We start from the raw sequence: 55215 nt of genomic DNA, 5'->3' as shown, positions 1-55215 counted from the left end.
CCGCTGCTGGACGTGTTCGGGCGCGGCGGGTCGCTCAAGTCCAGCTGGTACGGCGACTGTCTGCCGGACCGGGACTTCCCGATGCTGATCGACCTCTACCTCCAGGGCCGGCTGCCGCTCGACGCGTTCGTCTCCGAGGAGATCGGGATCGATCGCATCGAGGCGGCCTTCGAGAAGATGCACCACGGCGACGTGCTGCGGTCGGTGGTGGTGTGGTGACCGCCCGGATCGATCATGCCGTCACCTCCGGTACGTTCTCGCTGGACGGCCAGACCTTCGACGTGGACAACAACGTCTGGGTGATCGGCGACGACAGCGAATGCGTGGTGATCGACGCGCCGCACGACGTGGACGCGATCGCCGCCGTCATCGGTGATCGCCGGGTGCTGGCCGTGCTCTGCAGCCACGCGCACGATGATCATGTCCGGTACGCGCCGGAACTGGGCGAGCGGTTCGAGGCGCCGGTCCTGCTGCATCCGGACGATCTGGTGGTCTGGCGACTGACCCACGACTCCGAGCCCGACGGCGAGTTGGCCGACGGCCAGCGGATCGTGGTCGCCGGCACCACGCTGATGGTGCTGCACACGCCCGGCCATGCCCCGGGCGCGGTCTGCTTCCATGCGCCGGAACTGGGCGTGGTGTTCACCGGCGACACGTTGTTCCAGGGCGGACCGGGCGCGACCGGCCGCTCCTACAGCGACCACGACACGATCGTCGCCTCGATCCGGGACCGGCTGTTCGCGCTGCCGGACGAGACGGTGGTCAAGACCGGGCACGGCGACGACACCACGATCGGAGCCGAACGGGCCGCGCTCCCAGCCTGATCATGAACTGCCTGATCATGAACTCCTGATCATGGTCGGAGCAGTTCGGCGCCGAGGTGATCGACCGACTTCGAGGTGTTGCTGAGCACCACGGCGCCGAGCCGGGCGTCCGGCCGGAAGCCGAGGAAGCTCCGGTAGCCGGGCAGTGAGCCGTTGTGCCAGACGCCCTCGAGCCCGTCGCCGTCCGGGACCGGGCCGAGATGCCAGAGCAGCCCGATCCGGTTGTCGCCGAACGCGTCCGCCCGCGGTGCGGTGGTCAGCCTCAGCGCCGCGTCGGCCTCGGCGTCCCCGGTGCCGGTCCAGTGCGCCCGGACCAGGTGGAGCAGCGCCTCGGCGGACGCGACCAGGCCGCCCGACGCGACACCGAGCGGATGGTCCGGCGTCGCGCACGGGTCCCCGGCCACATCGTGGCCGGGCGCCAGCAGCGCGCCGTCGAGTTGATCGCCGATGGCGGCGGTGCCCGGGATGGGGCCGAGGGCGGCGCGCAGCAGTTCCCCGAACGGGATCCGGGTGCCGGCGGTGAGCGCCATCCCGATCAGCTGGGCGCCGAGGTTGGAGTACGCGTACTCGGCGCCGGGCCGGGCCGACGGCCGCAGTTCGGCCAGGCCCCGGACGTAGCCGGCCAGATCGTCGATCCCGCCGGCCAGCCCGTGCGGCAGGCCGGACCGATGGGTGGCCAGGTGTTCCAGCGTGATCGTCCCGTACGGCTCCGCCGGCAGCTCCCACTCCGGCAGTGCGTCCCGGATGGTCCGGTCGAGATCGGCCTCGCCGCGGACGACGGCCCAGGCCAGCAGCGTGGCGGTGATCGGCTTGCTCACCGAGGCGATCCGGAACGTGGTCCGCCGGTCCGGCGGCTCGTCGCGGCCACCGCCGATCCGGCCGGCACCCTCGATGATCAGGCGGTCACCGTCGACGACGCCGGCCACCACGCCGACGTGTCCGTCCCGTACCGCCTGCTCGGCCAGCTCCCGTACCTGCGATTCCCGGTCCACCCGAGCCACCGTACCGTCGCGTCACGGCGACGATCTTGGCCAGCCGTGCCAGGATCGAGGCATGAGGATGATTCTCCGGCTGCTGGCCAACGCCGCGGCCCTGGCGATCGCGACCTGGTTGCTGCCCGGCATCTCACTGACGGCGGACTCGACCTCGGACAAGGTCATCTCGATGTTGATCATCGCGCTGATCTTCGGTGTGCTGAACGCGGTGGTGAAGCCGATCTTCACGCTGTTCACGTCGCCGATCGTGCTGCTGACGCTCGGCCTGTTCCTGCTGGTGATCAACGCGGTGATGCTGCTGCTGGTCTCCTGGATCGCCGGCCTGGTCGGCCTCGGCTGGCACGTGGACAACTTCTGGTGGGCCGTGCTCGGCGCCCTGATCGTCTCGATCGTCAGCTTCCTGTTGAACGCGTTCCTCAAGGACAAGAACGAGTCGCGGCGTGGCTGAGCCCGATCCGGTCCGGGTGATCTTCGTCTGCTGGGGCAACATCTGCCGCTCCCCGATGGCCGAACGCGTCGCGGTCGCGTACGCCGAACGGGACGGGCTGACCGGCGTCGAGTTCACCAGCGCGGCGACCAGCAGCGAGGAGCTCGGCGAGCCGATGGACCCGCGGGCGGCGCGCACCCTGAGGCAACACGGCTACCACGCCGATGATCATGTGGCGCACCAGATCGACCGGACCGAGCTGGACAGCGCCGATCTGGTGATCGCGATGGAGGACCTGCACGTCCAGCGCCTGCACCGGATCGATCCCGACGCCGACCGGATCACCCTGCTGACCGACTTCGACCCGGCCGCCGAGCCGGGCTCGGGCGTCCCGGATCCCTGGTACGGAAGCGAATCCGGCTTCCTGGACACGCTGACCGCGATCGAGGCGGCGATGCCCGGGATCATCGACCGGGCCCGTTCCCTCGTCGCAGCCCGACCCGCTCGCTGAGCCCGTACCCCGGAAACGGGGTCGGACTTCACCAGGTTTCCTGCCGCTTTACCAGAGAGGTTTCTGTGGTAAAGCGGCAGTTTTTCACGCAACGTGAAAAACCGGCAGGCCCGGAATCAGGCGAGCGCGGGCGCCTCGGTCTTGCCGGCGACCACGTCGAGGTAGGCCTCCTGCAGGCGCTGCCGGACGGTCTTGCCCTCGGGGTCGGGCGTGATCACCGCGCCGAGATGTTCGGCCCGCAGTTCCTCCATGAAGCGATCCCAGAGTGGCTGGCCGCCGTCGGTGAGCAACCGCGCGCGGATCGACAGCTCGTCGCTGACCGGGAGCCACTTGGTGCCCCAGGTGCCGAGCGTGGCCATGATCGGGATCAGTTCGATCGAGCGCTCGGTCAGGCTGTAGATCGCCTTCTGCTTGTGGGTCGGATCGTCCGACCGGGTCAGCATGCCCGTCTCGACGAGCCGCTTCAGCCGGCTGGCCAGGATGTTGGAGGCGATCCCCTCCTCCGACCCGGTGAGCAGTTCGCGGAAGTGCCGGCGGCCGCCGAAGATCATGTCGCGCAGCACCAGCAGGCTCCACTTGTCGCCGAAAACCTCGAGTGAGAGGTTGATCGGGCAACCCGAACGGTGTGCCTCGGTCATATCCGCTCCTTCTAGTTGCGCAATGCAACCATCGTAGCCTACCGTTGTCCGTGCTTGCAAATTGCAATCAGTTTCGGAGGAAGGGACACGACCGATGGGCCGGCTGATCTATTCGATGATCACGTCACTCGACGGCTACACCGAGGACGCGGACGGCGCGTTCGGCTGGAACGCCGTCGAGGAGGAGATCCACGCGTTCGTCAACGAGCAGTACGCCGACCTCGGCACCTACCTCTACGGCCGCCGGATGTACGAGACGATGGTCTACTGGGAGACCGCCGACCAGGATCCGGCCCAGCGGCAGGTCGTGATCGACTACGCCAAGGTCTGGCAGGCGGCCGACAAGATCGTCTACTCGAGCACGCTGACCGAGGTGACCAGCCGGCGCACCCGGATCGAGCGGACCTTCGACCCCGAGGCGGTACGGCAGCTGAAGGAGTCCTCCGACCGCGACCTGTCCGTCGACGGCCCCACTCTCGCCGGTGCCGCGCTCAAGGCCGGGCTGGTGGACGAGATCCACCAGCTGGTCTGCCCGGTGATCGTCGGCGGCGGCAACCGGTTCTTCCCCGACGGAGCCCGGCTGGAACTCGAGCTGATCGACGAGCGCCGGTTCGGCAACGGAGTGCTCTGGCTTTGTCACCGCCCACAGAGTTGACGCAGGATCTTCCCCTCAGGGGTGGATCTGGCGCAAGATGGGCGGAGCTCGGGGAACAGCGTTGGTCGAATTAAGGGGTAGGGACCACATGCGGTTTGCCGACGCCCAGGCACTTGCCTGGCAGGATCCGTGGCCGAGCGAGATGAAGATCGCCACCACGGTCGACGATGAATTCTTGTTGCAGTACCTGTTCTTCCGGGCCTCGTACGGGCTCCGGTCCTCGACGCCGATTCCGGAGCTCGAGCCCGATCCGCCGCCCAGTGTCCGGCACCTTTCCCGGCTCCAGCGGGCCGAGTGGGACGCCGCCTGGGAGCAGGGCTGGCGTGACCTGTGGGCCTGGCGGAGCCGCCGGGACACCTGCCGCAACACGGGCACCCTGCAGGGGTTGTTCACCCGGATCGGGAAGCCGCCGTTGTGGCCGATGGAGCGCGGTGCGTACTTCGACCGGGAGGCCTTCGCCTCCTGGAAGGAGACGCTGATCGACGCCGACCGCAGCCGGGCCGCCCGCGAGCGGCCGGAGAACCGGTTCGTCGCGGAGTTGGCCTCGGCCTGGCGGCGCGGGCTGCACGAGATCGTCGTGCTGCCGTACCGCGGTGAGTTCTATCGCTCCGTCGGCGGCTTCGCGCTGGAGCTGTCGCGGACGAGCTATCTCAGCCCGACATCCTTCCCGGCGGCCCTGTCGGAGTTCGGCGCCAGTCGGCTCCGGCTCAGCAGCTAGCGGATCACCGCGTCGCCGATCAGGACCAGGGCGACCGCCACGGCAACGGCGGCGGCCAGGACCAGGTCGGCCGGCCCGAACGGGACCGGCCGCCAGACCGTCCTGGGTCCGTCGCCGAGGCCGCGGGTCTCCAGGGCCAGCGCGGTCCGTTCCGCGCAACGGATCGATGCCACCAGCAGCGCGAACGCCGCACGGCCGAACTGGCGCGGGCCGAAGCGCGGCCGGCCGTTGCGGCGAACCGGTCCACGCACCGCCTGGGCGGCCCGAATGGTCGCCCAGCGGTTCGGCATGGCCTGCAGCATGCGGTGTCCGGCCAGGATCGCGTACGCGTAACGCGGGCTGAGCCGGGCCTGCCGGACCAGGCTGACCATCAGGTCGCGCGGCGGTGTCGAGGCCAGGAAGCCGATGGTCAGCACGCCGATCACCAGGCCGCGCAGGGCGAGGGCGACACCGAACGTGACGCCCTCGGCGGTGATCCGGACCGGCAGGTCGGGCAGCAGATCCCGGCCGGGCCGGCTGAGCGCGTTGATCGCGACCAGGCCGACGCCGAAGGCCAGGAAGGGCAGTTGCGCCGTGAGCAGGGTCCGCCACCGGACCCGGGCTCCGAGCCGGATCGCGGCGAGTGCGCTGCCGTACAGGACGAGCAGCGGGTACGGGTCGGTCAGGAACAACGTCACGACCGAGACGGCGAACAGCAACGCGACCTTGACCGCCGGGTTGCGGCGGCCGAGCACGCTCGTCATCGGCTCACCGGCTCTCGCAGCGCGGCCGCGTCGAGCCCGGCGAGGATCGACCGGAGCGTGGCCTCGTCGATCGGCTCGGCGGCGAGCCGGCGCAGCAGGCGCGGGGCTCGCAGTCCTGCCTCGGCGAGCAGGGCTTGGTCGCGGAGGAGCCGCAGCGGTGTCGTGTCGGCGAGCAGGGCGCCGTGGCCGAGCACCAGCACCCGGTCGGCGTACCCGGCGACGGCACGCAGGTCGTGACTGGAGAACAGGACGCCGTGGCCGGCCGCCGCCGTCTCGGCGAGCGTGCGCAGCATGGTGATCGTCGCCGGCCGGTCCAGTCCGAAGCCGGGCTCGTCGGCGAGCAGGTACGGGCGCTGGTGCAGCAGCATCGCGGCCAGGCTGACCCGGCGCTGCTGACCGCCGGAGAGCCGGTACGGGTTGCGGTCGGCGAGCTCGGCCAGCCCGAACCGTCGGAGCAGCCGGCGGACCCGCGGCAGGCTCGTCGGCGGCAGGCCGAAGGCGAGTTCGTCGGCGACCGTGGCGGCGGCGAACTGGTGCTCCGGGTTCTGGAACACCAACCCCGGCCGCGGTCCCTCGACCGTGCCCGACAGCGGGCGTTCCAGGCCGGCCAGGCAACGCAGCAGCGTCGACTTGCCGGTCCCGTTGGCCCCGACCAGAGCGGTCACCTCGCCGGACCGTACCTCGAACTCGAGCCCGTCCAGCACCGCGCGTCCGCCCCGGCCCACCGCCAGGTTTCGAGCCCTGAGCGCCTGGCTTCGATCCCTGAGCTCGTCGAAGGGCAAGGATGATGCCATCGGGCTCGGCCCTTCGACAGGCTCAGGGACCGTTGGTGCGAGGCGCAGCAGGGCGTCGACGACGGCGGGATCGTCGAGCCCGCCGGGCCTGTCGAAGGCGGCCCGGAGCTCCAGGTCGATCGGCAGCCAGCAGCCCTGCTCGACCAGGTCGCGCAGGGCTTCCGTACCAAGATCGGCGGGCGGACCGTCGTGCCGGACCAGGCCGTCCCGGTCGATCACGATCCACCGGTCCGGCAGGTCGAAGCCCTCGCCGGTCAGCTCGTCCAGCCGGTGCTCGACCAGCACGCAGGCCGCGCCGGTGCCGCGGCGGGCGGTCGCGATCGCGGTCCGGACCGCGTCGACGCCGGCCGTGTCGAGCATCGAGGTCGGCTCGTCGAGCAGCAACAGCCGCGGCTCGGCGGCGATCGCGGCGGCCAGCGCGACCCGCTGCAGTTCACCGCCGGACAACTGGCCGGTGTCGCGGTCCGCGAGCCGGCGGGCGTCCGCCCGGTCCAGCGCGGTGCTGACGGCCGGGCCGATCGCGGCGGGGTCGACGGCCAGGTTCTCCAGCGGGAAGGCGACCTCGTCGGTCACGCCGGACAAGCAGACCCCGGACTCCGGGTCCTGCGCCACGACGCCGACCCGATCGGCCAGGTCGGCGATCTCGTGGTCGGCGACCCGCCGGCCGGCCACCCGGAGCTCGCCGGCGACCTCGGCGTCGATCGCCTGCGGTACCGCGCCGTGCAGCAGCCGGAGCAGCGTCGACTTGCCGGACCCGGACGGGCCCAGCACGAGGACGTACTCGCCCGGTCGGACGACGAGGTCGATCGGACCGAGCCGACCGCCGCCGGGGTAGCGCGCGGTCAGCCCGGCGGCGTGGACGGCCGGTTCAGCGGGCACGGCCTGCCTCGCGGACGATTGCGAACTGGTCCAGGACGCCGGTCCGGAGCAGCGCGTCGACGATGATCTTGGCCAGCAGGCCGCCGAGCACCAGACCGGAGGCGAGTTGCAGGCCGAGCCGGAGCAGCAGGATGTCCTGGCCGAACCAGGCGTACCGGAACGCCGAGAAGACGAACACCAGCCCGGCGCCGAGCAGCCCGGAGAGCGCGTACGTCAGCCAATTGAACCGCCGATAGCGGGTGATCGCGAACGGCAGCTCGCTGCCGGCACCCTGCAGCGCCGCCGCGACCACCAGCAGCGGGCCGACCGGCGAGCCGAGGAAGACCACCTCGACGATCGAGGCGATCACCTCGGCGATGATCCCGACGAACGGGCGCCGGATGATCGCCAGCGCGATCGGCGCGACCAGCAGCCAGCCGCCGAGCAGCAGATGCTGAGCAAGATCACCGGCCGGCCCCATCGCGACCGCGAGCAGGTTCCAGGCCTGCACCAACGCCCAGTAGAGGAAGCCGAAGACCACGCCGAGCATCACCATCAGGACGATGTCGCGCAGCGGCAGCCTCTTGTTGATCTTGGCCCGGTCAGCCATGGGACGGGCTGTTCAGTGAGACGGTCAGGTGGCTGGTGACGTGCTGGACGCTGCGGCCGACCATCACCCAGCCGGCGAAGACCGTGGCCAGCACCGTGCCGAGGTCGCCCTCCAGCCGGGTCACGAAGTGCTCCGACGCCCGGAACGTCCCGTTGGCCTTGGCCAGCTCGATCGCCGCATAGATGTCGCGCATGTGGTCCGGCTCGACCCCGGCCCGGACGTCGTCGGCCAGCGGATAGAGCGCCCACTCGGCCGCGGCGAAGCGCCCGGTCTCTCTGCCTTCCGGTACGTCGACCGGGCGCGGCCCCGCCCCGCCCGGCAGGTCGCAGACCACCTCGCCCGGGCAGCCGCGGGACAGGTGCACCGTCACCGAGGCGTGCTCGCCGGTCGCGGCGATGGCGGCGGCGAGGTCGGTCAGGTAGCGCAGCAGCTCGCTCTCGCTGCCACCGAGATAGGTGCTGACATCGCCGGTTCGGACCACGAGGTCGCCCGGATCCGTTGTCTGTAAGGCGGTCGTGATGACGTCGACGTACCGGTCGGTCATCACCGCCACGGTCACCCGAGCCCCGACGCCGAACCGCATCGGGTCGTCGATGATCTTGGTCATAGGGTCCCCCTTGCCTTCTCGTCGGCACGGGGACCGGGGCACGCTGCCCCACCCAAGTTCGCTTCCTGCGCTGGCATGACCCAGATCAGGTTCAACGGTCGGAGTTCGAGTACTCCCTCTCAGCCCGGCTCACCGGACTCCCGTGCTCAACCTGAAGGTACGTCACCCACCTCGTTCCGGGTCGCGCCAGTCCCACACCGTGGAACCCTGGGCCGGTCAGACCCGGCCGTGGGTTGCACCGACCCGACCCGTACGGCCGGGTCGTGACGCCGCCCTCGCACGACCATCCGGGTCGAGCGCGCGATCCGCTGTCACGATTTCACTGCGGACGGGCCGTTGCCGCGTGGCAGCGGCAAGATGTGGCTGACGTCAAGAGAAATCGCGACAGCCAAGCAGCCCACCGGTCGCCCGATCCCCTTCGCCCGGCCACCTGTCGCCCGCCCACGTGACGACGCTCGCGCCACCCGTCGACCGGGCACATGTGCGGTGACACGCCGTCGAAACGGCTGCTTTTGTGCCCGGTCAGCGGGTTGGGGGCGGTAGGAGGTCAGGCGGGGCTCGCGGCGAGCGGCTGCAGGATCCGGCGCCGTGCCACGGCCAGCAGACCCGCGCCCAGACCCACGATCAGCCAGGCCAGCAGGGACAGGATGGCCGAGCTGACGCCCGGTCCGTCGGTGACGATCGCGCGCATCCCGTCCAGGGCCGGGGTGAGCGGCAGCAGGGGCCGGATCACGTCGAAGACGGCGGGCACCGCGGCCGTGATGGCACCGGCGGTGGCCAGCACGACCATGATCACCGAGACGAACCGGCCGACCCCGCCGAACCAGGCGACCAGGGCGTGGTTCACCGCGACGAAGGTCAGGCCGCCGAGCAGGGTGAAGCCGATCAGGCCCACGGTCTGGCCGGCCGAGAGCTCGAGCAGCACCTGGAGCATGACCGCCAGCACGACCGACTGGACGGCCGCGATGATCACGCCGGGCAGCCAGCCCTCGAGCGCGATCCGGAGCGAGGACTTCATCGAGGTGAGCACCCGTGAGCTGACCGCCTGCACGATCAGGTACGTCGCCAGGGCGCCGATCCAGAGCGCGAAGACGGCGAGGAAGGTGGTCGTCGCGCTGTCCGCGAACGCCTGGTCCGGCCGCTCCGAGGTGACCGGCGTCGAGACCACGTCGGCCAGCGCCGTCCGGTCGGCCTTGGTGTAACTGGGCAGCTTCTCGGCGCCCTCGGCCAGCCCCTCGGCAAGCTTCGTGGTGCCGTCGGCCAGTTGATCACCGCCGTCGGCCAACTGCCCGACGCCCTTGTTCAGGTCCGCCGCCCCCGAGGCGGACTGCCCGGTCCCGTCAGCCAGTTGCCCGGCGCCGTCACTCAGCTGAGCCGTGCCGGTCTTCAGGTCGGCTGCGCCATCAGCGAGCTGTCCGATCCCCTTGGACAAGGCGGGCATCCCGTCCGCCAACTGCCCGGTCCCGTCCGCGAGTTGATCAAGCCCGCCGGCCAGCTGCTTCGTGCCGGTCGCCAGTTGCCCGGTCCCGTCGGCCAGTTGATCACCACCGTCGGCCAGTTGATCAAGACCGCCCGCGAGTGCCTTGGTCCCGCCGGCCACCTGCGTGGAACCCTTCGCGAGTTGATCACCGCCGACGGCGAGTTGATCAAGACCGCCGGCGAGCTTCTGATTGCCGGCGGCCAGTTGCTGCAGTCCTCCGACAAACTCGCCGACACCGTCGACCAGTTCAGCGATGCCGTCGCTCAACCCCTGCGCAGCCGTCGCCAGTTCGCCACCGCCGGCGGCCAGCGACGCGGACAGCTGCATCAGGCTCGGGTGGTCGCCATCCTCGCGCTCCAGCCCCTCGACCGCGGCTCCCGCTCCGGCCTTGAAGCCTGCCAGGAAGACCGGGCAGGACGGCTTCGGAATCTCGGGTGGGCACGTGATGCCCTTCTTGGCGAGCTCCTCCATGCCGGCCTTGTAGCCTTTGAGCCCGGTATTCAGACCAGCCACGCCCTTGGTGTACTCCGCAACTCCGCCGGCGTTCTGCGCGGCGCCGCGACGAAGTTCGTCCGCGCCCTTGCCGAGCTTCACCGCGCCCTCGCCCGACTTCTCGGCGCCCTTCGCCAGTTCGCGCGCGCCGGCGGCCGACCTGCGGGCGCCCTTGGCCAGTTCCTCGGTGCCTCCCGCCGTTGCGTCGGCACCCTTGGCCAGGTCGCCGGCGCCCTTGGCCGATTGCCGGATCCCCTTCGCCAACTGCTCCGTACCGTCGGCCGTCTTCGCCGTGCCGTCGGCCAGCTCACCGGCACCCTTGGCCGACTGCCGGGCGCCGTCGGCCAGCTGGCCGACCTGGCCGGGCAGGTCGCGGGTCTGCCGGGCCAGTTCGCCGGCGCCGTCGGCGAACTTCCCGACACCCTGGTCAAGATCACGAACGCCGCCGGCCAGGCCCTTCGCGCCGGTGTCCAGCTGAGCCAGTCCGCCGGCCAGTTGCTCGGTGCCGTCGGAGGTCTGGTGCAGGCCCTTGGCCAGCTCACCGGCGCCGTCGGCGAGCTTGCCGGCGCCGTCGGCCACCTCCTTGAACTGCTTCCCGGTGTCGTTGAAGCCGACGTAGATGTTCTTCAGGTACTCCTCGGTGAGCTGCTTGTTCACCGCGGTCTGGGCGGCCGCCGCGATGGCCTGGCCGACAACCGGGTCGGCGATCCCCGAGACCTGCGAGGTCTGCACCTCCAGCGTTGCCGAGCGGGCCTTGTCGGCGTCGTTGGCCGCATACGAGGTCGCGTCGGCCGAGAAGGACTCCGGGATCGTCACCACGGCCGCGTACCGGCCGCTGGCCAGGCCGTCCGCCGCGTCGGACTCGTCGCTCAGCACCCAATCGAAGTTGGGCGCGGACGCGTCGTCGGGGTCGCCCTCGACCAACGCTCCGGCCAACTGTCGGCCCAAGGGGACGAGCTGACCGTTCAGCTCCACAGCCTCGTCCTGGTTGACGATCGCCGCCTGGACCCGGCCGAGCCGGGTGTCGGACTGCCAGGTGGCCAGCAGCATTCCGCCGGCGATGATCAACGGGATCAGGATCAGTCCGATGATCGCGATCGGGCCGACCGGGTTCCCGGAGCGGGCGCGTTCAAGCTTCAGCATGAGGAGTCCTTGATCATCCGTGGTGCGCGTCGGCCAGGTCGTGCGCCCGGCCGAGCGTGAGATAGCTGTACGGTCCGCCGACCACATCATCGATCCGCTCCCGGTCCGGCACCGACCAGACCACGGCGCGGCCGAGTTCGCGGAGTGCGTCGAGCTGCGCGGCCAGCCGGTCCCGCCCGGCGGCCGTACCCTCGCCGTCGACGAAGATCAACGAGGCCTTGCTGCGGACCGCCTCGTCGACCGTGGCGGCGTCCCAGTCGCCCGCCACCACAGCGGTACGCGAGCGCAGCTCACCGGCCTGGCTCGGCAGCACCAGCCCGGCCACCTTGACCAGGCCCTCGGTCAGCCGCATCCGCCCGGCCAGCGTGAGCAGCAGACTCCGCCGGGAGCGCTCGTCCGGGCCGTCCATGATCAACACGTCGCCCGGCCGGACCGCCACCGAGACCGGCTCGGTGCCGCCGCCGACCCGTACCCCTTCGGCATAGACGAGATGATCATCGCCGGGAGCCGGCCAGTCGGCCAGCGCCAGCTGGTGGGCCAGTCCCTCGCCCTCGACGTCGAACGTCGGCAGCCGCCGGTCCAGCCACTTCGGCAGCCACCAGGCCGCCTTGCCGAGCAGCGCCAGCACGGCCGGCACCAGGGTCATCCGGACCAGGAACGCGTCGACGAACACGCCGACCGCGAGCCCGAACGCGATCGCCTTGATCGCTCCCTCGCCCTCCGGGACGAACGCGGCGAAGACGGCGAACATGATCACCGCGGCGGCGGTCACCACCTTCGCCGAGGCCGAGAAACCGGTCCCGATCGCGGCCCGGGCATCGCCACCGTGCACATAGTCCTCCCGGATCCGGGAGACCAGGAAGACCTCGTAGTCCATCGCCAGCCCGAACAGGATGCCCATCAGGATGATCGGCAGGAAGCTGATCACCGGACCGGTCTGGTGCACGTTCAGCGGCCCGGACAGCCAGCCCCAGTGGAACACGGCAGCCGTCGCCCCGAACGAGGCGCCGACGCTGAGCAGGTAGCCGACGGTCGCCTTGATCGGCACCGCGATCGACCGGAACACGATCGTCAGCAGCACCAGCGACAGCCCGACCACGAGCACACCGAACGGCAGCAGGGCATTCCCGAGCCGGTCCGAGACGTCGATCGCCACCGCGGTGTAGCCGGTGACCGCGATCGTCACCCCGTACTTCTCCTCGAAATGATCTTTGAGGGCCCGGATCCGGAGCACCAGGTCCTTGGTCTCGTCGCTGTCCGGCGCCGTCTCCGGGATCACCTGGACGATGCCGACCTCGGCGTTCTGGTTCGGTGTGGCGAGCGGGATCTCGGCGACACCGGGCAGGTCGCGCAGCTCGTCGGCGATCCCGTCCATCACGCCGAGCGGGTCGTCGGAGGTGACGATCGTGGTCGAGACGATCAGGGGGCCGTTGTGACCGGGGCCGAAATGATCACTGATCAGGTCGTACGTGACCCGGGCCGGAGCCCCCGGCGCGCCGGCCCCGTCACTGGGCAGCGCGAGCCGGAGATCCTTGGCCGGGAAGGACATCACGGCCAACCCGGCGATGACGATCACGACGGTGATCACCGGGACCTTGGTGACCAGCCGGACCCAGCGGGTGCCGAGCGGGGTCCGCTCCGCGCGCGGGGCCTTGTTCCTCCGCGGCTTGCGGGGCTTGGGTCGCAGTGCCTCGCCGGCGAAGCCGACCAGGGCCGGCAGCAGGGTCAGCGCCACGGCGACGGCGATCGCGACGCCGATCGCCGCGGCGACGCCCATCACGGTGAGGAACGGGATCTGGGCCACCGCCAGGCCGACCAACGCGATCATCACCGTGATGCCGGCGAAGACGACGGCCGAGCCGGCGGTCGCGACCGAGCGGGCGATCGACTCCTCGACGGCCATCCCGGCCGCGAGCTGATCACGGTGCCGGGCCAGGATGAACAACGCGTAGTCGATCCCCACAGCCAGGCCGAGCATCAGCGCCAGCATCGGCGTCGTCGACGACACGGTGCCCAGCCCGGTCGACGCGAAGATCAACGCCATCGTGATCCCGACCCCGAGCAGGGCGGTGAGCAGCGGCATCCCGGCGGCCCGCAGCGAGCCGAGCGTGAAGAAGAGCACGATCAGCGCGATCACCACGCCGATGCCCTCGGTGATGGTGAGCTTGGGGATGTTCTCGCTGAACACCTCGCCGCCGATCGAGGTGGTCGAGCCCGGCACCGCCGCCGCGATCGTGTCGGCCTCGTGCCGGAGCGCCTCCCGGATGTTCTCCGGAATGGTCGCCGCCGCACCCTCCAACTGCACCGACACGATCGCCGCGCTGTCGTCGTCGGCGATGGCACCGTCGATGTTCTTGTCGTACGGCGACGCGACGGCCTTCACCAGGTCGAGATCCTCGATCCGGTCGATGCTGTCCGCCACCGCATCCCGAACGGCCGGGTCGCGGACCGACGCGCCGTCCGGCGCGACGACGATGATCCGGGCGGCCGAGCCGCTCACCTCGGGAAAGGTCCGGGACAGCGAATCCAGGGCCGCCTGCGATTCCGTACCCGGAAGGGTGAAGGCGTCGTCGAACGAGCGACCGAGCAGGCCGGCCATCCCGCCGACGGCGGCCAGCACGGCGAGCCAGGCCAGCAGCATCGCGATGCGCCGGCGGACCGCGTACCGGCCGAGCCGATACAGCAAGGACGACATGAGTACCCCCGACCGAGCCGCCAGACAGATTCGATACAGTAATGTATCCAATACAGAAGTGTATGCAAATCTCGCAGACCCGTGATCAGCACCACAGCCGGTAGGGTCCGGTCTGACGACAAAGGGGACCGCAGCATGACCGAGGCAGGCACGCAGCCGTCAGCCCGGCGTGCCCAGACGCAGGAGAAGCTGATGGCCGCCGCCGTCCGCGTCTTCGCCGCGCGCGGCATCATCGGCGCCTCGGTGGAGGAGATCTCCGAGGAGGCAGGCTTCACCCGCGGCGCCTTCTACTCCAACTTCGGCGGCAAGGACGAGCTGGTGCTCGCGCTGCTGAAGCGCCAGGTCGAGGAGCAGTACGCGGCGCTGGAGCAGATCGCCGACCTGCCGTTGGACCGGGACCAGTCGATCGACGACCTGATCGCGGCCGCCCTCGACGTACTGCAGGGCGCCGCCCGGCCGGACCCGGAGTTGATCTTCATCAACCAGGAGCTGATGCTCTACGCGGCCCGGCACCGCAGCGTCGGCCGGCAGTACGCGACGTACAAGGACGAATGCCTGGCCCGGTTCCGGGTGTTGATCAACGACCTGCTGCACAGCGTCGGCCAGGAGTTCACGATCGACCTGGACGACGCGGTGACGCTGTGCGCGGCCGCCCACCAGCACGCGCACCTGCTCGCCGCCCTGGACGAGAGCCGCCCCGACCTACGCCCGCTGCACCTGCTGATCCGCGCGATCACCCGCCCCCTGACCCCTTGATCAACTTGGGCCGGGGGTCGTCACTCTGGCCCCAAGTTTTTCACGTTAACGTGAAAAACTGGCGCTTTACTCGAGAAGCTTCTGGGGTAAAGCGACAGGAAGTGCTGGGAAGTCGGGATGGCGGCCGACGGGCCATCACAGGTCACCCGGCGTCCTGTTGATCTTGGGTCGGCCGGGCTCCGTCATGTCGATCACCAGGTCGGCCTGCGACTGCGGGGCGTGCCGCGCGCGATAGAGGGCCTGCCCGGGCAGGTACTTCCGGCGATAGCGCCGCTCCACCTCGGCCGCGTCGCCGAAACGATCAAGGTCGCGCCGGACCGCCCGCTCCAGGGTGGTCTGCTCCGAGACGTGCAGATAGACGGCCAGGTCCCACAACGGCGCCAGCTCCGGCCGGAGCAGGAACACGCCGTCGACGATCAGGATGCTCCGCGGCGGCACCGGGAGCTCGGTTCTGCACGGTTCGTCGGTGTCCAGGTCGTGGATGCCCGCGAGGAGGTACGGCTGCCCGGCGGCGAAGCCGCGCAGGGAGGCGGCCAGCGCGGCGACGTCGAAGGTGTCCTCGAGATAGGCCTCCGGGGTCAGGCCGCGGGCCCGGCGGCGCTCGGCCGGGTGGTGGAAGTCGTCACCGGAGAGCCGCGACACCCGGTCTCCGAGCCGGTCCGCCAGAGCGTCCGCCAGAGTGGTCTTGCCGGCCGCGTCCGGCCCGTCCAGGGCGACCAGGGAACGCGGCCCGGGCAGCGCCCGGATCCGTACCGCAAGGGATTCGAGGACGTCCATCTCCGCGATCCTGCCAGCCGCTCGACACGCCGCGAGAACCCGTGCGTGGGTGAGGTGGTGGCGGTTGGGATGCTTGGGGCATGCACATCCTTGTTGTCGACGACGATCAGGCCGTCCGAGACTCGCTGAAGCGCTCGCTCAGCTACAACGGGTACGAGGTCAGCACGGCCGGGGACGGTGCCGAGGCGATGGCCCGGCTCGCCGCCGTCCGGCCGGACGCCGTGATCATGGACGTCATGATGCCGCGGGTGGACGGGCTGGAAGCGACCCAGATGCTCCGAGCCGCCGGCAACGACGTACCCATCCTCGTCCTCACCGCGCGGGACGCCGTCGGCGACCGGGTGGACGGCCTCGACGCCGGCGCCGACGACTACATGGTCAAGCCGTTCGCGCTGGACGAGCTGCTGGCCCGGCTGCGGGCCCTGGTCCGCCGAGCCGGTACGACTGCGGAGTCCAGCGATCCGTCGAAGCAGAGCCTGACCTTCTCCGATCTGATCCTCAACACCCACACCCGGGAGGTGCTGCGCGGCGCCCGCCCGATCACCCTGACCCGGACCGAGTTCGCCCTGCTGCAGGCGTTCCTGGAGCATCCGCGGCGGGTGCTCGAGCGCAGCTGGCTGCTCAACGAGGTGTGGGGCTTCGACTTCCCGACCACCGCCAACTCGCTCGAGGTCTACATCGGCTACCTGCGCCGCAAGACCGAGGCCGAGGGCGAGCCGCGACTGATCCACACCGTCCGCGGCGTCGGGTACGTGCTCCGCGAGACGCCGCCGTGATCATGGTGGGCTCATGGTCAGCCCGCTGAGGCGGAAGTGGCGGAAGCTTCCGCTGCGCAGCCGGGTCGCCTATCTGACCTCGGTCGCCGTGGCGCTGGCCGTCGCGGTGACCAGCGTCGCCGGCTACGTCACGATCAGGTTCTCGCTCTATCGGGCGATGGACGCCGAGCTGACCGCCATCGCGGACGACCTGACCGGCTCGGTCTCCCGCGACATCAGCCGGCTCGGCGGACTGACCGAGGTCGGGTTGCGCGCCGGCGGCATGTCGGTCGCGGCGATCCGGGCCGACGGCGAGATCTACTACGTGCCGGACCAGGGCACCCATCTGATCCTGGGGCCGAAGGAGCTTGCCGTCGCCCGGCTGCAGACCGAGCCGTCGGCCCGGACCGGCATGACCACCGACGGCGAGTCGTACCGGATCGTTGCGGTGCCGGTCCGCGGGCTGCCCTCGTACGCCCTGGTGCTCGGGCGCCCGCTGCAGCCGACCCAGGACGCGCTCAGCTCGCTCTGGCTGGTCCTGATCATCTTCGGCGGCGCGGGCGTGATCATCTCGGCCGCCGCCGGAGCCGCGATCGCCCGGTCCAGCCTGCGTCCGGTACGGGCGCTGACCAGGGCCGTCGAACGGGTCACCGCGACCGACGAGCTGAAGCCGATCGAGGTCACCTCCGGCGACGACGAGCTGACCCGGCTGGCCGAGTCGTTCAACCGGATGCTGCGGTCGCTGGCGTCCTCGCGGGAGCGGCAGCGGCAGTTGATCGCCGACACCGGCCATGAACTGCGGACCCCGCTGACCAGCCTGCGCACCAACATCGAACTACTGGTGTCCGACGTCGAGACCGGGATGCTGCGGCCCGAGGACCGCGAGGAGATCCTGCACGACGTCTCGGCGCAGCTGGTCGAGTTCACCTCGCTGATCGGCGACCTGGTGCAGCTGGCCCGGGAGGACCGGGTGAAGCCGGCGCCGGAGCCGATCGACTTCCGCGACGTCGTCAACGCCGCCCTGGACCGGGTCCGGCGGCGCGGCCCGGGCCTGACCTTCGACGTCGAGCTGAACCCGTTCTACGTGATCGGCGAGGCCGACAACCTGGAGCGGGCCGTGACCAACCTGCTCGACAACGCGGTCAAGTGGAGCCCGCCCGGCGGCACCATCCGGGTCCAGCTCGAGGGCGACCGGCTGCGCGTCGCCGACCAGGGTCCTGGCATCGCCGAAGAGGACCTGCCCTACGTCTTCGACCGCTTCTACCGCTCCGACACCTCCCGGAACACTCCCGGCACCGGCCTCGGCCTCTCCATCGTCGCCCAGGCCGTCCACCGGCACGGCGGCAGCGTCACCGCCGGTCGCTCCGCCCAGGGCGGCGCCGAGTTCACCCTCCGCCTCCCCGGCTCCACCACCCTGGAAGGCCTCTCCGCCACGGCCCCGCGCCTGACCGACCAACAGCGGCAGAGCTGATCGTGCTGTCGCGGAACCTCCTCAACTCGGCAACTGGAGTCCGTAGCGCGCTCCTGCGGGAGCGCTCGGTGGACCAGGCCGCCGGCTCGCCCAGAACCAGTGATCAGCTCCGGCCGCGGGTGGCGTACGGGGTGTGGGTCGGCAAGGTCATGCGCGGCCCGCGGCGCGGCGGCGTGTGGCCGGCCATCCCGAGCAGCGCCTGCACCCGGAACCGGTGACCGCGGTAGGGCTCCAGGATCTCGGTGCAGGCGTCGTCGTCGAGCTTCTCGCCGGTCAGCGCCCAGGTGATCGCCTTCCCGACGTGGTAGTCGCCGATGCTCCAGGCGTCCGGGTCGCCGTGCGCTCGCTGGCGTACCTCGGCGGAGGTCCAGGGCCCGATCCCGGGCAGGCTCCGCAGGGCTCGGTCCGCGTCGGCGAAGCTCATGGCCAGGGTCCGCTCCAGGGCCGCCGCCCGACCGGCGGCGCGGACCAGGGGCCGGCTGCGCCGCTGTTCGACGCCGGCCATCAGGAACTTCCAGCTCGGCACCCGGGCCCACACCTCGGGAGCCGGTGGCACCCGCATGCCGTCGGCGGGCGACTCCGGATCGCCGCCCGGTCCGGGAGCCGGCTCGCCGTACTCGGTGACCAGCAGCCGCCAGGCGCGGAACGCCTCCTTGCCGGTCACCACCTGCTCGATGCAGGACGGCAGGATCGCCTCGATGACCCGCTCGGTCCTTCCGACCCGGAAGTACGGGAAGCGCCGGTGTGCCTCGACCAGCGGCGGGTGTTCCGGCAGCGGCCGGAAGCCGGACGGATCGTCCTCGGCGCCGAGCAGCCGGGGCAGCTGGTCCAGGGCCCAGTCCGCGCCGTCGCCCCAGGCCCGCGCTCGCACCGTCCGGCCGGTCCCGCCGACCATGATCAACACCGGTCCGGCCGGGGTACGGGAGGCGCGCAGCCAGCCGTTGCCGATCCGGCGGTGGGTCGGATCGCCCGACCCGCGGCGCAGTCCGAGCATGATCGAATCCAGCATCACGTCGGTGTCCAGAGTGACCGTACGCGCTTCGGCCGCGATCACCATCGAAGCCGGAACCTCACCGCGCCGGGCTCGTCGGCGTCGACCCGGACGAAGCCGTTCTTGATCAGGATCCGCTGCGAGCCGACGTTGTCCGGCTCCGTCTCGGCGACCACCTCGGCAACGCCGGCGTCCCGCGCGATCCGGACGATCTCGGCGCAGGCCGCCGAGCCGATTCCCTGTCCCCACAGGGAATCCACGATGTCGTAGCCGATCTCCACCGTTCCTTGATCATCGGGTGGACCGTGGAAACCGATGTTGCCGACCACCTCACCGTCGCGCACCACGTGATACATCCACCACGGTGTCGTGTCGGGTTCCGGCTGATCGGCCTCCACGGACAGCCGGTACCCGATCAAGGTGTTCTCGGTCGGATACTCGGAATGCCAGCGCAGCCCGTCAGCCGGCCCGGGCAGCATCCCGGTCGCCTCGAATCCGAGCCGGTCCCGCTCGTCCAGGCGGCGCAAGGTGATCACAGACCTCATGTGATCACATCGAGGCTGAATCCGCGGCGACCCTGGTCGGTGAGTTCACAGCGATGGTCGGCGGCGACCAGTTCGGCGACCCCGGCCGGCGTCCGCGGGGCCGCCGGCGCCTCCAGCAGCAGCCGCGCGACCAGGCCGCGAGTGTGCTTGGCCTGATGCGAGATCGCGACCAGGCGGCCGTCCACCTCGGTGAACACCCGCACCGCGACGTAGCGGTGCGCGGAGGCCGGGTCGGGCTGCCAGGCACTCGTGTACGTCGACGAGCGGCAGTCGACGACGACCCCGGAGCCGGCCAGTTCGCCGAGCACCGGGCCCAGCCGGGACCGCCAGAACCGTGCCAGCGGGCCGATCCCGGGCAGCGTGACGCCCATCGACAGCCGGTACGGCGCGATCCGGTCACCCGGCCCGACCGGACCCCAGAGCGCGCTCTGCACCCGGACCGACCGGTTCGCCCGGCGCCGGCCGGTGGCCGACAGGGTGTCGTACGAGAGCGCGTCGTAGAGCACGCCGGTGTAGACCTTCGCGACCGGCTGCGCGGGCATGGTGTCCAGCCGCACGTTGTGCTCGACCTCGGCGGCCAGCCCCGGTGCGACGCCGAGGATGCTCAGCGCGTCGGCGTGCCCGCTGGCCTTGATCAGGGCGTCCCGGACGGCGATCCGGGCCTCGGCGAGCTCCGGATGGGACAGCCGGTCCGGCTCGACCGGTCGGCCGCGCCGGGTCGGCCCGGCCTTGCCCTCGGAGGGTGGTAACAAGATCAGCATCCGCGGCCCTCAGTCATCGCCGGCCGGCCACGGGTTGGGCCGACAGCCGTCCACGCCCTTGGTCTGCTGCATCATGATCGGCGCCGGGCGCCCCTCGCCGGGGCAGCCGACGTGGCCGAAGCCGAGCGCATGCCCGAACTCGTGGTTGACCAGGTAGCGCCGGTAGTTGGCCACGTCGTCTCCGTACGCCTCCGCCCCGAACGCCCAGCGCTTCGCGTTCAGCACGACCTTCTCGCCGTTGCGGCAGGACACCTCACCGCCGGTGAGCAGCGGCGCGCACAGCTTGTCGGTGGTCTTCGGCGTCGCCAGGTACGCGTGCAGGTCGGCCTCCTCGCCCGGCCCGACCAGCTCGAACCGCCAGTCGCCGGTCCCGCTCCAGGACCGCTCGTCGTTGAGGATCGTGTGGATCGTCTTGGCGATGTCGTCGACCTCGTACGGCAGGCCCTTCTCGACCCGTACGTCGTAGGTGATCTTCTGGCCGGAGTCGCCGGCCGGCTTCGCGGTCCGCTGCTGCCGGTCGTAGGTGCCCTTTCCGGCGGCCGGGATCTGCGGCGTCTGCTTCGGCTTCTTCGTCGGCGGCGGGTCGGAGCGGGACGGCCGCTCGGAGCGGTCCGCCTCCGGGTCGGGTTCGGGCTCCGGGTCGGGCGACGGGGTGTCCTCCGGCGTGCCGCCCGGAGCCTCGGGCAGGTTTGGCGGGACGGCCGAACCGGCGCCGGCGCTGGTGTCCGTCCTGGTCGTCCAGATGGCGATGCCGGCGGTCAGCGCGACCGCCCAGACGACGACGGTGAGCACCAGGACCATGGGCGCGGTACGGGACCGGGATTCACCGGAACGCTGCGGATTGGATCGTGAGCGGGTATCGTCGCGGCCGGCCCTCGGCCAACTCGGATCATGTTCTCGTTTCGCCGCGGGCAGACTCGACCGGGTAGCTTTCTTCTTGCCCTTCGGAATCTGGCTCACGGGAACTAAGACTATGACGGAGACTCACCACCACCACGAGGACGACCGCGCCCTGACGCAGGCCGACCGGGTCCGGCACCAGAAGGCGCTGCGGATCATGGTGGTGATTCTGATCCCGTTGTTGATCTGGACCATTGCCGGACTGGTCTTCCTGTGGCCGCGCGATGTCGAGTCCAAGATCGACCCGAGCCTGGCCAATCCGCCGGACATCACGTTCGTCACCGGCAAGGTGACCAACATCAACCAGATCAAGTGTGAGGGTCTGCCGGGCATGGTGACCGGCCGGACCGACCAGGTCTGTGCCGACCTCGCGGTCGAGTTGACCGACGGGCCCGAGCAGGGGCAGACGGTCCAGGTCGCGGTCTCCGACACGATCTTCAAGTCCGGCGTCTCGATCGGTCAGAAGCTGAAACTCATGCGGGTGCCGGCCGAGCCGGGACAGCCGCCCGCGTACCAGTTCTCCGATTTCGAACGTACGGTGCCGTTGGCGATCCTGGCCCTGATCTTCGGGGCCCTGGTGGTGCTGGTCGCGCGCTGGCGCGGCTTCGCGTCCCTGATCGGCCTGGCGTTCGCCGGGTTCATCCTGATCAAGTTCATGTTCCCGGCGTTGGTGGTCGGGTCGAGTCCGATCCTGGTCGGCCTGATCGGGTCGGCCGCAATCATGTTCGTCGTCCTGTACGCGGCGCACGGGTTCAGTGCCAGAACCACGACAGCGCTGCTCGGCACCCTGTTCGGGTTGGTGCTGAGCGCCGTCTTCGGCTGGATCGCCACCAAATGGGCGCACCTGACCGGGGTCTCCGCGGAGGACGACTACGTCCTCGCCGCGACCGCGCCGAACATGGAACTCACCTCGGTGGTGATCTGCGGCATCATCATCGCCGGGCTCGGCGTGCTGAACGACGTCACGATCACCCAGGCCTCCGCGGTCTGGGAACTCGCCGATGCCGACCCGGACCGGAAGCGGCTGTTCTCCCGGGCCATGCGGATCGGTCGTGACCACATCGCCTCGACGGTCTACACGATCGCCTTCGCCACGGCCGGTGCCGTGCTGCCGGTGCTGCTGCTGATCGTGATCTACCAGCGGCCGCTGCTGGAGGTGGTGCAGACCGAGCAGTTCGCGGGCGAGGTGATCCGGACCCTGGTCGGCTCGATCGGCCTGATCCTGGCCGTGCCGCTGACCACCGCGATCGGCGTCGCCGTCGTCCGGGTCAGCGACCGGTCCAAGGCGGGCTCGCCGGCGCTGGCGTCGGGCGGCGGGGCCGTGACCGCGACCCGCTCCCGTACCGGCTCGGCCCGGTCCGGCCGCTCCTCCGGTTCGGGTCGCTCGGCCGGCTCCAGCCACTCCGCGGAATCGCCGCGCTCGGCCGAGCCGCGGCCCCGCCCGGCCCGGAGCACGACCGGCCGCCGGTCCGAGCAGCCGGCTCAGGAACCGGACGCGACGATGACCCAGACCGCCGTCGGACGGCTCTTCCGGCGCGGCGACACCGACCACGGCGGCCGGTCCCGCCGGGCCGCCCGCGAGGACGACGACTTCGGCGACTTCTCCCACCTCCGCGAGACCGACGACGACACCGACGGCGGACGCTGACCCGGTTGTCGCAGAAGTCCCCCGCTGTGAGGCGAACCGGCCGGAAACGGGCCTTTCACCTCACAGCGCGGGTGATCCGCGACAGTCAGCCGCGGAGCCCGACCGAGTGCAGCGCGATGGCGTGCTCGGTGGTCAGGTCCGGGAATCGTTCCCGATAGGACCGGAACAGGGCCGGCGTCAGCCCGACGCTGGCCGCGCCCATGATCTCCTCCAGCGGGACGGACGGGTCGAGCGTGTGCCAGTCCCGGATCACCTCGGCCGAGATCCCCATGCTGTGCAGGCCCGCCACCTCGTCGAGCCTGATGCCCGGCCAGGCGATCCGTGCATCGGCGAAGTCCGCCGGGCTGATGCCGAGCGAGCCGAGCATGATCAGGTCGTCGACGCTGAGCGCCGGGTCGACGTCGAGGTAGGCGGCGACGCTGCGGGACGCCGGCCGCGCCGGCCCGCTCGCCTCGGCCTGCTCGCCGGTCACGTCCTCGATGCCGGCCGCGGCCCAATCGCCGGAGCCGAAGCGGTTGCCGGCCGCCATCGGCTCCCCAGATTCCCTGGGTTCGCCCGTTTCCACGGGTTCGCCCGTCCCGGCCGGGTCGTCCGGCGCGGCAGGCTCGGCCTTCCCGATCGAGTCATCGGTCTCGGCCCGCTCCGCCGTCGCGCTCCGGTCACCGGGACCGAGCGGCTCAACCCGCTCGGCAGTCGCGCCCCGGCCGATCGTCTCGGCCTTCTCGGCGACCGCCGGATCCGGCGCGCTGGGCTCGGTGGGAGTGGGCTCGTCGGGGCGCAGCGCGGCCCGGGCCGTGGTGTAGTTCTCGCCGGTACGGGCCATCCGCTCGCGTACCAACTGCTTGAAATCGGCGTCTTCGGTCATGTCGAATCCTCCGGACGTACGACAGCCCCAGCCCGCCGGACACGCCCAAGGGTCGAATGACAGCGAAGCGCAATCCGATCGCCCGAGGATGTGCTCCCCTTCGTCGTTGGTGCAGGAGCTGGGGTCCGGCACCGGACTGGGCGTCAGGCGGACGCCGCTGAGCAAATCCTCGCACGCCGGTCCGCCTCGGACAAGGATCCGCGGCAAGCTCCCCGCCGGTCCGCCCCGGAGTCGATCAGGCCGGCCGGCGGCAGCGGACGACCAGCGTCTGCGGGACCTCGGCGTCGCGTTCGGCGAATTCCTCGAACTCCAGGCCGGCCCGCAGTGCCGTGTTCAGGTACGTCGACACCATCCGGTGGTTGGCGCCGACATGCCCGCGGACTCCGTCCCGGCCGGTGTTCCAGCGCCGTTCGGTCGCGTACCCGCCGTCCGGCGGCCAGCTCGACTGGGTGTCGCCCCGGCCGGGGAAGCACGGATGGAACAGGGTGAAGACGAACCAGCCGCCCGGCCGCAGGACCCGGGCCACGGAGCTCATCGCGCCGGCCAGGTCGTCGATGTCCATCAGCGCCATGTTGCAGACGGCGCCGTCGAACGGCAGGCCATCCCACCACCGGGTCCCGGCGGCGTTCCCGGCCAGATAGCGGATACCCGCCGGATCGGCCTGCTCCAGCTCGCGGGCCCGGGCGAGCAGCTGCTCGGCGAGATCGACGCCGGTGACGGCCGCGCCGCGCTCGGCCAGGATCCGGCTCAGCTGGCCCCAGCCGCAGGCCAGGTCGAGCACCGCCTGGCCGGTCAGGTCGGGCGGCAGGAACTCGGCGGCCAACGGCCGCCATTCCTGCGTGTAGGTCACGTACCAGTCGGCATGGCTGTCGTACCAGGAAGTCGCCGTTGTCATGATCATGAACCTACCCTGATCCGGGCCATGATCAACGGCAGTGCGGAGGAAGTTCCGCGGACCCGTCGCGCGGCCGGAATCCCGTGCGCTGGAACAGTTCCTGCACCATCTCGGCGGCCGACGACTCCGGCCCGAAGACCACCTCGTCGCGCTCCGGCAGCAGGTCGTCGGCGGCGTACCAGGAGCGTACGGTCTCCTCCGGCACCTCCCCGATGTCCGGCTTCGTCCGGTGCCGCCGCATCGTCTCGTCCACCGGGATGTTCAGGTAGACGGCGACGCTCCGGCCGCGGTGGTCATCGATCAACCGGTTCAGCATCTCGGCGTAGCGAACGGCGTTCATGATCCCGTCGATGATCACGTCGTAGCCCTCGTCCAGCGCAGTCCGGGCGATCGTGTCGATCATGCGGATGTTGCTCGCGCCGGGCCGGTCGTACTCCTGGAGCAGGATCCGCCGGACGTGGTCCTGGTGGATCAGCGTCACCCCGCGGCCCACCCGTTCCCGGAGCAGCCGCGCGACGGTCGACTTCCCGGACGCCGAGTTCCCCCGGATGATCACCAGCCGCGTCTCCGGACTCCCGGTCATGCCTGCCACCCCGCCCCCAATCGCTCGCGTACGGCCTCGGTCAGGACGCCCGCGTCCCGCAGCGGGCGCCGCGGGTCGACCAGCCGCCGGGACCCGATCGGCGTTCCTGCGTACCGCGGAATCAGCTGCAGATGCAGGTGATTGTGTTCCCCGTCGCACATCGTCACCAGGTAGACCCGCTCGCAGCCCAGCGCCGCCTTGAGCGCCAGCCCGACCTCCCGCGCCGCGGTGAACAGGACCGCCGTCTCGTCCTCGTCCAGCCCGAGGAAGTCCGGCACGTGGGGCAGCCAGCCGACGATGGTGTGCCCGACCGCGCGCGGGTCAGCCGCCAGACAGACCCGTACCGGGCCACGGACGGCGATCACGGACTCCCGGCCGAGCAACGCGCCGCCGACTTGTTGATCATGACATTGGTAGCACCGGCCGGCCGCCTGCAGCCGCCGAACCTCGGCGTCCCGGGCGTCCCGCCGGGCCCGTTCTGCGTCGGTGTAGCCGTCCGGCGGCCCCGCCTCCGTACTCACCGGCATCCTCCATCGCATGTTAGGGTCGCCCCATGCCGCAGCGGACGAACGACTATAGCCGGGCTCTGGGAGGAGCTCCGGTCCTGTCGTCACGCTCCTAGCCGTCCGCGCGCCCTCGCAGAGCCCGTACCCCTGCTCAGTTTCCGGCTCTCACCGAGGGAATCCCATGTCTGCAAGACCTTCCGCCCTGTCCATCCTTGATCATTTCGCGCGCACCACGGAGCAGATCGTCGGCCGCGACTCGTTCGTCGAGCGGCTCGAGTCGGGCCGCCCGCTGCGGATCAAGTACGGCGTCGACTGCACCGCGCCGGACCTCCATCTCGGCCACGCGGTGAACCTGTGGCTGATGCGCCACCTCCAAGATCACGGCCATCGGGTGGTCTTCCTGATCGGCGACCTGACCACCCGGATCGGCGATCCGACCGACCGGTCCGAGACCCGGCCGGTGCTCTCGGCCGAGGAGATCGACCGGAACGCGACGGCGTACCTCAACCAGGTCACCACCGTGCTCCGCACCGACGACGACCTGCTCGAGATCCGCCGCAACTCGGAGTGGCTGGAGCCGCTCGGCGTCGGCGGCCTGCTCGACGTGCTGGCGCTCGTCACCCACGGCCGGCTGATCGCGCGGGACATGTTCGCGGAACGGATCGCGGCCGGCGCCGACATCGCCGGGCACGAGTTGATCTACCCGGTCCTGCAGGGCTACGACAGCTTCGCCATGGACAGCGACCTGACGATCGTCGGAACGGACCAGTTGTACAACGAGATGATGGGCCGGCACCTGCAGCAGCGCCTCGGCGCCGAGCCGCAGGTGGTGATCACGACCAAGATCACGCCCGGTCTGGACGGCGGACCGAAACAGTCCAAGTCGCTCGGCAACTACGTCGGACTGGTCGACAGCCCGCAGGACAAGTTCGGCAAGCTGATGCGCCTGCTCGACCCGCTGATCGAGACGTACGCGACGGTCTACTCGGACCTGCCCGCGGACCGGATCGCCGACCTGGCCCGCCGAGCCCAGCTCGGTGGACGCGAGGCCCGGGACGCGAAGCTGGACGTCGCCGAAGCGGTCGTGACCCGCTACCACGGAGCCGAGACGGCGGCCCGGGAGCGAGCAGCGTTCCTCAGCCTGTTCTCGGCCCGGGAACTGCCCGACGATCTCCCGATCCTCGCCCTCGATCACGATCAGCTCACGGTGATCGAGCTGCTCCGCCGGGCCCGCCCGGACGCCAGCCGCAGCGAACTGCTCCGGCTGGCCGGCCAGGGCGGCGTCTCGCTGAACGGCACCAAGCTCACCGATCCCGACGCGCCGATCATGATCAATGCCGGTGACGTGATCAAGCTCGGCAAACGGGACCGTCGCCGCATCGTGCGCTGATTCAGCTCGGCGGGGTGAGCTTGCCGTCGATCCGCTGCCAGATGCCGAGCGGGTTGTCGTCGCGTACGGCGGCGGGGAGCAGGGCTTCCGGCACGTCCTGGTAGGAGATCGGGGTGACGAACCGGCGCAGGGCGGTCGGGCCGACCGACGTATGTACGGAGGCGGTGGTGGCGGGCCAGCCGCCGCCGTGCTGCATCGCCCAGGTGACCGAGACGCCGGTCGGCCAGCCGTTCCAGATCACCCGGCCGGCGTGGTTGGCCAGCACGTTGAGCAACTCGGGGGCGATCGGGTCGTCCTCGTCGCCGTGCACGGTCGCGGTGAGCTGGCCGGGCAGCCGCCGGGCCACGGCGACGAGTTCGGCCGGGTCCTCGTACGAGACGACGACCGAGGCCGGACCGAAGGCCTCCTCGAACAGACCGTCCAGGTCACCCAGTGCCTCGTCGATGGTGGTCGCGAACAGCGACGGGGTGAGACCGTCGGCGGTCTGGGCACCCTCGCTGACCGGCTGCCACTGCTCCCGCAGTTCGGCCAGCCGGCCGGTGAAGCCCTGGGCGATCCGGTCGTTCAGCGGCTGCGCGGGCGCGACCGCTCCGACCAGACCCGCCAGCTCGTCGAGGACGGACTGGCTGTGCGGCGCGAACAGGACGCCCGGCTTGGTGCAGAACTGCCCGACGCCGAGGGTGTACGAGCTGACATAGCCGGACAGGGTCTCGGACTGACGGCGCAACGCCGACGGCAGGACGAAGACGGGGTTGACGCTGCCCAGTTCGCCGTAGAACGGGACCGGATCGGGCCGGCCGGCGGCGATGTCGAACAGCGCCCGGCCGCCGCGGATCGACCCGGTGAAGGCACCCGCCTTGATCCGCGGGTCCTTCAGGGCCGCCTGGGCGTCGGCCTCGCTGCTGATCATGGCGAACGTCCCGGCCGGTGCGCCGGCCTTGGCCAGCGCCGCGAGCACCAGCTCCCCGGTCCGGTCGGAGAGCTTCGGATGTCCGGGGTGCAGCTTCAGCAGCACCGGGCAGCCGGAGCCCAGCGCGGAGGCGGTGTCGCCGCCGGCCACGCTGAACGCGAACGGGAAGTTGCTGGCCGCGACGACGAGCACCGGGCCGAGCGGGCGGAGCACCCGGCGCAGGTCCGGCCGGGGCCCGGTCGGCCAGTTCGGATCGGCATGGTCGATCGCGACCTCGAGCCAGGAGCCCTCGACCACGGCGTCCGCGGTGAGCCGCAACTGGAACGTGGTCCGGCCGACCTCGCCCTCCAGCCGCGGCCGCGGCAGATGGGTCTCCTCCTGGGCCAGCACGACGAGTTCGTCGCGGTGCGCGTCCAGTTCGTCGGCGATCGCCCGCAGCCAGTCCGCCCGGGTCGCCGGTTCCGATCCGGCCAACGCGGTCGCCGCACGGGCGGCGGCTCGCAGGGCCTGGTCGAGTCCGGGCTGGGTGGTCGGGCTTTCGGTCATGGGTCCCCTCATCTGCAGGTTGATTTGCCGTTGGGATTCACCGGCGAGTCCGTACCGCCATCATTTCATTGCCGCGTCCTGGAGCCTCCCGGGCGTCTCGGCTGCAACAATGACCCCCATGCCGCGACCGAACGGGCCGAGCCCGGTCACGCTGCACGATGTCGCCAGGGAGGCCGGCGTCTCATTGGCGACCGCCTCCCGGGCGATCAACGGCAGCACACGCCGGGTTCGCGACGACTATCGAGCTCGGGTGCTCGCCGCCGCCAAACGGCTGAACTACAAGCCGAACTACGCGGCTCAGGCGGTCGCACGCGGTACGACGACGACGGTGGGCCTGCTGGTCGGCGATGTGTCCGACCCGTACTTCTCCCGGATCGCCGCCGGCGTCATCGAGGCTGCCGACGCCGCCGGGCTGGTGGTGACCATGGCGGCCACCGGGCGCGATTCGTCCCGCGAGCTCGACCTGGTCCGCACGATGGCCGCCCAGCGGCCGAGGATCATGATCGTCGCCGGCAGCCGACTGGCCGACAATCCGGACCAGCCGGCACTGATCGAGGAGCTGACGGCGCTGACCGAGTCCGGCGGCCGGGTGATCATGATCAGCCAGCCGGTGCTGCCGTTCCCCACGGTCGCGATGGACAACACCACCGGCGCCCGCCAGCTCGCCGAAGCCCTGGCCGGCTTGGGCTATCGCCGGTTCGCCGTACTGCGGGGCAACGACGCGCTGGAGACGTCGAACGAGCGACTGCGCGGCTTCCGCGACGGCCTCGCGGCGCACGGCATCGACCTGGCCGACCGGCACGTGATCAGCACCGAGTTCACCCGGGACGGCGGCTATGCCGGTGCCCTGGAGTTGATCAAGGAGGCCCGCGGCGAGGTCGAGTTGATCTTCGCCGTCAACGACGTGATGGCGGTCGGCGCCATGTCCGCCCTGCGGTCGGTCGGGCTGCGGCCCGGTGTCGATGTGGCGGTGGCCGGCTACGACGACATTCCGACGGTACGCGACGTGACGCCGGCCCTGACCACGGTCGGCATCCCGCTCGCCGAGATCGGCCGGGAGGCGGTCCGGCACGCCCTGGACACCCCGGAGGCCCAGCCGGGCAAGGCGAGCGTCGTCTGGACCGCGAAGTCGTCGGTGGTGATCCGGGAGAGTACGCCCGGAATCGGGACTTGAGTTCACGTCAGCTTGAGGTTTGATACTGGCTTCCTCCAGTCATCGAGGAGGCAGCCATGCCGAACGCCATCGTCACCGGCGGCTCCGCCGGACTCGGCCGAGCCCTGATCACCGACCTGGTCTCCGCCGGATGGACCGTCACCACCACCGCCCGCACCGAGGCCCCGCTGGCCGAGGCCGCCGGCCAACTCGGCGGCGACGTCCGCTGGCTCGCCGGAGACGTCGCCGACCCGGACCACCGGGAGCGCCTGGTCCGGCTCGCCGCCGACGCCGGGCCGATCGACCTGTTGATCAACAACGCCAGCGAACTGGGCGGCAGTCCACAGCCGCAGCTGCGTGACCTGGAGCCCGAGACCTTCGCCCGGATCCTCGCCGTGAACCTGATCGCACCGCTGGCGTTGATCAACGTGGCGCGGCCCTGGCTGGCGCCCGACGCGGTGATCATCAATCTCTCCTCCGACGCGGCCGCCGATCACTACCCCGGCTGGGGTGGCTACGCGGCCAGCAAGGCCGGTCTCGATCACCTGACGGCGACCTTGGCCGCCGAGGAGCCGGACCGCCGGTGGTACGCAGTCGATCCCGGCGATCTCCGTACCGCCATGCACCAGGCCGCCTTCCCCGGCGAGGACATCAGCGACCGGCCACTGCCGGAGACGGCGACGCCGGCATTCCTCCGCTTGATCACCGGCCGACCCGCCAGCGGCCGATACCGGGCCGCCGAGGTCAACTGACATGAGCGCGTTGCAGGACCGCCCGCAGACCCGGTTCTCGGCGGCCGCGATCCGGCCGGCCACCGAGCCGCCGGAGCTGCGCGGCAGCGGAACCCGGCGCCCGGCCCGGGACGGCGTGCGCCTCCTCGTCGGCCGGTCCGGCGGCCTTGATCATCTGCGGTTCCGTGATCTTGGTGACGTGCTGGTCCCGGGCGATCTGTTGGTGATCAACAACTCGGCGACCGTCGCCGGTCAACTGGACGCCCGGCGGGAGGACCGGAGTCCGGTCGTCGTCCATCTGGCCAACCGGCTCGCCGACGGACGGCGGGTGGTCGAGTTGCGCACCGCGCCCCATGCCGCGGACCCGGTCCTGGACGGCCGCGCCGGCGAGACGCTGGAGTTGCCGGCGGGGGCCACGCTCACCCTGCTGAGCCCGTACCCGGAGGCGGGCTCGTCGCCGACCGGCGTCGGAAGTCGACTCTGGCGCGCTGCCGTACACACCCCGGGTCCGCTGGCCGCCTACCTGGAGCGACAGGGCCGACCGATCAGCTACGGGCATCTGGTCCGCAGCTTTCCGCTGGATCGCTACCAGACCGTGTTCGCGCTGCGCCCCGGCTCAGCCGAGATGCCGAGCGCCGGCCGCCCGTTCAGCACCGGCCTGGTCACTCGGCTGGTCGCGGCCGGGATCCAGTTCGCGCCGATCACCCTGCACACGACCGTGTCCTCGCCCGAGGTCGGCGAGGCCCCGCTGCCGGAGTGGTACGCCGTGCCGGAGGCCACCGCCCGCATGATCAACACCGCCCGGGCCCGGCACCGGCGGGTGATCGCGGTGGGCACCACGGCGACCCGCGCGGTCGAGTCGGCGGCCGATCCCGACGGGACCGTACGGCCTCGGATGGGCTGGACCGACCTGGTGATCGGGCCGACCCGTCCGGTCCGCGCGGTGTCGGGCCTGATCAGCGGCTGGCACGAGCCGGAGGCCTCGCACCTGCTGCTCGTCGAGGCCGTCGCCGGCATCGACCTCACCCAGCGGGCCTACGACGCCGCGATCGAGCACGGCTATCTCTGGCACGAGTTCGGCGACACCACCCTGCTGCTCCCCTGACGCGCGGACCGGACCCGGCTCTCCAGCTCCGCGGCAGCGTCGGGCCAGGAGGGAAAGTCGAACCGGAAGCCGGCCTCGAGCAGCCGGGTCGGCACCACCCGTCGGCTCTTCAGCAACAACTCGGTGTCCGCCCGCAGGACGAACGCACCCAACTCGGCCATCCAACGCGTCACCGGCAGGCCGAACGGCCGCCCGCAGGCCCGGCGCAGCAGCCGCATGAACTCGGCCTGCGGCAGCGGATCCGGCGCGGCCAGATTCACCGGGCCGGACAGTGCGGGATCGTCGAGCAGGAACAGGATCGCGCGCACCAGGTCCCGGTCGTGGATCCAGGAGACGTACTGCCGCCCGCCCGCCACCGGACCGCCCAACCCGAGCCGGGCCAGACTCCGGAGCACCCGGTAGACGCCGCCGCGACCGGGACTCATCACCATTGCCGTCCGCAGCGCGACCCGGCGCGTCCGTGGGGTGTCGGCCTGGGACTGCTCGGCCTCCCAGTTGCGCGCGATGTCCACGCTGTACGCCCAGTAGTCGGGCACGTCCGGCTCCGCGCCGCCGATGATCCCGGTCCGCTCGTCGTTGGCCGCGTCGAACCGGTGGGCGTAGATCGTCGCCGTACTCATCTGGAGCCAGACCGCCGGCGGCCGCTCGGCGCCGGCGATCGCCTGCCCGATGACCCGGGCCGAGTCGACCCGGGAGTTCATCATGTCCCGCAGATTCGCCGGCGTGTAGCGACAGCCGACGCTCCGCCCGGACAGATTGATCACCGCATCAGCGCCGTCGATCTCTGCCGCCCACGCCCCCAGACTCCGGCCGTCCCACGCGACTTCGCGGACGGCGGAGGCGTCGGACGGCGCCCGCGTGAGTACGACCACTTCGTGCCCCGCGTCCACCAGGGCTGCACCGAGCACGCTGCCGAGATGCCCACTGCCACCCGGAACGACGATCTTCATTCGCCTCATGACCTCCCCACTCAGGGTAGCTCGAATTTGAGCGATCGCTCAACTCTCGGCGCGGTAGGTCGGGACGCGCGCAGAGCCGGCCCGTTGCGTCCAGTCGAGACCGCCTGTGTCGGCGCGGGATGCGAGGCGTGCCAGAGTCCGCGACCGCGATGCCTGCAACGCAGGATCGCAGCTCGCGCGGGCCGCGAGTGCGCAGGCAAGCTCTGGCAGAAGGTCGTACCGTCACGCTCGACACCAGGGCCGAGCGAGCCCGGCCCGCTCGAAGGGTCGAGTTCGATCCATGGCCTCCGACACCGCGGCTCGGGATCAGACCGCGTCTCGCGCCTCGGCGAGGGGGATCACCCGGGCGGTCGCGGTGGCGGTGGCGATCAGGGTTCCGTCGGGTTCGGTCAGCTCGGCGGCCAGGTGGGCGAGGTCGCCGGTACGGTGCACGATCCGGCCGTGGCCGAGTTTGCGGCCCGGCCGGGTCGGGCGGAGGAAGCGGGTGTTCAGGTCGAGCGTCGACTGGAACTGGTCCGGCTCCAGGGTCGCGATCAGCGCCGGGCCGACGGTGTCGTACAGCATGGCTGCGACGAAGGCACCGAGCACGTTGCCGGCCGGATTCGTGAAGGCTTCCGTCGCGGCGAAGGCGAGCCTGATGGTGCCCCGGTCCGGATCGACGTCGACGAACTCGAAGCCGAGGGTCGCGGCCGCGGGCGGGACCGGGGCCTCACCGCGTACGGCAGCCCAGAACGCGCCGGTTCTCGTCTCGCCGCTCATGGTTCGGCAGGGTCTCACCCATCGGACGCCGACCACAAGCCGCCTCCACCGGCCTACGGTTATTCCATGGCCTCACTGTGGGGATTCCCCAATCCGGTGAACGAGAAGGCCGCCCGCGTCGTCGCCGGCGGTGTGGTCGTGCTCGCCGCCCTGACCTTGATCACCGGCTGGCACTGGTTGATCGTGCTGCTGGCGATCGGCTTCGCCGCCCGGGTCGCGGCCGGTCCGCGGTTCAGCCTGCTCGGCCGGCTGGCCACCCAGGTGATCGCGCCGAGGCTCGGCCTGCCGAAGTTCGTGCCCGGCCCGCCGAAGCGGTTCGCTCAGGCGATCGGGCTGGTGCTGACCACGGTCGCCGCGGTGCTCAGCCTCGGCTTCGGCCTGACCCTTGCCGGTACGGTGCTGATCGCGGTGCTGTTGATCTTCGCGACGCTGGAATCGGTGGTCGGGTTCTGCGCCGGCTGCTGGATGTTCGGGCTGCTGATGCGGACCGGGATCATCCCGGCCGACACCTGCGAGTCCTGCAACGACATCTGGAGCAAGTACGGCACCGGCTCCGTGATCACCACCCAGCGCTGATCAACGGCGGCCCTTCGACAAGCTCAGGGCTCGCCGCGATGGTTGATCACCACCCGTGGATCATGATCGCCGGCACCCGCGATCGGCCGGCCCGCTCGTCGCGTACGGCCTCGAGCACCCGCAACTCGTGCGGCACCACCGGATCCGGCAACCGGTCCAGGGCGAACCAACGCAGGTCGGCGGCCTTCTCCGGCTCCATGATCTTCGGCTCGCCCTGCCACGCCGTGACCAGGAAGAAGTAGTCGCACCGCTCGTCCTCGACGGTGCCGCGCCGTTCGGCCGGATCGTCGTTGGTCCGGTGCAGCGTGGTCACGCCGACCAGGTCCTGCTCCCGTACGGTGACGCCGAGTTCCTCCGCAGCCTCCCGCACCCCGGCCGCCAGTACGGACTCGCCGGCCTCCACGTGCCCGGCCGCGGCGACCGCCCAGTGATCATCGCGGTAACCGGTGCCGGACCGGTACTGCAGCAGCACCTCGTCACCGCGGAGGAAGATCAGGTAGGCCGCCGGTACGACCGAGAAACGGACCGCCGAGGTCACCGCTGCGCTTCCGGCCGGAGCAGCGGAAACAGAATCGTCTCCCGAATCCCGGCTCCGGTGAACAGCATGGCCAGCCGATCGATGCCGACGCCGAGCCCACCCATCGGCGGCGCCCCGTACTCCAGCGCGGTCAGGAAGTCCTCGTCCAGCTGCATCGCCTCCGGGTCGCCGGCGGCCGCGGCGAGCGACTGCTGGACCAGCCGCTCCCGCTGGATCACCGGGTCGATCAATTCGGAGAACGCCGTGCACAGCTCGGTGCCACCGATGATCAGGTCCCAGGCCTCGATCAGCCGCGGGTCGCTCCGGTGCGGGCGGGCCAGCGGTTCCTTCGACGCCGGAAGGTCATGGATGAAGGTCGGCTGGATCAGCGTCGGCTCGACGATCTCGGAGAACAGCTCCATGATCAACTTGTCGGCGTCCCAGGCCGGGTCGACCGGGAGCGTCCGGGCCGCGGCGATCTCACGCAGCCGGTCGGCCGGCGTGTCCGGCGTGACCTCCTCGCCGAGCGCCTCGGACAGGCCGGGGTAGACGCCGAGCCAGCGCCATTCGACGCCGAGGTCGACCGGGCCGGCCGCGGTCTGCACCACCCGGCTGCCGAGCCGGTCCGCGATGTCGAGAATGATCTTGCGCAGCAGGTCTGCGACGGTCCGTTGATCACCCCACGCGACGTACGCCTCGAGCATGGTGAACTCGGGGCTGTGGGTGGAGTCGATCCCTTCGTTGCGGAAGATCCGGCCGATCTCGTAGACCCGCTCGATGCCGCCGACGACCGCCCGCTTCAGGAACAGCTCCAGCGAGATCCGCAGCGTCATGTCGATGTCGAACGCGTTCAGGTGGGTGCCGAACGGGCGGGCGTGGGCGCCGCCGTGGATCAGCTGCAGCACCGGCGTCTCGATCTCCAGGAATCCCTGCTCGTGCAGGGTTTCTCGGACGCTGCGCATGATCGTCGCGCGGGTCCGGACCATGTCCCGGGCCTGTTCCCGGACGATCAGGTCGGCGTAGCGGCGGCGCACCCGGGCCTCGTCGGAGAGCTCCTTGTGCAGCGTCGGCAGCGGTCGCAGCGCCTTGCTGGCCAGTTCCCAGGAGGTCGCCAGCACCGAGAGCTCGCCGCGCTTCGAGGCGATCACCCGGCCGGTCACCGAGACGAAGTCACCGAGATCGACGAACCGCTTCCAGGTCGCCAGCGACTCCTCGCCGACCTCGGCCAGCGACAGCATCGCCTGCAGCCGTACCCCGGAATCGTCGAGGGTGAGGCCCTCCTGCAGCGTCGCGAAGCAGAGCTTGCCGGTGTTGCGGACGAACACCACCCGGCCGGTCACCGAGACCACGTCGTCGGTCTCCTCGCCGGCGGCGAGATGGGCCCAGTCCTTGCGCACCTCCTGCAGGGTGTGCGTGCGCGGGACCGCGACGGGGTAGGCGGGAATCCCCTCGGCGATCAGGTCCGCCCGCTTCTGGGTCCGAATGCGCTGTTGCTCGGACTCCTCGATGTCGCTTTCGTGGCTCACCGGGTCAGCCTATCGATCCGCGATCGGCGGTTTCTCCGCCCATCTCCGAGTGACGCAGCGCCTCGGCGAGCCGCGCAACCACTACGGTGTCGGTCATGTCGCAACCACCGTACGGCGCTCCGACACCGCCTCCGCCGGCCATGGGCCAGTCCCAGCTGGTCGTCAACCTGCGCAAGCCGTTCGGGCTGCTGGCCGACCAGATGGTGTCCCCGGTGGTCAACATCAACGGGCATCCGGCGCCGGCGAAGTGGGGCCAGAACTTCTATCCGACCCACGCCGGGCATCACCAGGTGTCCTGCTCGTCCCGTTACATGTGGGAGTTCGGCCCGCAGACGATGGCCGTCGACATCCCGCCGGGTCAGTCGCTCGAGGTCCACTACACGGGCCCGGTGATCACGTTCGGCTCCGGCAGGATGGGCTTCACCGAGCAGCCTCGGCCGGGCATGATCGCCTGGGTCCTGATGATCACGATCCCGGTGGCTCTGATCTTGCTCCTGGTGATCGCCGGCGTCGTCGCGGGCCTGAGCGGCTAGTCCACCGAAGCCCTGCTCGACGCGGCCGTCAGACCATGGCCCCGGGGTCAGTCCGAGCACTATGTTTGGCCGCATGAGCAATTACGGCCAGCAGCCCCCTTACGGCCAGAACCCGTACGGTCAGCCGAATCCGTACCCCCAGCAGCCGGGCGGTCAGCAGCCGTACCAACAACCTCAGCAACCGCCGTACGGCCAGCAGCAACAGCGCCCCGGCCAGTACCCGCAGCAGCAGGGCTGGGGTCAGCAGCAGCAGCCTCAGCAGTACGGCCAGCAGCCGTACGGTGGCCAGCAGCAGTACGGGCAGCAACAGCAGCAGGCCTGGCCGCAGCAGCCGGAGCGTCCGCAACGGCCCGAGTTGATCAAGCGCGCGCTGCCGGTCAGCACCACCGAGACGGTGCCCGGCCGGGAGGTGTCCGAAATCCTCGGCGAGGTGGTCGGCGTGGTCGCCCGTGCCCGTGAGTTGCCCCGCGAACTCCGTACCTCCAATCCGGCGGAGAGCTACGTCGCCCTGCTCACCCGGTCCCGCCAGGACGCGGTCGGCCGGATGGTCGAGATGGCCACCGCCGCCGGCGCGGACGCGGTGATCGGGCTGCGGTTCGACTCCAGCGAGATCACCCAGGCGCTCAGCGAGGTCTCCGCGTACGGGACCGCGGTGAAGCTGCACCCGGCCGACGCCGACGACATCGAGACCGACCCGGGCGTCGCGACCGCGGACGAACCGGCTCCCCGCAAGGCCTTCGGCGGCGAGGACATCCCCGCCGACCCGGCCAGCGCCCCGAGTGCCGACGCCGGGCCGACCGGCCGGGCCACCCCGGTGTCCTCGGCCTCCGCTCCGGAGACGGAGGCGACGACGTTGAAGCGGCCCGACCAGCCCGGTCCGTGGCCGCCGTCGAGCCCGGGCTGGCCCTCCCAGTCCTGATCCCTGCCCCTAGGATTGGTGCCATGAGTGCCGACAAGAACAAGAAGTCCAAGCGGCCGGTCGACGCTGTCGAGGATGAGACCAAGCGCAAGTTCCGGGAAGCACTCGAGGCCAAGCAGGGTCGCCGCGGTGAGGATCACCTCGACGGCAACGGCCCCCAGGTGCAACCGCACGGCCGGATCGAGGCCAAGCGCACGTTCCGCCGCAAGACCGGCTAGGAGTTCAAGCCCTACGACTCGTGCAGCCGGACGGTGATCTCGTCGCCGTCCGGCCGGAACCGGACCCGTGACAGGTCCGGCACGACGGCGTCAGCCTGCAGTTCGGCACGCTCCGACGTCGTGAGTACGGCCAGCGTCGCGCACCCCGCTGCGCTCGCCGCGCGCAGCCCGTTCGGAGCGTCCTCGACGACCAGACAGTCCTCCGGCGCGACGTCGAGCCGTCGGGCCGCCTCCAGGAACGGGTCCGGGGCCGGCTTCCCGCGCCGTACGTCGTCGATCGTGATCAGCACCGTCGGCGGCACCAGGCCGGCGGCCGCCAATCGGGCCGCGGCCAGCGGGCGGCTGGCCGAGGTGGCGATGGCGTTGCGGGCCGCGGCGAGGTCGCGCAGCGCGATGTCGGCGCCCGGCAGCACCACGATGTCGGCCAGATCGGCCAGCTCCAGTTCGTTGATCCGCTCGATCGCGCGGGCCTGATCCGGTTCGGCGATCAACCGCCGGACGACGTCCGCGGACGGCAGCCCGTGCCCGCCGGCGAGCTGTTCGGCGGTGATCCCGAAGTCGATCGCCCACGCCGTCCACGCCCTGATGATCGCGCGCGTAGAGTCGACCAGCGTCCCGTCCATGTCGAAGATCACGGCGGCGAACCGCCGGTCCGCGATTCCGGCCAAGGGGTCGGCAGCAGTCACGTCGGTCACCGCCTCATTCAACCAGCGGATTCGGAAACCTCCGAAAACCAGCTTGTGAGTGAGCGCTCACTCACCTATGCTGCTCGACATGGCCCGTGCTACCCCCATGTCCGCGGAAGACCGCCGCGCGATGATCATCGCCGCGACCGAACCGCTGCTGCGCGAGCACGGCCGGACCGTCAGCACCAAGCAGATCGCCGAGGCCGCGGGGGTCGCCGAGGGCACCATCTTCCGCGTCTTCGACAGCAAGCAGGCCCTGATCGACGCCGTGCTGGAGCGGGCGTTCAGCTCCCAGGTCACGCTGCAGCAGCTGCTCGAGATCTCCACCCGGTCGAGCCTGCGGGAGCGGCTGGTGGAGATGGCCCGGGTCATGCAACAGCGGATGATCGAGAGCTTCACCCTGATCCATGCCATCGGCCCGCCGGCCGAACCGAAGGAGGACGATCGGCGCAAGCTCCGGGACCGGATGATCGCCGACGCCGAACTGCTGACCGACGCCATCTCCGAGCTGATCGGCGACGACGCCGGCCAGCTCCGGGTCGACGCGACCGCCGCCGCCTACCTGCTCCGGTCGACCGTGTTCGCCCTCTCCCACCCGATGGTCGCCTGGGTGCACGGCCTCCACATCGAGGCCACCGACCCCGAGGCGATCATCGACCTGCTGCTGTACGGCCTCGCCGCCGACGGCCCCGCGACGGACCGGGTCGACCTGGCCGCCGCCTTCGCCCAGATCTCGCAGTCCGGAGACCACAGCTGTGCCCGGCCCGCACCCTGACCCTCCGCACTGCGCCTTGCCCACTCCACCGAAACCCCGAGGACGCTCATGTTGATCAAGCTGCTCCGGACCTATCTGCGGCCCTACTGGGCCGCAGTGGTCGGGGTCGTCCTGTTCCAACTCATCGGCACCATCGCGTCGCTCTACCTGCCGAGCCTGAACGCCGCGATCATCGACAACGGCGTCGCCAAGGGCGACACCGCCTACATCACCAGCACCGGAATGATCATGCTCGTGGTCAGCCTGGTCCAGCTGGTCTGCGCCATCGGCGCCACCTACCTCGGCGCCCGCACCGCGATGGCGTTCGGCCGTGACCTGCGCGGCGCGATCTTCGACCGGGTGCTGCACTACTCCGCCCGGGAGCTGAACAGATTCGGCGCTCCGTCGCTGATCACCCGCAACACCAACGACGTCCAGCAGGTGCAGATGCTCGTGCTGATGACGTTCACCCTGCTGGTGATGGCGCCGATCACGATGGTCGGCGGGATCATCGCGGCCCTGCGCGAGGATGTCGGGCTGTCCTGGCTGGTCGCGGTCGCCGTGCCCGTGCTCGGCGTCTCGATCGGCCTCGTGGTCCGCAAGCTGGGCCCGCTGTTCCGGGTCATGCAGACCCAGATCGACACCGTGAACCGCGTGCTGCGGGAGCAGATCACCGGCATCCGGGTGGTCCGCGCCTTCGTCCGCGAGCCGGAGGAGGTCCGCCGCTTCGACACAGCCAACGGCGATCTGACCGCCACCGCCACCGCGGTCGGCAGGCTGTTCGCCTCCATGTTCCCGATCGTCATGTTGATCATGAACCTGTCCAGCGTCGCGGTGCTCTGGTTCGGCGCCCAGCGGGTGGGCAGCGGGGCCATGCAGGTCGGCTCGCTGACCGCCTACCTGACGTACCTGATCCAGATCCTGATGTCGGTCATGATGGCGACCTTCATGCTGATGATCGCGCCGCGTGCGATCGTCTGTGCGGAACGGATCTCCGACGTGCTCAACACCGAGTCCTCGGTGGTCATGCCGGACCGTCCGGTCGCCGTCGGCGGCACCGTCGGCCAGGTGCAGCTGAGCAACGCCGAGTTCACCTATCCGGGCGCCGATCATCCCGTGCTGCGTGACGTGTCGCTGACGGCGCGGGCCGGTCAGACGACCGCGATCATCGGCTCGACCGGTGCCGGCAAGACCACGTTGATCTCGCTGATCCCGCGGCTCTTCGACGCCACCGGCGGATCGGTGACGGTGGACGGGGCCGAAGTTCGTGATCTTGACGGCGAGGAGCTCTGGTCCAAGATCGGGCTGGTGCCGCAGCGGCCGTACCTGTTCACCGGGACGGTCGCCAGCAATCTGCGGTACGGGAACCCGGAGGCGACCGACGACGAGCTCTGGCACGCACTCCGGGTCGCCCAGGCCGAGGACTTCGTCCGGGCCATGCCGGACCAGCTGGAGGCGCCGATCGCCCAGGGCGGCACCAACGTCTCCGGCGGTCAGCGCCAGCGGCTCGCCATCGCCCGGGCCCTGGTCAAGAAGCCGGAGATCTACATCTTCGACGACTCGTTCTCGGCGCTCGACGTGGCCACCGACGCGCGACTCCGGGCCGCGCTGAAGGCCGAGACCGGGAACGCCGCGGTGATCATCGTCGGGCAGCGGGTGGCGACGATCGCCGACGCCGACGTGATCATCGTTCTCGAGGACGGGGCCGTGGTCGGGCGCGGCACCCACGACGAGCTGTTGCTCACCTCCCCGACCTATGCCGAGATCGTCGATTCCCAGCTGAGCGCCGAGGAGGCTGCAGCGTGACCGAGAAGACCGAAACCTCGGAGCAACCGAAGGCCAAGGCTCCGGAACGACCGAAGTACGCACCGACCGAACGCATCGCCGGCCCGCCCGGCGCCCGGCCGGTCGAGAAGTCGATGAACTTCCTGCCGTCGCTGAAGCGGCTGCTCGGCCATCTCGGTCCGGAGCGCAAGGTGATCGTCGTGGCGATCATCCTGGCCCTGGTCGGGATCCTGCTGAACGTGCTGGGCCCGATCATCCTCGGCGCGGCCACCGACACGATCTTCGCCGGCTTCCTGAGCACCAGGCCGGCCTCGGAGATCCCGCCCGACGTCGCGTCCCGGCTGAACATCGTGCCGGGCGCCGGGATCGACTTCGCCAGGCTCGGCCAGATCCTCGGCGGCGCGATCGTGATCTACGTGATCGCCTCGCTGGTGCTGTGGTTGCAGGGCTACCTGGTCAACGGCGCGATCCAGCGGTCCATCTTCCGGATGCGCAACGAGGTCGAGGCCAAGATCAACCGGCTGCCGCTCAGCTACTTCGACCGGCAGCCGCGCGGCGAACTGCTGAGCCGGGTCACCAACGACATCGACAACGTGTCCCAGTCGCTGCAGCAGACGCTGAGCCAGCTGCTCACCGCCTTGCTGACCGTGATCGGCGTGATCGTCATGATGTTCGTCGTCTCGCCGGTGCTGGCGGTGATCGCCCTGATCACCGTACCGGTGACGATCGTGATCACCACCTTGATCGGGAAGCGGTCGCAGAAGCTGTTCGTCGAGCAGTGGAAGAGCACCGGCGAACTGAATGCGCACATCGAGGAGGCCTACAGCGGCCACACCCTGGTCCGGGTCTTCGGCCGTTCCAAGGAGGTCGAGGCGGACTTCGACGAGCGCAACCAGCGGATGTTCAAGGCCAGCTTCGGCGCCCAGTTCGTCTCCGGGACGATCATGCCGTCGATGATGTTCATCGGGAACCTCAACTACGTCGTGATCGCCGTCGTCGGCGGCCTCCGGGTCGCCAGCGGAACGCTCAGCCTGGGCGACGTGCAGGCCTTCATCCAGTACTCCCGGATGTTCACCCAGCCGCTGACCCAGGTGGCGTCGATGGCCAACCTGCTGCAGTCCGGGGTCGCCTCGGCGGAACGGGTGTTCGAGGTGCTGGACTCCGAGGAGCAGTCGCCGGAGGCCACCGGGGTGCTCGACTCGACCCGGGGCCGGGTGGAGTTCGATCACGTCTCGTTCAGCTATGAGCCGGACAAGCCGTTGATCACCGACCTGTCGCTGACCGCGGAGCCGGGCCAGACGGTCGCGATCGTCGGCCCGACCGGCGCCGGCAAGACCACGCTGGTGAACCTGATCATGAGGTTCTACGAGCTGAACGGCGGCCGGATCACCATGGACGGTGTCGACATCGCCACCGTGCCCCGCAACGCGCTGCGCTCCCGGATCGGCATGGTGCTGCAGGACACCTGGCTGTTCCACGGCACGATCAAGGACAACATCGCGTACGGACGCCCGGGCGCGACCGACGCCGAGATCGTGGCGGCCGCCGAGGCCACCTACGTGGACCGGTTCGTCCATTCGCTGCCGGACGGCTACGACACCGTGATCGACGAAGAGGGCAGCAACGTCAGTGCCGGCGAGAAGCAGCTGATCACCATCGCCCGCGCCTTCCTGGCCGACCCGGCCCTGTTGATCTTGGACGAGGCGACCAGCTCGGTGGACACCCGGACCGAACTGCTGGTGCAGCAGGCCATGTCGGCGCTCCGCGCGGACCGGACCAGCTTCGTCATCGCGCACCGGTTGTCGACCATCCGGGATGCCGACGTGATCCTGGTGATGGAGAACGGGGCGATCGTCGAGCAGGGTACGCACAACGAACTGCTGGACCGGCAGGGTCACTACTTCGACCTGTACAACTCGCAGTTCTCCGGCGCGATCGAGATCGACGAGGAGGCGGCGGCGCCGAGCGGTGGGACCCCCACGCCGGCTCCGGCCATGCGTCGATGATCATGGAGTGATCGACACCGAACCGCGGGCCGGATCCCTTTCCGGCCCGCGGTTTCGGCGTTCTACGGTCGGTCCCGCGGCTCCGCGGCTAGGGCTTCCGGCCGATCACGGCTCCGTTCGCCCCGGCGGCGTCGAACCAGACCGTGCTGACGTCGCGGAAGCCGAGGTCCGCCAGCCAGCTGCCGTACTCGGCCGGCGTGTAGTTGCGGCCGTCGGACGTCTCGATGAGCATGTTGAGGCTCATCAGCGCGGCCGGGGGTGGGCCGGTGCGTTCGTCGTCGACCAGCAGTTCGGAGATGATCACCCGCCCGCCGCTCGGCAGGGCCGTCCAGCACTTCTGCAGGATCGCCCGGCCGTGGTCCTCCGACCAGTCGTGCAGGATCATCGAGAGGAGGACGGTGTCGTACCCCTCGGGCAGCGACGGGTCGGCGAAGAAGTCGCCGGGCACCGCATCGATCCGGTCCGAGAGCCCGGCCTCCTTGATCTTCCGGGCGGCGATGTCGGCGACCTTGGGCAGCTCGTACACCGTTGCGGACAGGTCGGGATAGGCCCGGCACAGTTCGATGTCGAACGCTCCGGAGCCCCCGCCGACGTCGAGCACCCGGCGCGCGTCCCTCAGGTCGACGGCCTGTCCCAGCACCCGGGCGGTGAACGTCGAGAGCGAGTGCATCGCTTCCCAGAACACCGCCAGCAGCTCGGGATCCTCGCCGTCGAACAGGGAATCCTGCCGGTCCGGGTCCCAGGTCGTCGGGCGGTTCGTCCGGATCGCGTCGGCCAGCCGGCCCCAGCCGGGATAGAGCCGCCGGTCCAGCATCTCCACCCAGCCGCCGAAGTAGTACGGCCGGCCGCGGACCAGGAACTCCTCGGCCAGCGGGCTGTTGCGATAGCGTCCGTCGGCCTTGATCAGCAACCCGAGAGACGCGCACCCGGTGAGCAGCATCTCGGCTGGCCGCCGCTCGATCGCGAGCGAGCCGGCCAGCTCTTCGCTCGTCGTACCGCCGCTGTCAGCCAGCCGGGAGAACAGGTCGAGCTCGTGCGCCGCGGCGAGCGTCTTGAACGCCCAGAAGCCGGTCGTCAGTTGCATCAGGGGGATGGGGGACAAGGCCCGATCGGCCTCGTGGGTCATGGAACCTCCAGCAAGCTCGTCGTCGGTGTCCGGTCGAGCTGAACCCGCCACCGGCCGCAACCGCCGCAGTGGTCGTACGCGAGCAGTCCCAGGCTGATCCGATGGCGGGACCTGGTTTGCCAGTCATGGCGGTGCGGCGGCTGCGCCGGGATCCCGGCGAGGTGCCGTTCCGGCCGTCGCGCGGTGCTCATCCGTCCTCCTCGTTGAATACGTCCCCTCGATCCTTCGGTCTGCGCGCACACCGCCGACAGGTCGCCGACCGGACAGCTGCCGGACATTTCAGGACCCGGCCGACCCCGGGACACCCGCCGCCGAACCCTCCTAGACTTCGGCGGGGAGGCAGGTGTGAGCGAACCTGGACGACCGTCGGATTTCGGTGAGGTGCTGCGCGGCTGGCGCGAGCGTGCGCTGCTCACCCAGGAGGAGCTCGGCCGGCGGGCCGGGCTCGATCCGCGGACCCTGCGCCGCTGGGAGTCCGGCGCAGCCACCCGACCGCACGGCAGTTCGTTGCGCCGGGTCGCCGAGATTCTCGACCTGGATCCCGAGGAGGCGGCGACGCTGGCGGCTGCCGCTCGGGGCGGCAGTACACCGGCCCCGACCGTGACGCCCGAACGGCCGCAGCAGTTGCCGCCGGCCCCGTCGCACTTCGTCGGCCGCGGCGAAGAGCTGGCCGCGGTGCGGGGCCACGCGTCCGCGGGCCGGACCGTTGTCGCCGTCGAGGGTATGGCGGGCGTGGGCAAGACCGCGTTCGCGATCCAGGCCGGGCGACTGCTCGCGCCCGACTTCCCGGACGGTCACCTCTTCATCGACCTGCACGGCTTCAGCGACCGCACCCGGCCGGTCGACCCGGCCGAGGCCTTGGTCCGGCTGATCCGTGCGCTGAACCTGTCGACGGACCAGTTGCCGGCGGACGTCGAAGAACTGGCCAGCCTGTTCCGCAGCCTGGTCGCGGATCGTCGCCTGCTCCTCGTGTACGACAACGTCGGCACGGCGAGCCAGGTCGCGCCGTTGCTGCCGGCCACACCCACCTGCCTGGTCCTCACCACCAGTCGGCACACGCTCACCGGCCTCGACCGGGACGCGACCGTCCGACTGGACGTGTTGGCGCGGTCCGAGGCCGCCGACCTGTTCGTCCGGACCTCGGAGACTCCCGGTTCGCCCGACGCGGACCTGCTGGCGGAGGTGGTGGAACTCTGCGGCCGACTGCCGCTGGCGGTCCGGATCGCCGCAGCCCGGTTCCGCTCCCGGCCGTCCTGGCGGCTGGCCGACCTCGTCCTGCGGCTGCGCGAGCAGCGCGCGGCCTTTCTCGACCAGCACGACGACCACGTCCCGGGCGTCTCCGCTGCCCTCGACCTCTCCTATGCCGCGTTGGACGAACCGACCCGGCGCGCCTACGGCCTGGTCGGTCTCGCGCCCGGCCCCGATCTCGGTGCCGACGCGGCTGCCGCACTGTTCGGCACCGCGGTCACCGCCGCCGGATCGGCGCTCGAGAGCCTGCAGGACCTGCACCTGCTCAACGAGGACCCGGCCGGGCGGTACAGCCTGCACGACCTCACCCGGAGCCACGCAGCCCGGCAGGCGCGGCTGGTCCAGACCGAACAGGACCGTACGGACGCGCTGGTCCGGCTTCTCGAGCACTACTGCGCCTGGGCGGGCGCTGCGATGGATGTGGCCCATCCGTACACCCGCAGCCGGCGACCGGAGCTGCCCCAGGTCGAGCACCCGGACTGGACGGCCGACCAGGCGAACGCCTGGCTCGACGCCCAGCTGCCCAACCTGCTGGCCGGCGCCCGGGCCGCCGCCGAATTCGGCCTGGACCGGTACGTCATCGACCTGGCGGGCCTGCTGCCCCGCACGTTGATCATGAAGCACCTGATCGGTGAGACCGGCAGCCTGCTCGAGCTGGCCCTTCGTGCCGCCGAGAAGCTGGGCGATCGTGCCGCGACAGCCCGAGCGCACCGGGACCTGGGCAAGGTACGACGACACCAGGTCGACTTCCGGGGAGCGGCCGGCCACTTCGCTCAGGCCCTGACCATGGCCGTGGCGGAACGACTGCCCCTGGTGGAGGTGGAGGCGCGCATCGAACTCGCCGCCACGGTGCATTACGGCGGCACGGACGTGGACCCCGACGAACACTTCACCCGGGCCCTGCAACTCGCGGAGGCGACGGGTGACGAGCTCGGACTGCTCGAGTCACACTTCCTGATCGGCCACGCCCGGCTGAACGAGGGCGCCTACCGGTCGGCGGCTGATCACTTCCACCAGGCCCTCACGCTCTCTCGTCGAGTGGGCTACCGAGCGGGCGTGGTCGAATCGATGATCGGTCGAGGGCGGGCCATGGCCGGGCTGGGGCAACGGGAAGCGGCCGTCGAGGACTTCGAGTTTGGCGTGCGTCTGGCCCGCCAGGAGGGCCTGCCGATGGCCGAACTCTCCGGGCTGTCGGGTCTGGCGGCCGCCGTCCGGCGGGCCGGCGACCCGGTGTCCGCGCTGGACCGCTATCGCGAGGCGCTGGCGGCAGCCCGCCGGGTGGGAGACCAGAACTGGCAGTACGAGGCCCACCTCGGGATCGGCCGGGCCCACCTCGACCTCGGTGACGGCCCTTCCGCGCTGGACCACCTTCGGCAAGCTCAGCTGGTGGCCGAGCGCCGCCGGGTGCAGGCTGATCTCGCGCGGGCCGAAGACGGCCTCGGCGATGCCTGGGCCCTTCTCGGCGATCGGGGCCGGGCCCGGGCGCACTGGCAGGCCGCCCTCGAGCTGCTCACCGAGCTCGGCGTTGATCACACGGACGGCCCGGAGACGTCTCGCGAATCGATCAGCCGGAAGTTCAGCGCGGAGTCGGCCGGTTCCTGATCATCGGCTCAGTCCGACTGCAGCCGGCCGCCGGAGCGGACCCAGCGGGCCAGGCCGCCGTCCAAGCGGCGGACCGGATGGCCGGCCCGCTCCAGCTGCTCGACGGCCCGGCCGGAGGCGAAGCAGTACGGGCCGTCGCAGTAGGCGATCACGTCGTGATCAGCGGGAATCTCGTCCATCCGCTGCCGCAGCTCGGTGAGCGGGATCGAGACCGCGCCCGGAATGTGCCCCCGGGCGTAGTCCTCGGCGGCCCGGACGTCGATGATCACCGTGTGCTCGTCGCGCAGGCGTTCCCGGAACTCCTTGACCGAGACCCGTTGCAGCCCGCCCGGCTTGCGGCTCAGCTCGTCCAGTTCGATCTTCATCCCGGACAGCGTCTCCTCCGCAAAGGCCTGGAACTCGCCGAGGAACTTCGACACCCGCCGGCCGGCCAGCCGGTAGTGGATCCGGACCCCGTCCCGCCGCGTCTCGACCAGCTGCGCGGCCCGCAACTGCTGCAGCTGGGCCGAGGTGTTCTTGACCGGCTGGTGCGCCGCGCGGGCCAGTTCCTCGACCGTGTGCTCACCCTGCTCCAGCAGGTCGAGCAGCCGGAGCCGTACCGGATTGGACAGGGCCTTACCGAGCCGGGCCAACTGGTCGTAGACGCCGGTGTCGTCGAAATCGTTCGGCTCTGGCCGATTCATGATCCTCCTAAGTACGGATCCGGAGGGCTCGGGCGGCGATAACGAGGGCCAGCACGCCGACCACAGCGTAGCCGTAGCCGAGCAGCTGGGCCGATCCGATGATCGCCGGCCCGCCGAGCCCGACCAGCAGACCGGCCAGCGCGGAACCGAACGCGTTGGAGATCAGCTGCACCGTGTTGACGCCGGCCGCGGCCTGCTGGGACTCGGCGGGGTCGGTCGAACTGGCCATCACCGCCGGCATCCACTGGACGAACGACATCCCGATCCCGGTTCCGGCGATGATCAACGCCACGAACCAGAGGCCGATCAACACCGGCCCGGGATCCGTGACCTGCAACGCGGTGTAGCCGGCCAGTCCGATCGCGACCAGCGCCGGGCCGACCAGCCGGACCACCCGGGTCGCCGCCGGCCGGGACACGCCGCTGGACAGGATCGAGGCGAGGCTCCAGCCCCAGGACAGCGAGGCGCCGAGCAGCCCGGCACCGAGCGGCGAGAGGCCGCCGATCCGCTGCCCGAACAGCGGCAGGAACGTCTCGATGGTGGAGCCGATCGCCAGCGCGGCGATGCTGAGGTAGAACCAGATCAGGACCGACCCGCGTCGGAAGGTCCGCCGCGGCAGCACCTGGACCGAGCCGGTCCGCTCGGCGATCACGAACCCGACGACCAAGATCACGGCCACGGCGATCAGGCCGATCCTGATCACCGCCTGCTCGTTGATCGACGCCACGCTCACCGCGGTGGTGGCCAGGGTGAGCAGCACCAGCGACAGAACCGGTACGGCGGCGGGGGCGTTCGCCTCCCCGTCCGCGTGCTGGTCCGGCATGGCCCGGCGGACCAGCACGGCGATCCCGAGCGTGCTGATCACCAGCAGCACGAAGGCGCCGCGCCAGGCGCCGAACTGGGCGAACAGGCCGCCGAGGACCGGTCCGACCAGGTTGCCGACGCCCCACATCGCCGACAGCAGACCGAAGGCCCGACGCCACAGCCGCTCCGGCAGGACCGTCCGGATCACCGCGAAGGCCAGCCCGGCCAGCAGGCCGCCGCCCAGTCCCTGCAGCCCGCGACCGACCAGCAGCACCGGCATCGTCGGGGCCACCGCCGCGACCAGGCTGCCGGCCCCGAACAGGCCCAGTGCGATCCAGTACGAACGCCGCGGACCCTGGCCGGACAGGGTCCGGCTGACCAGCATCGAGGTGATCACCGAGGCGATCAGGAACACCGTCATCGCCCAGGCATAGAGCTCCATGCCGCCGATCTCGACGACGGCACTGGGCAACAGGCTGGTGGTCAGATAGACGTTGATCGCGTAGAGGGCGACGCCGCCGCCGAGCACCGTCATCGGGCCGCGCGCCTCCGGCCCGAACAGGTCCCGCCAGCCGTCTCCCGCTGCAGCCCGGGGGCGCGTCGTGGTATTGCTCTCCTGACTCATATTCTAAGGATCGTTAGAACATCAGATATTGTCAAACTCTGACGGCGGGCCGCCCGGCGTTGCCCCGCCGAACCGGCGGGCGCACCATGGAAGGGTGACGACCGCCCCACCCGACCGCAGCACAGGTCCCGGCCCGCTCGACGAGCCGACCCAGGGCGCCCGGCCAGGCTCCGCTCCAGCGGCCCGGGCGGATCGGTCCGGCCCGGGCGGGTCCGACGCGGGTGATTCCAGCGCGGGCGGTTCCGGGTCTGGCGGGAACGGCTCAGGCAGGAACGGCCCGGGAGCGAACGGTTCGGGCGGCGGCATGCCGACCGGCGGTTCGCCGGGGACCGCCGGCGGCACCGGCCGTGGACTGACGGGACGGGCTGCCCTGGTCGGCGCCGCCGCCGGCCTGCTCGGCATCGGAGTCGCGGAGTTCGGCTCGGCGGTGCTGGCGCCGGCCGGTTCACCCCTGGTCGCCGTCGGCGACGCCGTGATCGCCAACCTTCCGGCTCCGCTGATCAACTTCGGCAAGGAGGTGCTCGGCACCGCCGACAAGCCGGTCCTGATCGTCATCGTGGCGCTGGTCAGCCTGGCCGTGGCGGCGGTGGCCGGCGTGGTCGAACGCCGGCTCCGCTGGGCCGGCCTGGCCCCGGTCCTGGTGCTCACCGTCCTGGCGCTGCTGGCGATCCGGGCCGGTGATCCGGGCGGCTGGCTGGCCTACGTCCCGATGATCATCGGCAGCACGCTGGCGTACCTGATCTTGTGGAACCTGATCGCGCGACTGCGGCCGTCCGGCCGGACGACCGACCCGGCCGGCCGACGCCGGGTGCTCGGACTCTCCGTGCTGGTGGCCGGGCTCGGTGCCGCCGGAACCCTGGCCGGCCGGGCCATCGGCGGTGCCCTGCAGGCCGTCAACGAGGCCCGGCAACGGATCCGGCTCCCGGCTCCGGCGCGACCGGCCGACCCGGTGCCGGCCGGCGCCGACCTGGCGGTGCCCGGGTTGACGCCGTACGTCACGCCGAACGAGCACTTCTACCGGATCGACACCGCGCTGCAGGTGCCGCAGGTCGACCCGGCGACCTGGCAGCTCCGCGTGATCGGGATGGTCGAGCGGGAGATCACCCTCAGCTTCGACGAGTTGATCAACAAGCCGCTGGTCGAGCACCAGATCACGTTGTGCTGCGTCTCCAACGAGGTCGGCGGATCCCTGATCGGCAACGCGACCTGGCTGGGCTGGCCGATCCGTGAGGTGCTGGCCGCGGCCCGGCCGCTGCCGGGCGCCGACATGGTGCTGTCCCGCAGCCAGGACGGGTTCACTGCCGGCACGCCGCTCGAGGTGCTCACGGATCCGGGCCGGCAGTCGCTGCTCGCCGTGGGCATGAACGGCGAGCCGTTGCCGTTCGAGCACGGCTTCCCGGTCCGGATGGTGGTGCCCGGCCTGTACGGCTACGTCTCGGCGACCAAGTGGGTGGTCGAGCTGAAGGTGACGACGTTCGAGGAGGACGCGGGCTACTGGACGCCGCTCGGCTGGTCCGCGCTGGGCCCGATCAAGCTCGCGTCACGGATCGACACCCCGCGCCGCAGCGTCGCGGCGGGCACGGTCATGATCGCCGGCGTCGCCTGGTCCCAGCACACCGGCATCGGCAGCGTCGAGGTCAAGATCGACGACGACGCCTGGCAGCAGGCCCGGCTGGCCGACGTCACCGGCCCGGACACCTGGCGCCAGTGGGCGTACGAGTGGGCCGCCAGTCCGGGTGATCACACGATCACGGTCCGGGCCGTCGACGCCGAGGGCCGTCCGCAGATCGAGGCGACCGCCCCGCCCGCGCCGGACGGAGCGACCGGCTATCACTCGGTGTCGATCACGGTCGACTAGTCATTCGAGCCATTCGGTCTCGAACTTGCTGCCCGCGTGGATGTGCACCGCCTCGTACCCCTGCGGGCCGGTGGCGAACTTGTGCGGCGTGTCGGCGGGTACCACGAGCACCAGTCCCGCCTTGCCGACCAGCTGCTCGGTGCCGATGGTGAAGGTGGCCGAACCGCGCCGGATGATGAAGGTCTCGGCGTACGGGTGCTTGTGCAGCCGCGGCCCGATGCCCTCCCGCGTCGTCGACTCGAGAATGATCGAAATGCTGGCGTTGCCCGGCAGTTCCTCGTAGTTCTGTTCCCAGTCCTCGCCGTCGTCGCGGCCGTCCTCACGATTGATCACGAAGCCATCCATGGACCGAGGGTAGGTCCACACCGGCGTTCAGGCCAGTGCCCGCTCCAGCCAGGCGAAGGACTGCCAGCCACTCACCTCGTGGCCGCCCGGGTGCAGGTCGGTACCGAACCGGTCCGCCACGCCGGCTGCCGCGTAAGCCTTGGCCAGCTGGTCCGCGGCGCGCTCGAAGCCGCCGCGCGGAAAGATCGGATCCCGCTCGCCCGACTCCAGGAACAGCCGCCGAGGCATGATCAACTCCAGCAGATCGGGCTGCTCGGCCAGCGCCAGCACACCCGGCAGGTAGTTGCACAGACAGTGCCGGACCGCGCGGATCGAGTCGGCGAACGTGTTCGGGTAGCCGCACAGCACGGTGGCCCGGACCCGGTCGTCGAGCGCCGCGACGATCATGGACAGCATCGAGCCACCGGAGTGCCCGACGATGCCGATCCGGTCCGGGTCGACGTCGTCCCGCGCCGCGAGTTGATCAAGGACGCCGAGCAGCTCGACCACCCGCAGGCCGGTCAGCGTGGCGCCCTGCATCAGGAACGTGCTGGCCAGGCGGTAGCAGGCGTTGCCGGCGTCGGCGTCGTAGCCGTGATCGGCCCGGCTGCGCCGCTCCCCGAAGCCGACCACGTCCGGCGCCAGCACGATCAGGCCGCGGCGGACCAGTGCGACCGCGAAGTGGTGGTGTCCGTCCTGATCATCCGGATCCGGGGCACCGTCCGGCAGCATCCCGGTGACCTGCCGGCTGCCGTACCCGTGGCCGTGCACGGCGAGCACCGCCGGGGCCCGGGCCGGCGCGCCGTCGGGGATCAGCAGGTAGGCCCGGCATCGCAGGCCGGACAGGAGTTCCAGCTCGATCCGGTCCCGCCGGTAGCCGTCGCAGTCCACCTGCTCGACGATCTTGGGCTCGGTGTCGATCCGCATCCCGAGGAACGGCGTGGTCAGGTCGCGGAGGTACGCCAGCCGCTGCTCGGCCGAGACGGCGTCCCGGTCGAGCGACCGGTCCAGTACGGACAGCGCGGGGTCGGCCCCTGGTTCGTCAACCCGCATCGAGCATCCCCTGCACCTCCGTCGTGAACCGTTCCGCGGCCTGCTCCGGGCTGAGCCTGGTGAAGAAGACGTCCGAGACGTACCGCTTCAGGACGTTCTGCACGTCGCTGGCGCCGACCGGCGGCACCGGCGGCGCGTCCTTGATCTCGTCGGCGAGCCCGTCCAGGAAGCGCAGCGACTCGAGGTCGACCGGGCGCAGTGCCTCCTCGACGGCCGGCCGGGTGGCCCGGTTGATCGGCGCGCCGCGGTCGACCAGCAGCGTCTTGGCGGCGTCCGGGTCGTTGATCAGGAAGTTCAGGAACGTGATCGCCTGGTCCCGCCGCTCGGTCCGCGCCGACAGCGACCAGAACATGCTCGGTTTGTAGTAGAGGCCGTTGTCGGCCGCCCGCCCGGTCCGGCTGGGCGGCCGGAGCTGCACCAGGTCCGAGCCGCTGGTGCCCTCCAGCGAACCGAGCTGATTCGTCCAGTACCAGGTCATCGCGGCCCGGTTGGTGCCGAACGCCGATTGCTCCAGCGAGGCATCCGCCTCCTCGACGTACCGCTCGGCCGCCGGGCCGGCGCCGGCCTCCATCAGCGCGAACAGCTCCGTGAAGAAGTCGATCAAGGTCTCCGGCCGGTAGCCGAGCCCGCCGTCCGCCGTGTAGAGCTGTTCGCCGTGCTGCCGCAGCCAGATGATCAAATAGGCCTCGTTGATGCCGTACGCGGTGCCGATGATCTTGCCGCCCGAGTCCTTGCCGATCTTGGTCGCGACCTCGCGATAGTCGTCCCAGGTCCAGGTCTGGTCGTCCGGCAGGTCCAGTCCGGCGTCGGCGAACAACTGCGGATTCGCGACCACCGTGTACGCGTTCTGGCCGGTGCTGATGCCGTACAGCTGGTCGGTGTAGCTGCCGGCGGCGAGGGCCTGCTCGTCGATCGTGCCGAGCTCGAGACCGGCCGCCTCGCGGAGATTCATCAGGGCACCGCGCTCGCCGTACTCGGCGATGTACTTCTGGTCCATGTTGATCACGTCCGGCGCGTCGTTCGCGGCGGTCATCGTGGCCAGCTTGTCCCAGTAGCTGCCCCACTCGCCCGGCTCCGGCGCCACCGGGATGTCCGGGTGCCGGCTGGTGAACAGGTCGATCACGGCCTGGGTCTGCCGGTTCAGGTAGTCGTTGCCCCACCAGGCGAACCGGACCGGTCCGCCGCCGGGGCCGGCCGTACCGGAACGCCCGCAGCCGACCAGGCCGAGCCCCGCCAGCCCGGCCATCGCTCCCAGCATCCCGCGCCGGTTCAGTACACCCATCGGAACTCCTCGACTCTGAGAACCTCGATTGAGAAACCGTTTTCCTGAGGCTATCGTACGGGAGTCGTCAAGAGTGGCCGATCAGCCGAGGGCGGTCTCCGACTCGGTCGTGAACCGAGCCGCCGCCTCCTGGCCGGAGATCTTCCCGAACAGCACGTCCGAGTGGGCCCGGGCCAGGACGTCGCCGAGGATGGTGCCGCCGCCCGGCGGCGGGGACGGCGGCGTGTCACCGAGGGCCGGCTCCAGGTCGGCGATGAACTGCGCGACCCGGCGCCCCTCCGGCGTCAGCTTGGACTCGATCGCCGCCGCCACCTCCAGGTTGGCCGGATAGCCCCGCTCGTCCAGGCAGATCGAGGCACACTCGACACTGTTCACCCACCAGTCGATCAGCGCGGCAACCTCCTCGGGATGCTTCGTCCGGCTGGAGGCCGACCACATCATCGAGGGGTGGTACCAGGCCTTGAGATCGGCCGCCTTCCCGGTCACGCTCGGCAGCCGCAGCATCGCGATCTCCGTGCCGGCCGCCTTGGTGGTCGCGGCCAACTGGTTGGACCAGCTGATCATGAACGCGGTCCGGCCTTCGACCAGCGTGGACTGCTCGAGGGACTTGCTGCCGTCCTCGATCACCACCTCGGTCGGCGGGATGGCCTTCGCCTCCATGAAGTCGATCATGAGCGCGAAGTAGGCCTCCAGATCCGCCGCGGTGAAGGCGAGCCGCCCCTCCGGCGTGAACAGGTCAGCGCCGTTCTGCCGTAGCCAGGCCTGCATCGCCTTGTCGCTGAACGGGCTGGCGGTGCCGAAGATCCCGTCCCGCGACTTCGCGGTGACCTCCGCGGCCAGTTCGCGATACTCGGCCCAGGTCCAGGTCTGGTCGTCCGGCAGCTCGACCTTCGCCTTCTCGAGGACGTCCGGCCGGGCCATGATCACCGGCGTGTTGATGCCCGCGTTGATCCCGACCAGCTTGCCGTCCACCCGCCCCGAGTCCAGCGTGCCCGGCCCGAACTTCGACACGTCGACGAGGTCGGCCAGGTCCAGCAGCGCGCCCTTGGAGCCGTAGTCGCCGACGAAGCCGTCGGCCATCTGGATCAGATCCGGCGCATCGTTGCCGGCGGTCTGGGTGGCCAGCCGTTCCCAGTACGCCGAGAACTCGGCCGGCTGCTGGTCGACCACCAGGCCCGGATGATCCTTCAGGTAGAGCTCGATGGCCTGCCCGGTCTGGGCGTTGCGCAGGTCGTTGCCCCACCACGCGAAGATCACCGTCGCCGACCCGTCACCCGTCGGCGCACCGCTGTTCCGGCCGCAGCCCGCGAGCCCGGCCACGGCAGCGCCACCCGCCAGCCCGAGCAGCCCGCGCCTGGTCAGTCCGACCATCGTTCCTCCTCGTCGAGAAAGGGGTTTCTGACCTCGAGGCTAAGTGCCCGACCGGCACTGGGTCAATATTCACTCCCGAGAAGACATGCTCACCGCGGCGCAGCGGACCGTTCAGTCGCCGTCGGGGTCGGTCGCCTCATGGTGCTCCAGCAAGGTCCGGATCAGTCCGACGTAGCGGCGCCGGTCGGCGACCGAGAGCGGCTCGAGGAAGTCGTCCTGGACCCGGTCCAGGGCTCGGTCGAGCCGGTGCAACTGGCGGCGCCCGGCCGCGGTCATGGACACGATGTTGCGGCGACCGTCGGCGGGATCGGGGGTGCGCTCGACCAGGCCGGCCGCGGCGAGCTCATTGACGGCCGCGACGATATCACTGCGGTCGACGGCGACGCTGCGCCCGAGATCGGCCTGGCTGGACGGGCCGAACTCGTCCAGCGATGCGAGCAGCCGGTAGTGGTAGCCCTTGGCCCCGACACTCTCGAACGCCTGACCGACCAGCCGGTGCACGTGCCGGGCCAGTTGCGTCGTG

The 55215-nt window shown here is 70.7% G+C and carries 55 protein-coding genes and 1 riboswitch (2 of these 56 running past the window's edge); of the genes, 23 read left to right on the top strand and 32 right to left on the bottom strand.

Features of this window, described 5'->3' with window-relative positions; all coding sequences use genetic code 11:
- A protein-coding gene (locus tag AC6CCG_RS21080) for an S-(hydroxymethyl)mycothiol dehydrogenase (protein ID WP_496656607.1) crosses the window boundary here: on the top strand, positions 1 to 219 show its 3' portion. Its footprint begins 867 nt before the window's first position; 219 of the gene's 1086 nt are visible here — the last part of the coding sequence; its start codon lies beyond the left edge, outside the window; its stop codon occupies positions 217 to 219.
- Complete coding sequence (locus AC6CCG_RS21075; protein WP_496656606.1) at positions 216 to 824, top strand: MBL fold metallo-hydrolase; 609 nt, start codon at positions 216 to 218, stop codon at positions 822 to 824. Before AC6CCG_RS21080 ends, AC6CCG_RS21075 begins: the two co-directional genes overlap by 4 nt.
- A gap of 29 nt (positions 825 to 853) precedes the next feature.
- On the opposite strand, the gene AC6CCG_RS21070 is transcribed toward AC6CCG_RS21075, so the two are convergent.
- Positions 854 to 1816 (bottom strand): serine hydrolase domain-containing protein, encoded by a 963-nt coding sequence (locus AC6CCG_RS21070; protein WP_496656605.1) that lies wholly within the window; start codon positions 1814 to 1816, stop codon positions 854 to 856.
- Positions 1817 to 1877: 61 nt separating this feature from the next.
- Here AC6CCG_RS21070 and AC6CCG_RS21065 point away from each other — a divergent pair, with 61 nt between their 5' ends.
- Together AC6CCG_RS21065 and AC6CCG_RS21060 are read left to right on the top strand one after the other, a co-directional pair.
- Positions 1878 to 2267: a phage holin family protein gene (locus tag AC6CCG_RS21065; protein WP_496656604.1), complete on the top strand. Its 390-nt coding sequence runs from the start codon at positions 1878 to 1880 to the stop codon at positions 2265 to 2267.
- On the top strand, positions 2260 to 2757 hold the full coding sequence (locus tag AC6CCG_RS21060; RefSeq protein WP_496656603.1) for a low molecular weight protein-tyrosine-phosphatase: 498 nt from the start codon (positions 2260 to 2262) through the stop codon (positions 2755 to 2757). Before AC6CCG_RS21065 ends, AC6CCG_RS21060 begins: the two co-directional genes overlap by 8 nt.
- A gap of 116 nt (positions 2758 to 2873) precedes the next feature.
- Here the strand turns inward: AC6CCG_RS21060 and AC6CCG_RS21055 are convergent, their stop codons facing one another.
- The gene (locus AC6CCG_RS21055) at positions 2874 to 3395 is read right to left on the bottom strand and encodes a winged helix-turn-helix transcriptional regulator (protein WP_496656602.1); all 522 of its coding nucleotides are present in this window, start codon (positions 3393 to 3395) and stop codon (positions 2874 to 2876) included.
- A 94-nt stretch (positions 3396 to 3489) separates the two neighbouring features.
- Between AC6CCG_RS21055 and AC6CCG_RS21050 the strand changes: the two genes are divergently transcribed.
- Together AC6CCG_RS21050 and AC6CCG_RS21045 are read left to right on the top strand one after the other, a co-directional pair.
- Entirely contained in the window at positions 3490 to 4050 is a 561-nt protein-coding gene (locus tag AC6CCG_RS21050) for a dihydrofolate reductase family protein (protein WP_496656601.1), read from the top strand.
- 88 nt (positions 4051 to 4138) lie between these two features.
- Positions 4139 to 4768, top strand: coding sequence for a hypothetical protein (locus AC6CCG_RS21045; RefSeq protein ID WP_496656600.1), 630 nt, complete (start codon positions 4139 to 4141; stop codon positions 4766 to 4768).
- Here AC6CCG_RS21045 and AC6CCG_RS21040 read toward each other — a convergent pair.
- The 6 genes from AC6CCG_RS21040 to AC6CCG_RS21015 form a co-directional block, all read right to left on the bottom strand.
- Positions 4765 to 5511: an energy-coupling factor transporter transmembrane component T family protein gene (locus tag AC6CCG_RS21040; protein ID WP_496656599.1), complete on the bottom strand. Its 747-nt coding sequence runs from the start codon at positions 5509 to 5511 to the stop codon at positions 4765 to 4767. The genes AC6CCG_RS21045 and AC6CCG_RS21040 overlap by 4 nt on opposite strands.
- Positions 5508 to 7184 carry an ABC transporter ATP-binding protein gene (locus tag AC6CCG_RS21035; protein ID WP_496656598.1) on the bottom strand — a complete coding sequence of 559 codons (1677 nt, stop codon included), beginning with the start codon at positions 7182 to 7184 and terminating at the stop codon, positions 5508 to 5510. The genes AC6CCG_RS21040 and AC6CCG_RS21035 overlap by 4 nt, the downstream gene beginning before the upstream one ends.
- Complete coding sequence (locus AC6CCG_RS21030; RefSeq protein ID WP_496656597.1) at positions 7174 to 7773, bottom strand: ECF transporter S component; 600 nt, start codon at positions 7771 to 7773, stop codon at positions 7174 to 7176. The genes AC6CCG_RS21035 and AC6CCG_RS21030 overlap by 11 nt, the downstream gene beginning before the upstream one ends.
- Positions 7766 to 8380: a YkoF family thiamine/hydroxymethylpyrimidine-binding protein gene (locus AC6CCG_RS21025; RefSeq protein ID WP_496656596.1), complete on the bottom strand. Its 615-nt coding sequence runs from the start codon at positions 8378 to 8380 to the stop codon at positions 7766 to 7768. The genes AC6CCG_RS21030 and AC6CCG_RS21025 overlap by 8 nt, the downstream gene beginning before the upstream one ends.
- 45 nt (positions 8381 to 8425) lie before the next feature.
- A riboswitch (TPP riboswitch) is annotated at positions 8426 to 8534 on the bottom strand.
- A gap of 393 nt (positions 8535 to 8927) precedes the next feature.
- Entirely contained in the window at positions 8928 to 11495 is a 2568-nt protein-coding gene (locus AC6CCG_RS21020) for a YhgE/Pip domain-containing protein (RefSeq protein ID WP_496656595.1), read from the bottom strand.
- A gap of 13 nt (positions 11496 to 11508) precedes the next feature.
- Entirely contained in the window at positions 11509 to 14190 is a 2682-nt protein-coding gene (locus AC6CCG_RS21015; RefSeq protein ID WP_496656594.1) for an MMPL family transporter, read from the bottom strand.
- A 135-nt stretch (positions 14191 to 14325) separates the two neighbouring features.
- Here AC6CCG_RS21015 and AC6CCG_RS21010 point away from each other — a divergent pair, with 135 nt between their 5' ends.
- On the top strand, positions 14326 to 14946 hold the full coding sequence (locus tag AC6CCG_RS21010; protein ID WP_496656593.1) for a TetR/AcrR family transcriptional regulator: 621 nt from the start codon (positions 14326 to 14328) through the stop codon (positions 14944 to 14946).
- A gap of 135 nt (positions 14947 to 15081) precedes the next feature.
- Here the strand turns inward: AC6CCG_RS21010 and AC6CCG_RS21005 are convergent, their stop codons facing one another.
- Complete coding sequence (locus tag AC6CCG_RS21005) at positions 15082 to 15723, bottom strand: nucleoside/nucleotide kinase family protein (protein ID WP_496656592.1); 642 nt, start codon at positions 15721 to 15723, stop codon at positions 15082 to 15084.
- Between the two features lie 80 nt (positions 15724 to 15803).
- Here AC6CCG_RS21005 and AC6CCG_RS21000 point away from each other — a divergent pair, with 80 nt between their 5' ends.
- Positions 15804 to 16499 (top strand): response regulator transcription factor, encoded by a 696-nt coding sequence (locus tag AC6CCG_RS21000; RefSeq protein WP_496656591.1) that lies wholly within the window; start codon positions 15804 to 15806, stop codon positions 16497 to 16499.
- 13 nt (positions 16500 to 16512) lie between these two features.
- The gene (locus tag AC6CCG_RS20995; protein ID WP_496656590.1) at positions 16513 to 17949 is read left to right on the top strand and encodes a HAMP domain-containing sensor histidine kinase; all 1437 of its coding nucleotides are present in this window, start codon (positions 16513 to 16515) and stop codon (positions 17947 to 17949) included.
- 103 nt (positions 17950 to 18052) lie between these two features.
- Here AC6CCG_RS20995 and AC6CCG_RS20990 read toward each other — a convergent pair whose 3' ends face one another.
- From AC6CCG_RS20990 to AC6CCG_RS20975, 4 genes are read right to left on the bottom strand one after another with little or no spacing between them, the layout of a single operon-like run.
- Positions 18053 to 19006 carry a DNA-3-methyladenine glycosylase family protein gene (locus AC6CCG_RS20990; protein ID WP_496656589.1) on the bottom strand — a complete coding sequence of 318 codons (954 nt, stop codon included), beginning with the start codon at positions 19004 to 19006 and terminating at the stop codon, positions 18053 to 18055.
- Entirely contained in the window at positions 19000 to 19485 is a 486-nt protein-coding gene (locus AC6CCG_RS20985) for a GNAT family N-acetyltransferase (RefSeq protein ID WP_496656588.1), read from the bottom strand. Before AC6CCG_RS20985 ends, AC6CCG_RS20990 begins: the two co-directional genes overlap by 7 nt.
- Positions 19482 to 20246, bottom strand: a complete 765-nt coding sequence (locus AC6CCG_RS20980; protein ID WP_496656587.1) for a YaaA family protein — start codon at positions 20244 to 20246, stop codon at positions 19482 to 19484. Before AC6CCG_RS20980 ends, AC6CCG_RS20985 begins: the two co-directional genes overlap by 4 nt.
- Positions 20247 to 20255: 9 nt before the next feature.
- Positions 20256 to 21038 carry a DUF3152 domain-containing protein gene (locus AC6CCG_RS20975; protein WP_496656586.1) on the bottom strand — a complete coding sequence of 261 codons (783 nt, stop codon included), beginning with the start codon at positions 21036 to 21038 and terminating at the stop codon, positions 20256 to 20258.
- A 181-nt stretch (positions 21039 to 21219) separates the two neighbouring features.
- On the opposite strand from AC6CCG_RS20975, the gene AC6CCG_RS20970 reads away from it, so the two are divergent.
- A complete protein-coding gene (locus tag AC6CCG_RS20970; protein ID WP_496656584.1) occupies positions 21220 to 22794 on the top strand; it encodes a YibE/F family protein in 1575 nt (524 codons plus the stop codon).
- Between the two features lie 85 nt (positions 22795 to 22879).
- On the opposite strand, the gene AC6CCG_RS20965 is transcribed toward AC6CCG_RS20970, so the two are convergent.
- From AC6CCG_RS20965 to AC6CCG_RS20950, 4 genes are all read right to left on the bottom strand, one after another.
- Complete coding sequence (locus AC6CCG_RS20965; protein WP_496656583.1) at positions 22880 to 23659, bottom strand: hypothetical protein; 780 nt, start codon at positions 23657 to 23659, stop codon at positions 22880 to 22882.
- Positions 23660 to 23894: 235 nt separating this feature from the next.
- Positions 23895 to 24560: a class I SAM-dependent methyltransferase gene (locus tag AC6CCG_RS20960; RefSeq protein ID WP_496656581.1), complete on the bottom strand. Its 666-nt coding sequence runs from the start codon at positions 24558 to 24560 to the stop codon at positions 23895 to 23897.
- A gap of 25 nt (positions 24561 to 24585) precedes the next feature.
- A complete protein-coding gene (locus AC6CCG_RS20955) occupies positions 24586 to 25137 on the bottom strand; it encodes an AAA family ATPase (RefSeq protein ID WP_496656580.1) in 552 nt (183 codons plus the stop codon).
- Positions 25134 to 25658, bottom strand: coding sequence for an HIT family protein (locus AC6CCG_RS20950; protein WP_496656579.1), 525 nt, complete (start codon positions 25656 to 25658; stop codon positions 25134 to 25136). The genes AC6CCG_RS20955 and AC6CCG_RS20950 overlap by 4 nt, the downstream gene beginning before the upstream one ends.
- A gap of 166 nt (positions 25659 to 25824) precedes the next feature.
- Between AC6CCG_RS20950 and tyrS the strand changes: the two genes are divergently transcribed.
- Entirely contained in the window at positions 25825 to 27033 is a 1209-nt protein-coding gene (tyrS, locus tag AC6CCG_RS20945) for a tyrosine--tRNA ligase (RefSeq protein WP_496656578.1), read from the top strand.
- A gap of 1 nt (position 27034) precedes the next feature.
- On the opposite strand, the gene AC6CCG_RS20940 is transcribed toward tyrS, so the two are convergent.
- Entirely contained in the window at positions 27035 to 28489 is a 1455-nt protein-coding gene (locus tag AC6CCG_RS20940; protein ID WP_496656577.1) for an aldehyde dehydrogenase (NADP(+)), read from the bottom strand.
- Positions 28490 to 28607: 118 nt separating this feature from the next.
- Between AC6CCG_RS20940 and AC6CCG_RS20935 the strand changes: the two genes are divergently transcribed.
- From AC6CCG_RS20935 to AC6CCG_RS20925, 3 genes are read left to right on the top strand one after another with little or no spacing between them, the layout of a single operon-like run.
- Positions 28608 to 29663 (top strand): LacI family DNA-binding transcriptional regulator, encoded by a 1056-nt coding sequence (locus AC6CCG_RS20935; protein ID WP_496656576.1) that lies wholly within the window; start codon positions 28608 to 28610, stop codon positions 29661 to 29663.
- Positions 29664 to 29719: 56 nt separating this feature from the next.
- Entirely contained in the window at positions 29720 to 30394 is a 675-nt protein-coding gene (locus AC6CCG_RS20930; protein WP_496656575.1) for an SDR family NAD(P)-dependent oxidoreductase, read from the top strand.
- A gap of 1 nt (position 30395) precedes the next feature.
- Positions 30396 to 31478, top strand: a complete 1083-nt coding sequence (locus AC6CCG_RS20925) for an S-adenosylmethionine:tRNA ribosyltransferase-isomerase (protein ID WP_496656574.1) — start codon at positions 30396 to 30398, stop codon at positions 31476 to 31478.
- Here AC6CCG_RS20925 and AC6CCG_RS20920 read toward each other — a convergent pair.
- Together AC6CCG_RS20920 and AC6CCG_RS20915 are read right to left on the bottom strand one after the other, a co-directional pair.
- Positions 31433 to 32428 (bottom strand): TIGR01777 family oxidoreductase, encoded by a 996-nt coding sequence (locus AC6CCG_RS20920; protein WP_496656573.1) that lies wholly within the window; start codon positions 32426 to 32428, stop codon positions 31433 to 31435. The two genes, AC6CCG_RS20925 and AC6CCG_RS20920, sit on opposite strands and share 46 nt — an antisense overlap.
- A gap of 315 nt (positions 32429 to 32743) precedes the next feature.
- Entirely contained in the window at positions 32744 to 33196 is a 453-nt protein-coding gene (locus AC6CCG_RS20915; RefSeq protein WP_496656572.1) for a PaaI family thioesterase, read from the bottom strand.
- Positions 33197 to 33262: 66 nt separating this feature from the next.
- Here AC6CCG_RS20915 and AC6CCG_RS20910 point away from each other — a divergent pair, with 66 nt between their 5' ends.
- The gene (locus AC6CCG_RS20910; protein ID WP_496656571.1) at positions 33263 to 33772 is read left to right on the top strand and encodes a DUF4395 domain-containing protein; all 510 of its coding nucleotides are present in this window, start codon (positions 33263 to 33265) and stop codon (positions 33770 to 33772) included.
- 46 nt (positions 33773 to 33818) lie between these two features.
- Here AC6CCG_RS20910 and AC6CCG_RS20905 read toward each other — a convergent pair whose 3' ends face one another.
- Positions 33819 to 34310, bottom strand: coding sequence for an NUDIX hydrolase (locus AC6CCG_RS20905; protein WP_496656570.1), 492 nt, complete (start codon positions 34308 to 34310; stop codon positions 33819 to 33821).
- The gene (lysS, locus tag AC6CCG_RS20900; RefSeq protein WP_496656568.1) at positions 34307 to 35815 is read right to left on the bottom strand and encodes a lysine--tRNA ligase; all 1509 of its coding nucleotides are present in this window, start codon (positions 35813 to 35815) and stop codon (positions 34307 to 34309) included. Before lysS ends, AC6CCG_RS20905 begins: the two co-directional genes overlap by 4 nt.
- Before the next feature lie 95 nt (positions 35816 to 35910).
- On the opposite strand from lysS, the gene AC6CCG_RS20895 reads away from it, so the two are divergent.
- The 3 genes from AC6CCG_RS20895 to AC6CCG_RS20885 all read left to right on the top strand — a co-directional run bounded on the left by AC6CCG_RS20895 (position 35911) and on the right by AC6CCG_RS20885 (position 37485).
- Positions 35911 to 36348 carry a hypothetical protein gene (locus tag AC6CCG_RS20895; RefSeq protein WP_496656567.1) on the top strand — a complete coding sequence of 146 codons (438 nt, stop codon included), beginning with the start codon at positions 35911 to 35913 and terminating at the stop codon, positions 36346 to 36348.
- A 73-nt stretch (positions 36349 to 36421) separates the two neighbouring features.
- Complete coding sequence (locus tag AC6CCG_RS20890; protein ID WP_496656566.1) at positions 36422 to 37267, top strand: YbjQ family protein; 846 nt, start codon at positions 36422 to 36424, stop codon at positions 37265 to 37267.
- Positions 37268 to 37290: 23 nt separating this feature from the next.
- Entirely contained in the window at positions 37291 to 37485 is a 195-nt protein-coding gene (locus AC6CCG_RS20885) for a DUF5302 domain-containing protein (protein ID WP_496656565.1), read from the top strand.
- A gap of 11 nt (positions 37486 to 37496) precedes the next feature.
- Here AC6CCG_RS20885 and AC6CCG_RS20880 read toward each other — a convergent pair whose 3' ends face one another.
- The gene (locus AC6CCG_RS20880) at positions 37497 to 38180 is read right to left on the bottom strand and encodes an HAD family hydrolase (protein WP_496656564.1); all 684 of its coding nucleotides are present in this window, start codon (positions 38178 to 38180) and stop codon (positions 37497 to 37499) included.
- A 97-nt stretch (positions 38181 to 38277) separates the two neighbouring features.
- Between AC6CCG_RS20880 and AC6CCG_RS20875 the strand changes: the two genes are divergently transcribed.
- From AC6CCG_RS20875 to AC6CCG_RS20865, 3 genes are read left to right on the top strand one after another with little or no spacing between them, the layout of a single operon-like run.
- On the top strand, positions 38278 to 38946 hold the full coding sequence (locus AC6CCG_RS20875; protein WP_496656563.1) for a TetR/AcrR family transcriptional regulator: 669 nt from the start codon (positions 38278 to 38280) through the stop codon (positions 38944 to 38946).
- A 48-nt stretch (positions 38947 to 38994) separates the two neighbouring features.
- Positions 38995 to 40731, top strand: coding sequence for an ABC transporter ATP-binding protein (locus tag AC6CCG_RS20870; protein ID WP_496656562.1), 1737 nt, complete (start codon positions 38995 to 38997; stop codon positions 40729 to 40731).
- Positions 40728 to 42716 (top strand): ABC transporter ATP-binding protein, encoded by a 1989-nt coding sequence (locus tag AC6CCG_RS20865; RefSeq protein WP_496656561.1) that lies wholly within the window; start codon positions 40728 to 40730, stop codon positions 42714 to 42716. The genes AC6CCG_RS20870 and AC6CCG_RS20865 overlap by 4 nt, the downstream gene beginning before the upstream one ends.
- An 88-nt stretch (positions 42717 to 42804) precedes the next feature.
- On the opposite strand, the gene AC6CCG_RS20860 is transcribed toward AC6CCG_RS20865, so the two are convergent.
- Positions 42805 to 43800 (bottom strand): methyltransferase, encoded by a 996-nt coding sequence (locus tag AC6CCG_RS20860; RefSeq protein ID WP_496656560.1) that lies wholly within the window; start codon positions 43798 to 43800, stop codon positions 42805 to 42807.
- Positions 43801 to 43838: 38 nt separating this feature from the next.
- Complete coding sequence (locus AC6CCG_RS20855) at positions 43839 to 44033, bottom strand: hypothetical protein (protein WP_496656559.1); 195 nt, start codon at positions 44031 to 44033, stop codon at positions 43839 to 43841.
- A 154-nt stretch (positions 44034 to 44187) separates the two neighbouring features.
- Here AC6CCG_RS20855 and AC6CCG_RS20850 point away from each other — a divergent pair, with 154 nt between their 5' ends.
- Complete coding sequence (locus tag AC6CCG_RS20850) at positions 44188 to 46692, top strand: ATP-binding protein (RefSeq protein ID WP_496656558.1); 2505 nt, start codon at positions 44188 to 44190, stop codon at positions 46690 to 46692.
- 8 nt (positions 46693 to 46700) lie between these two features.
- Here the strand turns inward: AC6CCG_RS20850 and AC6CCG_RS20845 are convergent, their stop codons facing one another.
- Positions 46701 to 47375 carry an ArsR/SmtB family transcription factor gene (locus AC6CCG_RS20845; RefSeq protein ID WP_496656557.1) on the bottom strand — a complete coding sequence of 225 codons (675 nt, stop codon included), beginning with the start codon at positions 47373 to 47375 and terminating at the stop codon, positions 46701 to 46703.
- Between the two features lie 7 nt (positions 47376 to 47382).
- On the bottom strand, positions 47383 to 48804 hold the full coding sequence (locus AC6CCG_RS20840) for an MFS transporter (protein ID WP_496656556.1): 1422 nt from the start codon (positions 48802 to 48804) through the stop codon (positions 47383 to 47385).
- 304 nt (positions 48805 to 49108) lie between these two features.
- On the opposite strand from AC6CCG_RS20840, the gene AC6CCG_RS20835 reads away from it, so the two are divergent.
- Complete coding sequence (locus AC6CCG_RS20835; RefSeq protein ID WP_496656555.1) at positions 49109 to 50662, top strand: molybdopterin-dependent oxidoreductase; 1554 nt, start codon at positions 49109 to 49111, stop codon at positions 50660 to 50662.
- On the opposite strand, the gene AC6CCG_RS20830 is transcribed toward AC6CCG_RS20835, so the two are convergent.
- The 5 genes from AC6CCG_RS20830 to AC6CCG_RS20810 all read right to left on the bottom strand — a co-directional run.
- On the bottom strand, positions 50663 to 51007 hold the full coding sequence (locus tag AC6CCG_RS20830) for a cupin domain-containing protein (RefSeq protein WP_496656554.1): 345 nt from the start codon (positions 51005 to 51007) through the stop codon (positions 50663 to 50665). It abuts the gene before it with no gap.
- Positions 51008 to 51034: 27 nt separating this feature from the next.
- Positions 51035 to 52039 carry an alpha/beta hydrolase family protein gene (locus AC6CCG_RS20825; RefSeq protein WP_496656553.1) on the bottom strand — a complete coding sequence of 335 codons (1005 nt, stop codon included), beginning with the start codon at positions 52037 to 52039 and terminating at the stop codon, positions 51035 to 51037.
- Positions 52029 to 53321 carry an ABC transporter substrate-binding protein gene (locus AC6CCG_RS20820; protein WP_496656552.1) on the bottom strand — a complete coding sequence of 431 codons (1293 nt, stop codon included), beginning with the start codon at positions 53319 to 53321 and terminating at the stop codon, positions 52029 to 52031. The genes AC6CCG_RS20825 and AC6CCG_RS20820 overlap by 11 nt, the downstream gene beginning before the upstream one ends.
- 81 nt (positions 53322 to 53402) lie before the next feature.
- On the bottom strand, positions 53403 to 54692 hold the full coding sequence (locus AC6CCG_RS20815; protein ID WP_496656551.1) for an ABC transporter substrate-binding protein: 1290 nt from the start codon (positions 54690 to 54692) through the stop codon (positions 53403 to 53405).
- A 111-nt stretch (positions 54693 to 54803) separates the two neighbouring features.
- A protein-coding gene (locus AC6CCG_RS20810) for a MarR family winged helix-turn-helix transcriptional regulator (RefSeq protein WP_496656550.1) crosses the window boundary here: on the bottom strand, positions 54804 to 55215 show its 3' portion. The gene runs 44 nt beyond the window's last position; only the last 412 of its 456 coding nucleotides appear in the window; its start codon lies off the right edge, out of view — the gene reads right to left on this strand; the stop codon is at positions 54804 to 54806.

The sequence above is a fragment of the Microlunatus sp. YIM B11417 genome (assembly GCF_059617205.1).
Note: the sequence above shows the minus strand (reverse complement) of the source record. Positions and strands in the feature narration are given on the sequence as shown.

Bases quoted from the DNA above. Each gene is read 5' to 3' on its own strand.
- AC6CCG_RS21065 (WP_496656604.1), top strand. From the start codon at position 1,878: ATGAGGATGATTCTCCGGCTGCTGGCCAACGCCGCGGCCCTGGCGATC.
- AC6CCG_RS21055 (WP_496656602.1), bottom strand. From the start codon at position 3,395: ATGACCGAGGCACACCGTTCGGGTTGCCCGATCAACCTCTCACTCGAG.
- AC6CCG_RS21050 (WP_496656601.1), top strand. From the start codon at position 3,490: ATGGGCCGGCTGATCTATTCGATGATCACGTCACTCGACGGCTACACC.
- AC6CCG_RS21045 (WP_496656600.1), top strand. From the start codon at position 4,139: ATGCGGTTTGCCGACGCCCAGGCACTTGCCTGGCAGGATCCGTGGCCG.
- AC6CCG_RS21040 (WP_496656599.1), bottom strand. From the start codon at position 5,511: ATGACGAGCGTGCTCGGCCGCCGCAACCCGGCGGTCAAGGTCGCGTTG.
- AC6CCG_RS21030 (WP_496656597.1), bottom strand. From the start codon at position 7,773: ATGGCTGACCGGGCCAAGATCAACAAGAGGCTGCCGCTGCGCGACATC.
- AC6CCG_RS21025 (WP_496656596.1), bottom strand. From the start codon at position 8,380: ATGACCAAGATCATCGACGACCCGATGCGGTTCGGCGTCGGGGCTCGG.
- AC6CCG_RS21020 (WP_496656595.1), bottom strand. From the start codon at position 11,495: ATGCTGAAGCTTGAACGCGCCCGCTCCGGGAACCCGGTCGGCCCGATC.
- AC6CCG_RS21015 (WP_496656594.1), bottom strand. From the start codon at position 14,190: ATGTCGTCCTTGCTGTATCGGCTCGGCCGGTACGCGGTCCGCCGGCGC.
- AC6CCG_RS21010 (WP_496656593.1), top strand. From the start codon at position 14,326: ATGACCGAGGCAGGCACGCAGCCGTCAGCCCGGCGTGCCCAGACGCAG.
- AC6CCG_RS21005 (WP_496656592.1), bottom strand. From the start codon at position 15,723: ATGGACGTCCTCGAATCCCTTGCGGTACGGATCCGGGCGCTGCCCGGG.
- AC6CCG_RS21000 (WP_496656591.1), top strand. From the start codon at position 15,804: ATGCACATCCTTGTTGTCGACGACGATCAGGCCGTCCGAGACTCGCTG.
- AC6CCG_RS20995 (WP_496656590.1), top strand. From the start codon at position 16,513: ATGGTCAGCCCGCTGAGGCGGAAGTGGCGGAAGCTTCCGCTGCGCAGC.
- AC6CCG_RS20990 (WP_496656589.1), bottom strand. From the start codon at position 19,006: ATGGTGATCGCGGCCGAAGCGCGTACGGTCACTCTGGACACCGACGTG.
- AC6CCG_RS20985 (WP_496656588.1), bottom strand. From the start codon at position 19,485: ATGAGGTCTGTGATCACCTTGCGCCGCCTGGACGAGCGGGACCGGCTC.
- AC6CCG_RS20980 (WP_496656587.1), bottom strand. From the start codon at position 20,246: ATGCTGATCTTGTTACCACCCTCCGAGGGCAAGGCCGGGCCGACCCGG.
- AC6CCG_RS20970 (WP_496656584.1), top strand. From the start codon at position 21,220: ATGACGGAGACTCACCACCACCACGAGGACGACCGCGCCCTGACGCAG.
- AC6CCG_RS20965 (WP_496656583.1), bottom strand. From the start codon at position 23,659: ATGACCGAAGACGCCGATTTCAAGCAGTTGGTACGCGAGCGGATGGCC.
- AC6CCG_RS20960 (WP_496656581.1), bottom strand. From the start codon at position 24,560: ATGATCATGACAACGGCGACTTCCTGGTACGACAGCCATGCCGACTGG.
- AC6CCG_RS20955 (WP_496656580.1), bottom strand. From the start codon at position 25,137: ATGACCGGGAGTCCGGAGACGCGGCTGGTGATCATCCGGGGGAACTCG.
- tyrS (WP_496656578.1), top strand. From the start codon at position 25,825: ATGTCTGCAAGACCTTCCGCCCTGTCCATCCTTGATCATTTCGCGCGC.
- AC6CCG_RS20940 (WP_496656577.1), bottom strand. From the start codon at position 28,489: ATGACCGAAAGCCCGACCACCCAGCCCGGACTCGACCAGGCCCTGCGA.
- AC6CCG_RS20935 (WP_496656576.1), top strand. From the start codon at position 28,608: ATGCCGCGACCGAACGGGCCGAGCCCGGTCACGCTGCACGATGTCGCC.
- AC6CCG_RS20930 (WP_496656575.1), top strand. From the start codon at position 29,720: ATGCCGAACGCCATCGTCACCGGCGGCTCCGCCGGACTCGGCCGAGCC.
- AC6CCG_RS20925 (WP_496656574.1), top strand. From the start codon at position 30,396: ATGAGCGCGTTGCAGGACCGCCCGCAGACCCGGTTCTCGGCGGCCGCG.
- AC6CCG_RS20920 (WP_496656573.1), bottom strand. From the start codon at position 32,428: ATGAAGATCGTCGTTCCGGGTGGCAGTGGGCATCTCGGCAGCGTGCTC.
- AC6CCG_RS20915 (WP_496656572.1), bottom strand. From the start codon at position 33,196: ATGAGCGGCGAGACGAGAACCGGCGCGTTCTGGGCTGCCGTACGCGGT.
- AC6CCG_RS20910 (WP_496656571.1), top strand. From the start codon at position 33,263: ATGGCCTCACTGTGGGGATTCCCCAATCCGGTGAACGAGAAGGCCGCC.
- AC6CCG_RS20895 (WP_496656567.1), top strand. From the start codon at position 35,911: ATGTCGCAACCACCGTACGGCGCTCCGACACCGCCTCCGCCGGCCATG.
- AC6CCG_RS20890 (WP_496656566.1), top strand. From the start codon at position 36,422: ATGAGCAATTACGGCCAGCAGCCCCCTTACGGCCAGAACCCGTACGGT.
- AC6CCG_RS20885 (WP_496656565.1), top strand. From the start codon at position 37,291: ATGAGTGCCGACAAGAACAAGAAGTCCAAGCGGCCGGTCGACGCTGTC.
- AC6CCG_RS20875 (WP_496656563.1), top strand. From the start codon at position 38,278: ATGTCCGCGGAAGACCGCCGCGCGATGATCATCGCCGCGACCGAACCG.
- AC6CCG_RS20870 (WP_496656562.1), top strand. From the start codon at position 38,995: ATGTTGATCAAGCTGCTCCGGACCTATCTGCGGCCCTACTGGGCCGCA.
- AC6CCG_RS20860 (WP_496656560.1), bottom strand. From the start codon at position 43,800: ATGCAACTGACGACCGGCTTCTGGGCGTTCAAGACGCTCGCCGCGGCG.
- AC6CCG_RS20855 (WP_496656559.1), bottom strand. From the start codon at position 44,033: ATGAGCACCGCGCGACGGCCGGAACGGCACCTCGCCGGGATCCCGGCG.
- AC6CCG_RS20845 (WP_496656557.1), bottom strand. From the start codon at position 47,375: ATGAATCGGCCAGAGCCGAACGATTTCGACGACACCGGCGTCTACGAC.
- AC6CCG_RS20840 (WP_496656556.1), bottom strand. From the start codon at position 48,804: ATGAGTCAGGAGAGCAATACCACGACGCGCCCCCGGGCTGCAGCGGGA.
- AC6CCG_RS20835 (WP_496656555.1), top strand. From the start codon at position 49,109: ATGCCGACCGGCGGTTCGCCGGGGACCGCCGGCGGCACCGGCCGTGGA.
- AC6CCG_RS20830 (WP_496656554.1), bottom strand. From the start codon at position 51,007: ATGGATGGCTTCGTGATCAATCGTGAGGACGGCCGCGACGACGGCGAG.
- AC6CCG_RS20825 (WP_496656553.1), bottom strand. From the start codon at position 52,039: ATGCGGGTTGACGAACCAGGGGCCGACCCCGCGCTGTCCGTACTGGAC.
- AC6CCG_RS20820 (WP_496656552.1), bottom strand. From the start codon at position 53,321: ATGGGTGTACTGAACCGGCGCGGGATGCTGGGAGCGATGGCCGGGCTG.
- AC6CCG_RS20815 (WP_496656551.1), bottom strand. From the start codon at position 54,692: ATGGTCGGACTGACCAGGCGCGGGCTGCTCGGGCTGGCGGGTGGCGCT.